57 protein-coding genes and 1 pseudogene (3 of these 58 cut by a window edge) are annotated in these 54,886 nt (G+C 73.1%); 26 read left to right on the plus strand and 32 right to left on the minus strand.

All coding sequences use genetic code 11. The features are described from left to right. On the minus strand, window positions 1-256 hold the 5' end (the start) of the coding sequence (locus tag AAFN69_RS13720; RefSeq protein WP_347728724.1) for a phosphatase PAP2 family protein. 1,139 nt of this gene lie to the left of the window's left edge; the window shows 256 of its 1,395 coding nt (coding positions 1-256); its start codon is at window positions 254-256; its stop codon lies off the left edge, out of view. 117 nt (window positions 257-373) lie between these two features. Between AAFN69_RS13720 and AAFN69_RS13725 the strand changes: the two are divergent. Further along, window positions 374-958: pseudogene (locus AAFN69_RS13725) on the plus strand (SLATT domain-containing protein); the annotation flags it as partial. Here the strand turns inward: AAFN69_RS13725 and AAFN69_RS13730 are convergent. From AAFN69_RS13730 to AAFN69_RS13745, 4 genes are all read right to left on the minus strand, one after another. Further along, window positions 918-3,194, minus strand: a complete 2,277-nt coding sequence (locus AAFN69_RS13730; protein WP_347728725.1) for an MMPL family transporter — start codon at window positions 3,192-3,194, stop codon at window positions 918-920. The pseudogene AAFN69_RS13725 and the gene AAFN69_RS13730 sit on opposite strands and share 41 nt — an antisense overlap. Window positions 3,195-3,606: 412 nt before the next feature. Beyond that, the gene (locus AAFN69_RS13735) at window positions 3,607-4,218 is read right to left on the minus strand and encodes a hypothetical protein (protein WP_347728726.1); all 612 of its coding nucleotides are present in this window, start codon (window positions 4,216-4,218) and stop codon (window positions 3,607-3,609) included. A gap of 298 nt (window positions 4,219-4,516) precedes the next feature. After that, window positions 4,517-5,725, minus strand: a complete 1,209-nt coding sequence (fabV, locus tag AAFN69_RS13740; RefSeq protein WP_347728727.1) for an enoyl-[acyl-carrier-protein] reductase FabV — start codon at window positions 5,723-5,725, stop codon at window positions 4,517-4,519. A gap of 160 nt (window positions 5,726-5,885) precedes the next feature. Further along, window positions 5,886-7,310 carry an MFS transporter gene (locus tag AAFN69_RS13745; protein ID WP_347728728.1) on the minus strand — a complete coding sequence of 475 codons (1,425 nt, stop codon included), beginning with the start codon at window positions 7,308-7,310 and terminating at the stop codon, window positions 5,886-5,888. Window positions 7,311-7,372: 62 nt separating this feature from the next. On the opposite strand from AAFN69_RS13745, the gene AAFN69_RS13750 reads away from it, so the two are divergent. From AAFN69_RS13750 to AAFN69_RS13760, 3 genes are all read left to right on the plus strand, one after another. Next, the gene (locus AAFN69_RS13750; protein ID WP_347728729.1) at window positions 7,373-8,362 is read left to right on the plus strand and encodes a helix-turn-helix domain-containing protein; all 990 of its coding nucleotides are present in this window, start codon (window positions 7,373-7,375) and stop codon (window positions 8,360-8,362) included. Between the two features lie 418 nt (window positions 8,363-8,780). Beyond that, the gene (locus tag AAFN69_RS13755; RefSeq protein WP_347728730.1) at window positions 8,781-9,326 is read left to right on the plus strand and encodes a hypothetical protein; all 546 of its coding nucleotides are present in this window, start codon (window positions 8,781-8,783) and stop codon (window positions 9,324-9,326) included. A 204-nt stretch (window positions 9,327-9,530) separates the two neighbouring features. After that, window positions 9,531-9,944, plus strand: coding sequence for a hypothetical protein (locus tag AAFN69_RS13760; protein WP_347728731.1), 414 nt, complete (start codon window positions 9,531-9,533; stop codon window positions 9,942-9,944). Between the two features lie 131 nt (window positions 9,945-10,075). On the opposite strand, the gene AAFN69_RS13765 is transcribed toward AAFN69_RS13760, so the two are convergent. Further along, window positions 10,076-10,447, minus strand: a complete 372-nt coding sequence (locus tag AAFN69_RS13765) for a cupin domain-containing protein (RefSeq protein ID WP_347728732.1) — start codon at window positions 10,445-10,447, stop codon at window positions 10,076-10,078. A 315-nt stretch (window positions 10,448-10,762) separates the two neighbouring features. On the opposite strand from AAFN69_RS13765, the gene AAFN69_RS13770 reads away from it, so the two are divergent. Then, window positions 10,763-11,059 (plus strand): hypothetical protein, encoded by a 297-nt coding sequence (locus AAFN69_RS13770; protein WP_347728733.1) that lies wholly within the window; start codon window positions 10,763-10,765, stop codon window positions 11,057-11,059. Between the two features lie 85 nt (window positions 11,060-11,144). Here the strand turns inward: AAFN69_RS13770 and AAFN69_RS13775 are convergent, their stop codons facing one another. The 3 genes from AAFN69_RS13775 to AAFN69_RS13785 all read right to left on the minus strand — a co-directional run bounded on the left by AAFN69_RS13775 (window position 11,145) and on the right by AAFN69_RS13785 (window position 13,757). Then, window positions 11,145-12,533, minus strand: a complete 1,389-nt coding sequence (locus tag AAFN69_RS13775) for an MFS transporter (protein ID WP_347728734.1) — start codon at window positions 12,531-12,533, stop codon at window positions 11,145-11,147. Next, window positions 12,533-13,240, minus strand: a complete 708-nt coding sequence (locus tag AAFN69_RS13780) for a helix-turn-helix domain-containing protein (RefSeq protein WP_347728735.1) — start codon at window positions 13,238-13,240, stop codon at window positions 12,533-12,535. Before AAFN69_RS13780 ends, AAFN69_RS13775 begins: the two co-directional genes overlap by 1 nt. Window positions 13,241-13,337: 97 nt before the next feature. Beyond that, a complete protein-coding gene (locus tag AAFN69_RS13785; protein ID WP_347728736.1) occupies window positions 13,338-13,757 on the minus strand; it encodes a DoxX family protein in 420 nt (139 codons plus the stop codon). A gap of 94 nt (window positions 13,758-13,851) precedes the next feature. On the opposite strand from AAFN69_RS13785, the gene AAFN69_RS13790 reads away from it, so the two are divergent. Further along, on the plus strand, window positions 13,852-14,502 hold the full coding sequence (locus AAFN69_RS13790; protein WP_347728737.1) for a helix-turn-helix domain-containing protein: 651 nt from the start codon (window positions 13,852-13,854) through the stop codon (window positions 14,500-14,502). Window positions 14,503-14,982: 480 nt separating this feature from the next. Next, the gene (locus tag AAFN69_RS13795) at window positions 14,983-16,503 is read left to right on the plus strand and encodes an alpha/beta fold hydrolase (RefSeq protein ID WP_347728738.1); all 1,521 of its coding nucleotides are present in this window, start codon (window positions 14,983-14,985) and stop codon (window positions 16,501-16,503) included. Between the two features lie 118 nt (window positions 16,504-16,621). On the opposite strand, the gene AAFN69_RS13800 is transcribed toward AAFN69_RS13795, so the two are convergent. Then, on the minus strand, window positions 16,622-16,912 hold the full coding sequence (locus tag AAFN69_RS13800) for a hypothetical protein (protein ID WP_347728739.1): 291 nt from the start codon (window positions 16,910-16,912) through the stop codon (window positions 16,622-16,624). Between the two features lie 705 nt (window positions 16,913-17,617). On the opposite strand from AAFN69_RS13800, the gene AAFN69_RS13805 reads away from it, so the two are divergent. From AAFN69_RS13805 to AAFN69_RS13815, 3 genes are all read left to right on the plus strand, one after another. After that, window positions 17,618-18,724: a hypothetical protein gene (locus AAFN69_RS13805; protein ID WP_347728740.1), complete on the plus strand. Its 1,107-nt coding sequence runs from the start codon at window positions 17,618-17,620 to the stop codon at window positions 18,722-18,724. Window positions 18,725-18,916: 192 nt separating this feature from the next. After that, window positions 18,917-19,402, plus strand: a complete 486-nt coding sequence (locus AAFN69_RS13810; RefSeq protein ID WP_347728741.1) for a histidine kinase — start codon at window positions 18,917-18,919, stop codon at window positions 19,400-19,402. A gap of 86 nt (window positions 19,403-19,488) precedes the next feature. Beyond that, window positions 19,489-19,920: a RidA family protein gene (locus AAFN69_RS13815; RefSeq protein ID WP_347728742.1), complete on the plus strand. Its 432-nt coding sequence runs from the start codon at window positions 19,489-19,491 to the stop codon at window positions 19,918-19,920. Window positions 19,921-19,964: 44 nt separating this feature from the next. Here the strand turns inward: AAFN69_RS13815 and AAFN69_RS13820 are convergent, their stop codons facing one another. The 5 genes from AAFN69_RS13820 to AAFN69_RS13840 all read right to left on the minus strand — a co-directional run bounded on the left by AAFN69_RS13820 (window position 19,965) and on the right by AAFN69_RS13840 (window position 24,393). Further along, window positions 19,965-20,129 (minus strand): hypothetical protein, encoded by a 165-nt coding sequence (locus AAFN69_RS13820; RefSeq protein WP_347728743.1) that lies wholly within the window; start codon window positions 20,127-20,129, stop codon window positions 19,965-19,967. A 364-nt stretch (window positions 20,130-20,493) separates the two neighbouring features. Next, on the minus strand, window positions 20,494-22,263 hold the full coding sequence (locus tag AAFN69_RS13825) for a PQQ-binding-like beta-propeller repeat protein (protein WP_347728744.1): 1,770 nt from the start codon (window positions 22,261-22,263) through the stop codon (window positions 20,494-20,496). A 58-nt stretch (window positions 22,264-22,321) separates the two neighbouring features. Beyond that, on the minus strand, window positions 22,322-23,197 hold the full coding sequence (locus AAFN69_RS13830) for a hypothetical protein (RefSeq protein ID WP_347728745.1): 876 nt from the start codon (window positions 23,195-23,197) through the stop codon (window positions 22,322-22,324). 274 nt (window positions 23,198-23,471) lie between these two features. Then, window positions 23,472-23,783, minus strand: coding sequence for a hypothetical protein (locus tag AAFN69_RS13835; protein WP_347728746.1), 312 nt, complete (start codon window positions 23,781-23,783; stop codon window positions 23,472-23,474). Between the two features lie 103 nt (window positions 23,784-23,886). Beyond that, window positions 23,887-24,393, minus strand: coding sequence for a hypothetical protein (locus AAFN69_RS13840; protein WP_347728747.1), 507 nt, complete (start codon window positions 24,391-24,393; stop codon window positions 23,887-23,889). Between the two features lie 94 nt (window positions 24,394-24,487). Between AAFN69_RS13840 and AAFN69_RS13845 the strand changes: the two genes are divergently transcribed. Next, window positions 24,488-25,123 carry a hypothetical protein gene (locus tag AAFN69_RS13845; protein ID WP_347728748.1) on the plus strand — a complete coding sequence of 212 codons (636 nt, stop codon included), beginning with the start codon at window positions 24,488-24,490 and terminating at the stop codon, window positions 25,121-25,123. Window positions 25,124-25,704: 581 nt separating this feature from the next. On the opposite strand, the gene AAFN69_RS13850 is transcribed toward AAFN69_RS13845, so the two are convergent. Next, window positions 25,705-26,256, minus strand: a complete 552-nt coding sequence (locus AAFN69_RS13850; RefSeq protein WP_347728749.1) for a PH domain-containing protein — start codon at window positions 26,254-26,256, stop codon at window positions 25,705-25,707. Window positions 26,257-26,523: 267 nt separating this feature from the next. Here AAFN69_RS13850 and AAFN69_RS13855 point away from each other — a divergent pair, with 267 nt between their 5' ends. The 4 genes from AAFN69_RS13855 (at window position 26,524) to AAFN69_RS13870 (ending at window position 29,572) form a co-directional block, all read left to right on the plus strand. Then, complete coding sequence (locus tag AAFN69_RS13855; RefSeq protein ID WP_347728750.1) at window positions 26,524-26,931, plus strand: YciI family protein; 408 nt, start codon at window positions 26,524-26,526, stop codon at window positions 26,929-26,931. Between the two features lie 8 nt (window positions 26,932-26,939). Beyond that, the gene (locus AAFN69_RS13860; protein WP_347728919.1) at window positions 26,940-28,088 is read left to right on the plus strand and encodes a DUF6596 domain-containing protein; all 1,149 of its coding nucleotides are present in this window, start codon (window positions 26,940-26,942) and stop codon (window positions 28,086-28,088) included. Between the two features lie 99 nt (window positions 28,089-28,187). Then, window positions 28,188-28,856, plus strand: coding sequence for a class I SAM-dependent methyltransferase (locus AAFN69_RS13865; RefSeq protein ID WP_347728751.1), 669 nt, complete (start codon window positions 28,188-28,190; stop codon window positions 28,854-28,856). A gap of 173 nt (window positions 28,857-29,029) precedes the next feature. Beyond that, the gene (locus AAFN69_RS13870) at window positions 29,030-29,572 is read left to right on the plus strand and encodes a hypothetical protein (RefSeq protein WP_347728752.1); all 543 of its coding nucleotides are present in this window, start codon (window positions 29,030-29,032) and stop codon (window positions 29,570-29,572) included. A 219-nt stretch (window positions 29,573-29,791) separates the two neighbouring features. Here AAFN69_RS13870 and AAFN69_RS13875 read toward each other — a convergent pair whose 3' ends face one another. The 6 genes from AAFN69_RS13875 to AAFN69_RS13900 all read right to left on the minus strand — a co-directional run bounded on the left by AAFN69_RS13875 (window position 29,792) and on the right by AAFN69_RS13900 (window position 37,434). Continuing rightward, window positions 29,792-30,970 (minus strand): tryptophan 7-halogenase, encoded by a 1,179-nt coding sequence (locus tag AAFN69_RS13875; protein WP_347728753.1) that lies wholly within the window; start codon window positions 30,968-30,970, stop codon window positions 29,792-29,794. After that, complete coding sequence (locus AAFN69_RS13880) at window positions 30,967-34,083, minus strand: LodA/GoxA family CTQ-dependent oxidase (protein ID WP_347728754.1); 3,117 nt, start codon at window positions 34,081-34,083, stop codon at window positions 30,967-30,969. Before AAFN69_RS13880 ends, AAFN69_RS13875 begins: the two co-directional genes overlap by 4 nt. Window positions 34,084-34,270: 187 nt before the next feature. Then, entirely contained in the window at window positions 34,271-34,636 is a 366-nt protein-coding gene (locus AAFN69_RS13885) for a hypothetical protein (protein ID WP_347728755.1), read from the minus strand. A gap of 405 nt (window positions 34,637-35,041) precedes the next feature. Next, window positions 35,042-35,575 (minus strand): EF-hand domain-containing protein, encoded by a 534-nt coding sequence (locus AAFN69_RS13890; RefSeq protein ID WP_347728920.1) that lies wholly within the window; start codon window positions 35,573-35,575, stop codon window positions 35,042-35,044. Between the two features lie 592 nt (window positions 35,576-36,167). Continuing rightward, window positions 36,168-36,497 carry a hypothetical protein gene (locus tag AAFN69_RS13895; protein ID WP_347728756.1) on the minus strand — a complete coding sequence of 110 codons (330 nt, stop codon included), beginning with the start codon at window positions 36,495-36,497 and terminating at the stop codon, window positions 36,168-36,170. Between the two features lie 448 nt (window positions 36,498-36,945). Beyond that, entirely contained in the window at window positions 36,946-37,434 is a 489-nt protein-coding gene (locus tag AAFN69_RS13900; protein WP_347728757.1) for a hypothetical protein, read from the minus strand. Between the two features lie 381 nt (window positions 37,435-37,815). On the opposite strand from AAFN69_RS13900, the gene AAFN69_RS13905 reads away from it, so the two are divergent. From AAFN69_RS13905 to AAFN69_RS13920, 4 genes are all read left to right on the plus strand, one after another. Further along, window positions 37,816-38,355 carry a hypothetical protein gene (locus AAFN69_RS13905; RefSeq protein WP_347728758.1) on the plus strand — a complete coding sequence of 180 codons (540 nt, stop codon included), beginning with the start codon at window positions 37,816-37,818 and terminating at the stop codon, window positions 38,353-38,355. 939 nt (window positions 38,356-39,294) lie between these two features. Further along, window positions 39,295-39,858: a YcxB family protein gene (locus AAFN69_RS13910; protein WP_347728759.1), complete on the plus strand. Its 564-nt coding sequence runs from the start codon at window positions 39,295-39,297 to the stop codon at window positions 39,856-39,858. A gap of 434 nt (window positions 39,859-40,292) precedes the next feature. Beyond that, entirely contained in the window at window positions 40,293-40,547 is a 255-nt protein-coding gene (locus tag AAFN69_RS13915) for a hypothetical protein (RefSeq protein ID WP_347728760.1), read from the plus strand. 110 nt (window positions 40,548-40,657) lie between these two features. Next, a complete protein-coding gene (locus AAFN69_RS13920) occupies window positions 40,658-41,380 on the plus strand; it encodes a ribonuclease H (protein ID WP_347728761.1) in 723 nt (240 codons plus the stop codon). A 146-nt stretch (window positions 41,381-41,526) separates the two neighbouring features. Here the strand turns inward: AAFN69_RS13920 and AAFN69_RS13925 are convergent, their stop codons facing one another. Both AAFN69_RS13925 and AAFN69_RS13930 read right to left on the minus strand, forming a co-directional pair. Next, the gene (locus AAFN69_RS13925) at window positions 41,527-42,282 is read right to left on the minus strand and encodes a hypothetical protein (protein ID WP_347728762.1); all 756 of its coding nucleotides are present in this window, start codon (window positions 42,280-42,282) and stop codon (window positions 41,527-41,529) included. Window positions 42,283-42,517: 235 nt separating this feature from the next. Further along, on the minus strand, window positions 42,518-42,853 hold the full coding sequence (locus tag AAFN69_RS13930; RefSeq protein WP_347728763.1) for a metalloregulator ArsR/SmtB family transcription factor: 336 nt from the start codon (window positions 42,851-42,853) through the stop codon (window positions 42,518-42,520). A 71-nt stretch (window positions 42,854-42,924) separates the two neighbouring features. Here AAFN69_RS13930 and AAFN69_RS13935 point away from each other — a divergent pair, with 71 nt between their 5' ends. After that, window positions 42,925-43,317: a DUF3703 domain-containing protein gene (locus AAFN69_RS13935; RefSeq protein WP_347728764.1), complete on the plus strand. Its 393-nt coding sequence runs from the start codon at window positions 42,925-42,927 to the stop codon at window positions 43,315-43,317. A gap of 52 nt (window positions 43,318-43,369) precedes the next feature. Here AAFN69_RS13935 and AAFN69_RS13940 read toward each other — a convergent pair whose 3' ends face one another. Then, window positions 43,370-43,579 (minus strand): hypothetical protein, encoded by a 210-nt coding sequence (locus AAFN69_RS13940; protein ID WP_347728765.1) that lies wholly within the window; start codon window positions 43,577-43,579, stop codon window positions 43,370-43,372. 386 nt (window positions 43,580-43,965) lie between these two features. Next, complete coding sequence (locus AAFN69_RS13945) at window positions 43,966-44,505, minus strand: MarR family transcriptional regulator (protein ID WP_347728766.1); 540 nt, start codon at window positions 44,503-44,505, stop codon at window positions 43,966-43,968. Window positions 44,506-44,916: 411 nt separating this feature from the next. Between AAFN69_RS13945 and AAFN69_RS13950 the strand changes: the two genes are divergently transcribed. Beyond that, window positions 44,917-45,336 (plus strand): SgcJ/EcaC family oxidoreductase, encoded by a 420-nt coding sequence (locus AAFN69_RS13950; protein WP_347728767.1) that lies wholly within the window; start codon window positions 44,917-44,919, stop codon window positions 45,334-45,336. A gap of 292 nt (window positions 45,337-45,628) precedes the next feature. Beyond that, window positions 45,629-46,081, plus strand: coding sequence for a hypothetical protein (locus AAFN69_RS13955; protein ID WP_347728768.1), 453 nt, complete (start codon window positions 45,629-45,631; stop codon window positions 46,079-46,081). A gap of 110 nt (window positions 46,082-46,191) precedes the next feature. Here AAFN69_RS13955 and AAFN69_RS13960 read toward each other — a convergent pair whose 3' ends face one another. The 6 genes from AAFN69_RS13960 to AAFN69_RS13985 form a co-directional block, all read right to left on the minus strand. Then, the gene (locus AAFN69_RS13960) at window positions 46,192-47,907 is read right to left on the minus strand and encodes a SulP family inorganic anion transporter (protein ID WP_347728769.1); all 1,716 of its coding nucleotides are present in this window, start codon (window positions 47,905-47,907) and stop codon (window positions 46,192-46,194) included. Then, window positions 47,904-48,035: a hypothetical protein gene (locus AAFN69_RS13965; RefSeq protein WP_347728770.1), complete on the minus strand. Its 132-nt coding sequence runs from the start codon at window positions 48,033-48,035 to the stop codon at window positions 47,904-47,906. The genes AAFN69_RS13960 and AAFN69_RS13965 overlap by 4 nt, the downstream gene beginning before the upstream one ends. A gap of 539 nt (window positions 48,036-48,574) precedes the next feature. Next, on the minus strand, window positions 48,575-49,795 hold the full coding sequence (locus tag AAFN69_RS13970) for an ABC transporter permease (protein ID WP_347728771.1): 1,221 nt from the start codon (window positions 49,793-49,795) through the stop codon (window positions 48,575-48,577). Next, entirely contained in the window at window positions 49,792-50,595 is an 804-nt protein-coding gene (locus tag AAFN69_RS13975) for an ABC transporter ATP-binding protein (protein WP_347728772.1), read from the minus strand. The genes AAFN69_RS13970 and AAFN69_RS13975 overlap by 4 nt, the downstream gene beginning before the upstream one ends. Further along, a complete protein-coding gene (locus AAFN69_RS13980) occupies window positions 50,592-51,656 on the minus strand; it encodes a peptidoglycan-binding protein (protein WP_347728773.1) in 1,065 nt (354 codons plus the stop codon). The genes AAFN69_RS13975 and AAFN69_RS13980 overlap by 4 nt, the downstream gene beginning before the upstream one ends. Next, window positions 51,653-52,174 (minus strand): hypothetical protein, encoded by a 522-nt coding sequence (locus AAFN69_RS13985; protein ID WP_347728774.1) that lies wholly within the window; start codon window positions 52,172-52,174, stop codon window positions 51,653-51,655. The genes AAFN69_RS13980 and AAFN69_RS13985 overlap by 4 nt, the downstream gene beginning before the upstream one ends. 125 nt (window positions 52,175-52,299) lie before the next feature. Here AAFN69_RS13985 and AAFN69_RS13990 point away from each other — a divergent pair, with 125 nt between their 5' ends. Then, window positions 52,300-52,980 (plus strand): response regulator transcription factor, encoded by a 681-nt coding sequence (locus AAFN69_RS13990; RefSeq protein ID WP_347728775.1) that lies wholly within the window; start codon window positions 52,300-52,302, stop codon window positions 52,978-52,980. 119 nt (window positions 52,981-53,099) lie between these two features. Continuing rightward, window positions 53,100-54,230, plus strand: a complete 1,131-nt coding sequence (locus tag AAFN69_RS13995; RefSeq protein WP_347728776.1) for an ATP-binding protein — start codon at window positions 53,100-53,102, stop codon at window positions 54,228-54,230. Window positions 54,231-54,598: 368 nt separating this feature from the next. Then, window positions 54,599-54,886: the 5' portion of a hypothetical protein gene (locus tag AAFN69_RS14000; RefSeq protein WP_347728777.1), read on the plus strand. Its footprint extends 6 nt past the window's final position; the window shows 288 of its 294 coding nt (coding positions 1-288); the start codon lies at window positions 54,599-54,601; the stop codon falls past the right edge of the window. Beyond that, window positions 54,885-54,886, plus strand: a 2-nt sliver of a protein-coding gene (locus AAFN69_RS14005; protein WP_347728778.1) for an MFS transporter. 1,234 nt of this gene lie beyond the right edge of the window; only 2 of the gene's 1,236 nt are visible here; only part of the start codon is in view: it crosses the right edge, with 2 bases visible at window positions 54,885-54,886; its stop codon lies off the right edge, out of view. Before AAFN69_RS14000 ends, AAFN69_RS14005 begins: the two co-directional genes overlap by 8 nt.

A 54,886-nucleotide genomic window follows, 5' to 3' on the forward strand; every position in this document is an offset into this window, starting at 1 on the left:
GCCGGCGCCAGGTGAGCACCACCAGCATCAGCGCCATACTGGCGTACAACAGGGGCCCCGAGGCGGGGGCGAATATCGCCTCGCGCGCCTGATGCGCGATCGGCCCCGGCAGCCCGTACCGGCGTGCGGCGATTTCGAGAGCGGCCATGAATCCGAGGGCCACCGCGCCCCCCGCTGCCCACACGATGACTCGCGCCCGGCGCCGGGCATCGGACGCGGTCCCGCTGCCTGTTCGCGAGAAGAACCGCGATGTCATGCGTATCAATTGTTCAGCCGATTTGTTTTTGAAATTGAGTGAAATGATATTCGTCGCATCGGATGGCGGGTTCCAGGTGAGAGGCCGGCGATCGGGGTGAACGCCGTTGATCGGATCATGTTATCGAAGCGGGTTTCGGCGCTCCGGCCGGTCATCCGGCGGCCGGCCGGCGGGTCATCCGGCCCGTCATCCAGTGGGTCGTCGCGCGGGTCATCCGGCCCGTCATCCAGTGGGTCGTCGCGCGGGTCATCCGGCGGCCGGAGGGCCATCCGTCCTCGCGTGATCTTCCGCCCAACGGCCCTGTTCCCAGGGCCTGTCGGGCACCATGGTCGGGTGCCGATACGCAGATCCACACCACCGGAGCCCCCGGCCGGGGCCGACGAGCCCGTGCTGCAACACGCCCTCGCCGAATTGGCCTGGTTCGCGCGCACCCGGGACCGTGCCCGCCGCTGGCACTGGGTCACCGAGCTGAGCGCGCTGCTCGCCGGTGCCGCCACGGTGGTCGCCGCGGGCATCCAGGCCCCCGCGGCCGTCACCGCCTGTCTGGCCGGGACCACGGTCTTCATCGGCGGATTCCGGCAGGTCTTCAACCACACGGAACGCTATGTCCTCGCCTCGGAGGCCTGGTCCCGGCTGCGGATCGCCGTGCAGCGCTACCGCCTCACCCCCGAGGCCGACCGCGACGACGCCACCCGTCTGCGGCTCCTCGAAGAGGTCGAGGCCGTCGAGTCCACCGAACTCCAGAACTGGGCCGCCGTCCGGCGCGGTCTGGCCCCCGGCCCGATCCCCGGGGGCGAGATACCCCGCTGAGCCCCGCCCCGGCGGGGCCGGCCGTGCCCCGCTGCTCCTCCCCGGCCGGGCCGGGACGGCTGAGCTTCCCCGGCCACCAGGCGGTGCGCCCGATGTCCCGCACCAGCGCGGGCACCAGCAGCGACCGCACGACCAGGGTGTCGAGGAGCACCCCGAAGGCGACGATGAAGGCGATCTGCACGAGGAACGCCAGCGGGATGACACCGAGCGCGGCGAAGGTCGCCGCCAGCACCACCCCCGCTGAGGTGATCACCCCGCCGGTGGCCACGAGCCCGCGCAGGACCCCCTGCCGCACCCCGTGGCGCAGCGACTCCTCCCGGACCCGGGACATGAGGAAGATGTTGTAGTCCACCCCGAGGGCCACCAGGAACACGAAGCCGTACAGCGGCACGGAGGCGTCGGTGCCGCTGAAGCCGAGCAGATGCTCGAAGACCAGGGCCGAGACACCCAGGGTGGCGGCGAAGTTGAGACCCACGGTGGCCACCAGGAGCACCGGCATGAGCAGCGAGCGCAGCAACCCGATCAGGATCACCAGAATGATCGCGAGGACGACCGGCACGATGACCGCACGGTCCCGCTCCGCGGTGACCTGGGTGTCGTACTGCTGAGCCGCCGGACCGCCGACGATCGCGTTCGCCCCCGGCACGGCGTGCAGCGCCTCGCGCAGCCGGACCACCGTGTCCTGCGCGGCATCGCTGTCCGCCGCGTCCCGCAGTGTGACATCGACGCGGACCCGCCCCTCCACCACACGCGGCTCGCCGCCGCCGGGCCGTCCGGACTCCGTCAGAACGGCCGCGCCCGCCACCCCTTCGGTGGCCCGCGCCGCCGCCGTCACCCGCTCCGCCCGGCCGGCGTCGGCGATGACCACCGCGGGATCGCCCGACCCGCCGGGGAAGTGCTCGCCCAGCGTCCGCTGAGCCGAGACCGACGGCACGTCCTTGACGAAGATCTCCTCCAGCGGCACGCCCTTCGAGGTGAGCGCGGGCGCGAACGCGGCACAGACCAGCAGCCCGGCGAGTGTGCCGGCCCAGACCCTGCGGGGCGCGCGGTCCACCAGACCGGCCACGCGATGCCACACCCGGTGGCTCCCCGAGCCCCCGGCGCTCCGGGGCTTGGCGGGCCAGTACGCGGCCGGGCCGAGCAGCACCAGAACGGCCGGGAGGAAGGTCAGCGTGCTGAGCACGGCGCACACGATGCCGATCGCGCCGACCGGACCCAGCGCGCGGTTGTTGGTCAGATCGCTGATCAGCAGGGCCAGCAGACCCAGTGCCACGGTCGCCCCGCTGGCGGCGATGGCCCCGGTGGACCGGCGCAGCGCGGCGGTCACGGCGGCGAACCGGTCCAAGCCGCCGCTCCCCAGCTCCTCCCGGTAGCGGGCGGTCAGCAGCAGCGCGTAGTCCGTGGCCGCGCCGATGACGAGAATCGACAGGATGCCCTGCACCTGGCCGTCCACCCGCACCACACCGCGGTCGGCGAGCGCGTAGACGACCGCGCAGGCGAGACCGAGCGCGAGGACCGCGCCGGCGATGATGACCAGCGGCAGCAGCACGCTCCGGTAGACGAGCAGCAGAATCACCAGCACCGTGGCGAGGGCCACGCCGAGCAGCAGGCCGTCGATCCCCGCGAACGCCGACGACAGATCCGCCTGGCCGGCGGCGGGCCCCGCGAGCTGGACCACCGTGCCGGGTACGCGTTCGGCGGCTGTCCGGATCCGGTCGAGCGTGGCGTCGAGATCCTCGCCGAGGTCCGGCTGGAGCGGCACGATCGCCTGGAGGGCCGCCCCGTCCTCCGAGGCCAGAGCGGGCGACGGCCGGCCGCTCACGCCGGGCCCGGCGGCCAGTGACGCCAGCGCCCGGTCCGCCTCGCCCCGCTGGTCCGGGGTGACCCGACCGTCTCCGCCGGCCGTCCAGACGACGATCACGGGCAGCTTCTCGCCCTCCCGGAAGGCCCGCTGCGCCTCGATGACCTCGGTGGACTCCGCGCTCCGCGGCAGAAAGGCGGCCTGGTCATTGGTGGCGACCTCGCCGAGCTTTCCCGCGTACGGGCCGAGCGCGCCGCCTATGCCCAGCCAGACGAGGAGCAGGACGACGGGAATGAGCCGGCGGGCCCGTCGTGAGGTGGTGATCATCGCTCTCCCAGCGCGTCGCGCCGCGCTCCCGGCGGCGCGCGGAACCGAAGACCCGCCGCGCCGCACCTGCGCGCGACCTGATTCGGATGGCCGAGCGCTCTCGGCCGGTGGTGTGGCACCGTCGGAAACAAGCCGTCCGGCAGCCTTCCTTCGGGTTCCGCCTTCCGAACGGATGCAAACCCGGTGAATCCGGCGACCGGGCACCGACCCGGGTACGGAGCCCTCACGCATGCGATCATCCCGCGGCCGGTGGCTCCTCCGGCCGGCGGGGCTCGCTCACGCCTCCGGCTCAGGGCGTCCGGGGCGCACTCGGGCTCCGGCCGCCCGGCTCGTCGCCTCGGGAGCGCGTACGGGCACGGCGGCCGGTCCGCTCGGGCCGGGGGTCCCGGCACGGCGGGCGGGCCGCGGCGGGTCAGGGCCTGGGCAGGGAGATGGTGAACGCGGTGGCGGCGCCGTCGTAGTAACTCACGAGCCCGCCGGTTCCTCCGACGTCCAGCAGGAGCTTTCCGGTCACCGACTGTCCCGGTGCGTAGGTCGTGTCCAGATCGGGACCGCCGACGCTGTGCGAGGTCGAGGCGCCCCGTGCCGGGGTGCCCTCGTTCTCCCACTTGATCACGCCGGCACTGGTGAAGCCGGCCGCCTTGGGGCCCACGTTCTTGATGGTGAGCGTGAGGATGACGTACTGCCCGCGTTTCGGGGGGCTCGGCGCGCCGGCCTCGGCCGCCGAGACATAGCGGGCGTCCTCCGCGGTCACCTCGAATGTGGTGTGCACCACGGGATCCCCGCCGGCGCCGTCGCTCTCCGTGTCGTCCCAGCGGCCGGTCTCCCCCATCACCAGCTCGGCCGCCCCGCGCGGGGCGGCCGGCGACGGTGCGGGCGACTCGGCGGCGGGCTTCGAGGACGATGCGGCCGGCGGCCGGGAGACGAGCGGCGCCGCGGCATCCGGCTCGGCGGTCGTCGTACACGCCGTCAGAAACACCCCCGCGACCGCCGTGAGGACAGCCCCGCGTATGCGCTTGCTCATGATCCCACCCCGTGTGGCGCCACCCCGGCCGGGTCGCGCGTGCGCTCAGCGTAGATCACCCGCGGACCCGCGACCGGCGTGTTCCGGCGGCACCCGGGAGATCCCGCCCCCACCGGCCCGAATCCGGCGGCCTCGGCATTCCGGCCGTCCGGGTGCGACGGCTCCGCGACGCACCGCTCGCCGTCCGGGAAGACGGTGCCGGCCGGCAAGGTGTCCGGCACCGTCTTCCCGGACACCATGCCGGCCGGCATGGTCTCCGGCGGCGTACCGGTCGAGGAGGACCGGGCCCCGCCGGGTGTCAGGCGCCGGCGGAGGGCCAGGGGACATCGGTTTCGACGGCGGCGCCGTAGTCGATGCCGGGGACGGAGAAGCCGTACAGACGGCGGACCTCGTCGCCGAACCAGTCCAGGTCGGCGAGTTCGGCGACGGTGCCGCTGGTGGCTCCGCTCCAGCGTTCGGCGACGGCCTTCCGCACGGCGGGGTCGAGTTCCCAGGTGTCCAGGCGGACCCGCCCCTCGTCGTCCGGGTCGAGCGGGCGGGCGCCGGTCAGCCGGTCCCAGAGCTGCGTCAGCTGACCGACCGGGGCCACCATGGCATCGCCGAGGACACCGCGCAGCAGCCCGGCGTACAGGGCGATGCCCGGGATGGCGGTGGAGGACTGGGTGACGGCGGCGGCGTTCACCGAGGTCACCGCCCGGCCGCCGAGAGTCTTCGCGAGGCGTTCGTCCAAGGTGCGGGCGGTGGCCTCCAGATGGGACTTCGCCGCCCCGATGGTGCCCTGACGGTAGATCGCCGCGGTGAGGGGTGAGCCGATGTAGGACAGCGCCGCGGTGGTGAAGCCCTCGGCGAGCAGGGACCGGCCGTCCAGGAAGGTGACCCAGCGCTCCCAGTCCGCGCCGCCCATCACCGCCACGGTCTGCTCGATGTCGTCGCCCTCGGCCGGCGCGGTGGTGATCTCCTTCACCTCCGGGGCGCCGTGCTCGTCGAAGACCAGGGTCTTGGTGGTGTGCGGCGAGCCGATCGGCCGCAGGACCGAGGAGTGCACGGTGCCGGTCTCCGGGTCGGTGCGGCGGGGCGCGGCCACCGAGTACACGAGGAAGTCGAGTTTCCCCCCGAACCGCTCGGTGAGCAGGCCGGCGACCTGCTCCTTCACCGCGTCGCCGAAGGCGTCGCCATTGAGGAAGACCATGTCCCGCCCGTGCTCCCGGGCGAGCCGGGCGGTGGCGGCGGTGCGGTACCAGCCGGCCGTGCCGGTGCGCCGCCCGGGCGCCTTCTCGAAGCAGACTCCGATGCCGCGGATGCCGACCCGGGCCAGCCCCGCGATCGTGGCGGCCAGGCCGTATCCGGCGGACGAGCCGATGACCAGGGCCACCGGCCCCTCGCCCCCGGCGGGGGCCGGGTCCGGGACGGCCCGCCACATCTCCTCCACCAGCCGCCGGCAGCCGCCGGGATGGGAGTCGAGGAACAGGAAGCCCCGGCTCTTGGGGGCGATGACGCGTTGGCTCACGGTGTGATGTCCCGGGTGTCGTCACGGACAAGGACGCGGCGGCACTCTCGGCCACCCCGTGCCGCAAGTCTGCGGCCGGGCGGCGGCACCCGCCGGTCCCGGCGGGCACAACGATGCCCGGCAGGACTTGGAGGGTTCCGACCGGCCCGGGGCGGGACCCTCACACTCCTCGCGCACCGGCCGGGGGCGCGGCGCGGGGCAGCGTACGTATCGCCCGGACCGCGAACAGCGCCGCGCAGCCCGCCAGGCAGGCGCCCGCCGACACCAGCAGCAGCCGCTCCGGGGCGGCCAGGGAGATGGCCGGTCCGGCGAGTATCTGGCCGAGCGCGATACCGGATACCGAGCCGGCCAGCTCGTACGCGGAGACCCGGTTGAGCACCCCGGGCGGGGTGTGGGTCTGCACACTGGTCGCCCACATCACCGACCAGAACGCCAGGGCGCCGCCGCCGAGTACATGCCCCGCCAGCAGCACCGGCAGGCCGGCCCCGAGGGCCACACAGAGTGGCAGTACGGTGTACAGCGCCATCGCCGCCGTGCCGGCGGCCAGCGGCCTGGCCGGGCGCAGCCGCAGTGCCAGCAGGCCGCCGAGCACCGCTCCCGCGCCGAGGAAGGACACCGCCAGGCCATAGGCGTTGGGCCCGAGCCGGGCTCCGATCAGCGCCGAGCTCAGCGGCACCAGCGGGCCGAAGAGCAGCACTCCGAAGACCATCCAGATCAGGATCACCGCCCACATCCAGGTGCGTGCGCGGAACTCCCGCCAGCCCTGGCGCAGATCGTGCCGGAGCGTACCGCCGCCGGCCTTCTCCCCACCGGGCGCCTGCGTGCCGGCATCGTGCGGGCGGACGTCCTGCGGGCCGCCATCGCGCGATCCGGCGTTCGGCGATCCGGCGTCGTGCGTGCGGGCCTCCCGCGGGCGGCCGTCGCCCGGGCCGGGCTCCCGCCGGCCGGCCCTGTCCGGGCCGAGCCGGATGAGCGCCAGGCACACGGCGCTGAGCAGAAAGGTTCCGGCATCGATCGTGTACACGATGCCCGCGCTGGTCAGCCCGATCAGCAGTCCCGCGAAGGCCGGGCCGAGCAGATGGGCGAGCGCGTCGGCCACCTTGAGCGTGGCGTTGGCCCGCTGCGGCTCGCGGGCGACCAGCGGAACCATCCCGTTCGCTCCCGGCAGGAACATCGCGACGGCCGCACCCGCGAACGCCGCCATGGTCACCAGCAGCCAGAACGGCGGCCGCCCGGCGAAGAACGCGATGGCCAGGACCCCCTGGGTGAGCACCCGGAGCAGGTCCGCGCCGACCATCATCCGGCGTGCTCCGAACCGGTCGGCGAAGACCCCGCCGAACAGCACCAGCAGGACGAACGTCCCGGTCCAGGTGCCGAGTACGTAGCCGACCCCGGAGATTCCGTACAGCGCGCCGACGGCCAGCGCGGCGGCCACCGGCATCATCGCGTCGCCGAACAGGGAGACGGTGCGGGCGGTGAAGAAGAGGGCGAAGCGCCGGTCCCACAGCGGGGGAGGGCCGGGCGGCGGATCGGTTCGGGCGGCGGAGGCGTGTGTCTGTGTCTGCGAGATGGTCACACCACGCATACTGGTTTGGACCAATCGGCCACCCCAGTGTCCTGAACGACATGATGGGGTACTTTCGCGCCATGACGCCTCGTTCGCTGCCGAAGCCCCGCGCGCCGCACCGGGTGGTGGCCCTGCTCCGGGCCCCGCAGCCGGCCTTCCCGCTGGCCTGCGCCGCCGAGGTGTTCGGTGACCACAGCCCGGCGATCCCCGTCCGCTACGCGTTCGAGGTGTGCACCGGGGATCCCGGCCCGGTACGCACGACGGCCGGCCACGACCTGCTGGTCACGGCCGGTCCGGAGGCGCTGGAGCGGGCGGACACCGTACTGGTCCCCGGCTGGGAGCAGGAGCCCGGCACCGAGGTCCCGCCGGCGATGGTCGCGGCGGTCCGCCGGGCGCACGAGCGCGGTGCGCGCATCGTCGGCACCTGCTCGGGCACCTTCGTGCTCGCCGCCGCCGGTCTGCTGGACGGCCGGCGGGCCGCCACCCACTGGGCCAGGGCGGCCGAGCTGGCCGCCCGTTTCCCCCGGGTGCGGGTCGACCCCGCGGTGCTGTACGTGGACCACGGCGATGTCGCCACCAGCGCCGGATCGGCGGCCGGTGTGGATCTCTGTCTGCATCTGGTGAGCCGCGACCAGGGTGCCGCGTACGCCCTGCGGGTGGCCCGGCAGATGGTGATGCCGCCGCACCGCGAGGGCTGCCAGCTCCAGTACTCCGAGCTCCCGGCCCCCGGGCAGGTCACCGACTCGCTGGCCCCGCTGCTGGAGTGGCTGGCCGGACGGCTCGATCAGCCGGTGAGCGTCGCCGACATGGCGGCCCGCTCCCGGGTCTCGTCCCGCACCCTGACCCGGCGCTTCACCGAGCAGCTGGGCATCAGCCCCGGACGCTGGCTGCTGGACCGGCGGATCGCCGCCACCAGGGCGCTGCTGGAGGAGACCGACCTCCCGGTGGAGACCATCGCGCGCCGGGTCGGTCTCTCCTCGGCCGTCAATCTGCGGCGGCGCTTCCACGAGGCCCTGCGCACCACACCCGCCGCCTACCGGCGCGCCTTCCGTGTGGAGCGGGCCGGGTAGTCACTGCGGCGGGCCGGGGCGCCGGTCACACGGGCCGGGGGAGTGTCGGCGCCGGCTGATGGCTTGCGCCGACCCATCCGGCGGAACGTGAAGGAGTGCGCACAGTGACGCCCGAGACGGACCCGGCGACCGGCCCCGGAGAGTGGGACGCCGCGCCGGCACGTGCTTTCGAGATACTCCTCGCCGGGGAGCCGGCCGCCGACCCGGCCGCCGGGTACGGCGTGTACCACGCGTCGGACTCCTTGGACGAGTTCCTGTTCCCGAACTCCTGGACCACCCCTGACGCACTGTCGAACCGGGCGCCGAGGCATCTTCCGGATCCGGACGGTGAGTACCCTTTCTCCCCTTGGACGTGGCGGTTCGACCTGAGCGAGTCGCTGTTCCGTTTCGACGCCTGCCTGCTGACGGGAACGGGACCGTGGGGCGACGGCGGGCACAAGGGCCCCGGCCGTTCGGCGACACCTTCGTCACCGCGCTGCGGAGCGTCGCCCGGCTCACCGGGGACGGTGACGCGCTGGTGCGCGGCGCGGCACTGGCACCGCTCCTGGGCCGCCATGGGGTTGACCTGACGGGCGGCGCGGCGGCGGAACTGAACTGCTGGCTCACCGTGCTGCTGCGCGTCGCCACCGATGGCACGCTCCACGACGCGATGCGGGCCGCCACCTTCACCGAGCGCGGCCCCGGACATCTGGTGTCCGTTCACGACATGAACCGCGTCCGCGCCGCCGCCCGGCCCTGGGAGGAGAGGCTGGGCGCGGTCGCCCATCCCGCGCTCCGCGACCATCTGCGCATGCTCTGCCTCACCGAGGAGGACGCGCGGAGCGAGGGCGGCTTCCGCTGCGAATCCGGCGACTGGCCGTGGGCCGATGTGCCGGCGGCGGCGGGCTGTTCGGTCGTCGCCGGCTGGGGGTTCGGCGAGTCGCAGGCCGGTACCGCGGTCGTACGGCTGCCGGCAGCGCGCTGAGCACACGAGCGCATCGGGTCCCGCCCGGTGTTACCGGAAGGGCGCCCGAGCCTGTCGTGTCCGGCGCCGGCGGGCGGCGTACCCGCCGCGTCGGCCCGCTCCCGCGCGCCGTGCCGTGCGACTGCCGGCCGGTGCCGGGCGCGGGTAGACCTGGACCTCCGCCAACCGCGGGGCCGAGCAGGCCCGTACGCCGAGGAGAATGTCATGCGCCTGACCAATTTGTCCCGCTGCGCCGCGGCCCTCACCGCCACCGTCCTGACCGCGCTGGGCGCCGCCGCTCCGGCCGCCGCCCTGCCGCGGCCGGCCGGGACGGTCGATGTGCAGTGGGCGAGCGCGGACCCCGGCCATTACCCCTTCATCTCCGGAACACTCACCATCGGCGGGATCTACACCTGTACGGAACCGGCCGGCACCACCGTGCCGATCAGCTTCACCGCGATACAGCTCATGCCCGTGTCCATGCCGTCGGGCGCCGGTGATCTGCCGTGCGGCCCCGGAGTGGTGGACGCGCCCTGGAGCCTGACCAGTTACCCCACCGCCGATGTGCACTACGGATATGTCTCCGTGCTGGTCGCCTTCGACGGAGTGGCGCTCCCGGCCGAGGAGTTCTCCGCCTGACCGCACACCCGCCCGCGATCGCGGCGGCGGCCCGGCCCGTACCGCCGGACCGCCGCCGGGATCGGCGCGCGCGGTGACGGTGCCGCGGCGGGCGCGCGCGGTGAACCGCGTATGAGCTGTCGCCCCGGCTTCTACGAGGAGCGCGGCTTGGCGTAGTCGCCGTATCCGGTCCAGTCCACCGCCACGCAGGGTTCGTCCCCCACCACCCAGGCGTCATGACCGGGCGGGATCCGGATGAAATCGCCCGGGCCGGCCTCGGAGCTCTCGCCGTCGTCCATGACGATGTTGATACGGCCGCTCACCACGTACCCGGTGTGGGCCTCCTGGCAGCTGGGAGTGCCGGCCAGCGGTTTGATGTGCTCCGACCAGCGCCAGCCGGGCTCGAAGACCGCCCTGCCGACCTGTCCGCCGGCCGTCTCCAGAAGATCCAGCCGGCCCTTGCCGTCCACGAACGGTCTCGTCTCATCAGCGGAGTCGAAACTCCGGATCACCATTCCAGCCATGATCAACCGCCTCCCGGCGGGGCGCGACCCCGAGTCCAGTTCCAGCCTAAACCCGCCGGCGGCGGAGCCGGCTGTTCGCCGGTGCGGCCGGCGAGCGGGCGCTCCGGGAGACGGGGCGGGCCCGGGACGGCGCGCATGTGCCGGAGTGCGCTCACACGTTGAGATGAACTCTGGTGTGACGGGCGCGCATTCGCGGCATGAGTCGGGTGATGGGAAGGCCCGCCCGCCACATGCGGCCGGCACGGCGTTCCGCTGTCCTCGTTCCGCTGTCCTCGTTCCGCTGTACTCGTGATCGCAGAAAGCGAGATCTGATCCATGCCCAGACGTGTGCTCCCCCTGCTGGGAGCCCTGGCCTCGGCCTTCCTCCTGTCGGCAGCGGTCCCCGCCTCCGCGGCGGAGGGCTATCTCATCGTCAATGGAAGCGTTGTCCAGGATCCGGCCGGCTGTCTGAGGGCCGGCGACGCTCCGGCCGTCCTGAGAATCACCAACGCGACCACGGCCACCGCGGTGGTCTTCGCCACCGGTGACTGCACCGACCGGGAGACCGCCTTTCTCGTACCCGGCACCAGCGGGATCTTCTGGGGAGCCAGTGTCCTCATCGACGAGGGCTGACGGGGACTCCCGCACCGGATGACCCGGTGTTCCGTACGCCGCCGCGGACGGGACACCGGTCCGGGAACCCGCCGGTGCCCGCCCGTCACCCGACGTGATCGGGCTGCCCGGTCATCGGGCGGACGGGATCGGGGCTCCGGCCGCCCGCCGTGCCGGCGGCCTTCCCGCCGCCGGACACCCCGCGCGCCCACAGCAGGGCCGCCGCGAACACCACGGCCGCCGCCGGCAGCCAGGGCAGCGGTCCGGCCGGCAGCGCGGCTGCCGTCAGGCCCGCGGCCACACCCGCCAGTTGCAGCGTCAGCGACTGCACGGACAGCGCCGTCGCCCGCCCGGCACCGGTCACCCTGCGGTGCAGCAGATCGTTCTCATTGGGCCCCGCCGCGCCCAGACCGAGGTAGAGCAGACCGTAGCCGGTGGCCGCGAGCGACAGCGGAACACCGCCCGTGACCGCGCCGGTCACCCCGAGCAGCAGCAGACCGGTGCCGCAGACGCTCAGGGAGGCCAGTACCGCACGCTCCCCGCCGCCCGTCAGCCGTGCCACCAGCGGCGCGAACCGGCTGCCGATCGCCGAGCAGACGAACCCGGCGCAGGCGAGCCCGGCGAAGAGCACCGCCCCCGACTCCGCGGCGCCCGTCAGGGCCGCGGCCCGCCCCGGGACCAGCAGTTCCGCCGTGGCGAGTCCGCCGCCCGCCGCCGCCGCGCCGATCAGCACCCGGCGGACCACCGCGTCCCGCCCCCCGAGCCGCAGCCCCCCGGCGACCGTCGCCGGCACACCCCGGAGCACACCCGCCGGCGTCACGGACGGCCGCTCCGGTTCGCGGAGCGCGACCAGCGCATACGCCGCGAACACCAGGGCGACGGCCGCGCCGGCCAGCGGCGGCACGGAGAGCGGGAGCACCGCCCCGGAGGTCGCCTCGCGCAGCCACTCGCCCGGCTCCGGGCCGAGACCGAGCAGCCAGGGCGCCGCGCCGCCCAGCAGGGTGCCCACCGCCAGCGCGCCCGAGACCGCCGTGTCACCCCGCGCGAGCCCGGTCCGCAGCTCGGCTCCGGGCCCGTGCGCGGCCTGCACGGTGTCCACGTACCACGCCTCCGCCGGGCCGCTGGAGAGCGCCCGCGCCGCTCCCGTCAGCCCCATGCCGAGGGCGAGCACCCATCCGGTGGTGCCCAGGGCCTGGAGGGTGAAGGCGACGGCGTTCAGCAGACCGGCGGCGGCGAGGACGGCCCGGCGGCCGATGACATCCGCGAGCCCGCCGGTGGGCAGTTCGAGCAGCGCCGCGGTGAGGGAGTGCGCGGCGAAGAACCCCGCGACGGCCGTCAGCGCCATCCCCCGCTCGCCGAAGAGCAGCACCAGCGGCGCGATGGTCAGCCCCATGGGCAGCCAGAGGAGAGCGCACACGGTGGCGTAGCGGCGGTCCGCCCTCCGTACGATCGCGTCCGCCGCGGCGCCGGGCGGCGGGGGTAAGGGGCTGCTCATCAGGCGTTTCCGGCGGATTCGGCGGATTCGGCGGGGCCGGGCCGCTCGCCGTCCCCACCGCTCGCCCGCCCGGAATCCGGGCCGCCCGCCCCTGCCGCCCCGGCGCCGGGGGCGACGTCCGCCCGCTCCGGCGCCAGGGGCAGGGCCGCGGTGAGCACCACGACGTGCCGGGCGCGGGGGTCTCCGGCGTCCCGGGCGGTCAGCTCGGCGAGACATTCCCCGAAGACCCGCCACAGTTCGCCGACCGACTCGGGGGTGAGCCGGGGCAGCAGGTCGGCGATGCCGGACGGCTCCCGCCACTCCCGGCCCAGCCGCCCGGCCTCGACATCCGCCTCGTGCCGGTCGAGCGATGACATCAGATGCTCGATCTGCCGCCGCCGCAGTGCCCCGATCGCGGCCCGGCCCTCGGAGGACGAGCCCATGGCCTCATTGCTCCATGAGGTGACCAGGTGCTCCGCCCGCCAGCGCCGCTCCCGGCCGTCCCGGTGCACGGCCTCGGCGACGAAGGCGTACTTCGCCAGCACCCGCAGGTGATAGCTGGTGGACGCGGACGACTCACCGGTCCGCGCGGCCAGCTCGCTGGCGGTGGCCGGACCGTGCCGGCGCAGCAGGCCGAGCAGCCGGATCCGCAGCGGGTGGGTGAGCGCCTTGAGCGCTGCCGCGTCGCGCTCGGGATCCAGGACGCGATGGGTCTCCTCGCCGGTCATCCCCCGAGCGTAGAAGGAAGGCGAGACTTTCCCCAAGTATTTTTGCAGAATTTCTTTGGGAAAGGCGCGACCGGGGCCCGCCCGGAACGGAGGGCGGTCAGCCCCGGTCCGGGTGTGCCGGCCGGCCGGGGCGGGCGCCGCTCCCGCCGGCCGGCGCCGGCCGCAACCTCCCCCGGGCGACCAGTGCCGCCGCGGCGAGCACCACCACATTGGCGAGGCCGGCCGGGTACTCGGACCTGGCGAAGTGCACGGCCGTCCCGCCGGCCATGACGACGGCGAGACCGGCGGCGGCGAGCGGGGTCAGTACCGGGGCGATCGAGGTCGCGGCGGGGAGGATGAGCCCGGCCGCGCCGAGCACTTCGACCGCGCCGATGGCCTGCACCGCCCCGGGGGAGAAGTCGACCACCCACGGCATCAGCGGAATGAGCGACTCCGGCGACATGGCGATTTTCATGCCGCCCGCTCCGGTGAACAGTACGGCGAGGAGGATCTGAACGGCCCACAGAACGATGTTCACGGCACACTCTCCAGAAGTGAAGGGAACCCTGCGCTTGGTTGGCGGCGTCAACCTACCAGAACCGCAGTGCATCCTTCACTTGTAGGATGGGTGCATGACACCTGCTGAGGGCCGGGGACTTCGCAAGGACGCCGAGTCCAACCGGATGCGCATCACATCGGCGGCGCGCACCGTGTTCGCCGAGCGCGGGCTCCGGGCACCGCTGGAGGAGATCGCGCGGCAGGCGGAGGTGAACATCGCCACGCTCTACCGCAGGTTCCCGGAACGCGAGGCGCTCATCGAGGCCGTGCTCACCGACCGGATGAACGAACTGGCCCGGCTCGCCGAGGAGGCGTCGCTGGCCGCCGACCCCTGGGAGGGCTTCCGGGGTTTCGTCGAGGACGTCTGCGCCATGCAGGCCGCCGACCGAGGGGTGACCGAGGGCTTCACCGCCTGCTTCCCCGACTCACCGGGCATGGAGGAACCCCGCTCCCGCGCCCTGGCCGCCGTGGACGCCCTGATCCGCCGCGCGCAGGAGCGGGGCAGTCTGCGGCCCGAGCTGACAAGCGGTGACGTCATGCTGTTCCTGATGGCCAACGCCGGTGTGCTGGCGTCGACCCGCCAGGCCGCGCCGGGTGCCTGGCAGCGTCTGGTGGCGCTGCTGCTGGACTCCTGCCGCCCGGACCGCGCCGCGTCGGCCCTGCCCCCCGTGCCCAGCCCCGGGGAACTGCACGACGCGATGGTCGCCGCCCACCCCAGCCGCTGAACGGGACTTTGATCCGGCGCCGGCATGGGGTCGTTGGGCGGGCAGACGCCCCAGCGCATCGTCTCGGGCGCGGTGGCGGGCGCCGTCCCCGGGCGTCCCCGCCGCCGGCGGCCCGCGCCATGGAGGCGGTGCCCGCCGTGACGAAGCTCGACCTCGCCGCGCTCCGGCGGGCCCACGCGGGCGGACAGCGCGGCCCCGCGACGGCTCCCGCGCACCCCCGGCCGTCCGCGGCGCCTCGCGCCGGTCCCGGGTGATCGAGGACGGCGCCACCGGAAGCCGGCCCGGCGGCGCGCACCGGACGGCCGGTCGCCGACTCCCCGGCGACGGCCTTCACCCGCCCGGAAACGGGTGCGCCGGATGACCGCCGGACGTGGGTCCGGCCGGGGCCGGCTCGGCGTCGAGCCCGCGACCGGGCCGGGATTACGCCCCCATCATCTGGCCGTCAAGGCGTCATCACACCGGGCCGACACAGTGACGCCCATGAACACGAGCAACCCGATCACATGTGTGAGCAGGAAACCGGGCGGGACACCGAGCCCGGCCCGGGGGACGGGCAGCCGCGTCCTGTCCGTACTCGTCGCACTCTCGGCCTCCGCCGCGCTGGCCGCGCCCGCCGCTGTCGCCACCCCCGGCGCCGGGGACGCCCGGAGGACGGCGCCCGCCACCGCGCCCGAGACGATGCGCTGGGGCGTCTGCCCGCCCAACGACCCCATGCCGGCGCCCGGCCCGGCGGTGCAGTGCGCGACGATCAAGGTCCCGGTGGACTGGTCGAAGCCGCAGGGCCCCCGGACGAGCGTCTTCGTCGCCCGCCATCGCGCCGCCGACCCCGCCCGGCGCATCGGCGTCCTGATGACGAACCCCGGCGGACCGGGCAACCCCGGTGCCGACACCGCGATGTACGCGGACCGGGAGTTCTCCCCCGAGCTGCTGAAGCGCTTCGACGTGGTCTCCTTCGACCCGCGCGGCATCGGCCGAAGCGAGGGGATCCGCTGTGACGAGACCCTCGCCGCCAAGATCCCCGACCGCCCCCGCGACGCCGCGGAGTTCGAACAGCTCCGCACCCTGAACGGCAAGCTGGCGAAGAGCTGTCTGCGGCAGATGGGCCCGCTCGCCGACCACATGGACACCGAGAGCGTCGCCCGCGACACGGACGCGATCCGCGCCTCCCTCGGAGAACGCCGGATCAGTTTCCTGGGGACCTCCTACGGCACCTCCATCGGTGAGCGGTACGCACGCCTCTTCCCCGACCGGCTCCGCGCGCTGGCACTCGACAGCGCCGTGGACCCGGCCGGGGCGGGCGCCGAGCGGTTCCTCACCGACGGCAGTGTCGCCGTCAACGACATCTTCAAACGGCTCCTGGCCGACTGCGAGACGGACACGTCCTGTGTTCTGAAGGGCCGGAAGCTGATCTCCGTCACCCAGGAGCTGTTCGCCCGGGCCGACGCCGGCACACTCATGGAGCCGGGCCCCGGCGGGCCCACCCGGCGGAGCGTCGACGGCGACCGGCTGGTGGCCGGCCTCTACGCCAACCTCCGTGCCTACCTGCCGGGACCCGCGACGGAGTTCCTCGGCAAGCTGCACAGCGGCAAGGGCGAGGTCCATCTGGGCGAACTCGGATCCGACCTCGCCTGGCAGCTGGTGCTGTGCCGCGACGGCGATCTGCGGATCCGCGACTTCGCCGAGTACCGGGCGATCCGGGAGCGGGTCGCGAAGGCCGCCCCGTACATCCGCTACAGCTCCCAGTCCCTGGACATGATCCTCGGCTGCCAGGGATGGCTGCCGCCCAAGCCCGCGTCCGGGCGGGCGCCGGGCGCCCTGCCGCCGGTCCTCGTGGTCAACGCCCTGCACGACGCGGCGACCCCGCTGGCGGGCGCCCGGCGCATGGCCGCGGCCTTCCCCCGGGCGTCCCTGCTCACCGTGGACACCGTGGGCCACGGGATGTACGACCTCCCGGAGCCGAGGCGGGCGATCGACACCTATCTGAGCACCCGCCGGAACTGAGCCGGACCGCCGGTGCACGGGCAAGGGGCCGGTCCGGACCGGCGGTTCGCCCGCCGGTCCGGACCGGCCCCGCGCCGGCCGGCCGCCGGGTGAATCCCGGAACACCGCGGCGGGGGACTCACTCCCACACGTCGATCTCCCGCAGGCACGGAGTGATCGCCTTCTTCCTGTCGTCGCTCGTCCATGCCCGCGCCGTGCCGCCGGCGCAGTTCTCCGCGCCGACCGAGGCCACCTTGTACGCCTTGTCCCAGGGGACGGGGTGAGCGCACGGCCGGACACGGGAACTCCCCTCCCCGCCGTCCTCGACACGGACGCGGTCGCCCGCCCCCGCCGTGAGGATGTCCTCCGAGCGGACCGTCGAGCAGAGCGCGACCCGATGATCAGGACGATGCCGATCCAGCCGGGACACCCCGCCCCGTCGTCGTCGTCCTCCGGACGGACGGACGGACGGACGGTGCGGGAGCGGGCGCGGGCGCGTCCTTCGCGGCGGGCCGGGGAGCGGGCTTCGCACCCGCCCCCGGCCGGGACTTCGCGGGCCCCTTCGCCGTTCCCTCGGCGGAGCCCTTCGCCGCCCGCGAAGGGCGTGGCTTCGGCTCTGTCCCGGCCCCCGGCTTCGGACTCCCGGCCGGTACGCGCGGCCCCGGTACCTTCTTCACGGAATTGACGCGGAGGAGCACCCGCCCCGGAACAGATGTGAGATTCCCCGGGGGCAGACGATTTGACGGAGCGAAAGGCAACCCGGCGGCCGGATTCGCCATGTATTCCGGTGTCGGCGCGAACACACCGCTCACCTCGTTCGGGCGGTGGTGCCCGGCCGACGGACAGCACGGTGCGCGACGCGGCGCACACTCCGACCACTCCGTTCACTCCGAGGTTCCTGTGCACACCCACTCGCCCGGAACGCCCCGGCAGGGCTTCCCGGACCCCGCCGCTCCCGACACCGTCCGGGGGTGCCCGTGACCACCCGGCCCCGGCGCGCGGCCCGTTCGACCCGGCCCTTCCCCCGCCCGGCCGGAAGTTCCTCCCCGTCCTCACCGGCGCCGCGGCGGCCGCGGCCGTGTTCGCCGGGCTGCCGGACCGGACGAGCCGCCGCACTCCGGCCCGGGAGGCGGGCATGACCGGCCGGGACTTCACCGAGCTCATCCGCGCCCGCGCCGCGTACCGCGGCCGGGTCCGTGCCCTGACGGCCTTTCTCGCCGACCCGGCCGTCCCCGCCCTGGTGGACCACGCCCTGGCCGGCGCGGGAGAGGCCGCGGGGGCGGGGTGCCGCGCACCGGCGGTCACCCTCAGCCCCGACCGGCGGCGCGTCGCGGTCCTGATCGCCGGGCACGGCCCCCGCGCGGCCGTGTTCCCCTGGCGCGAGGCCGGCCGCGAGATGAACGACTGGACCTGGACGGCGGACGCGGCGGCGCTCACACCCGCCGCGCCCGACCGCCCGTCCCTGCCGCTCGTCGTCGGTGCCGACCGGCTGACGGGCGGCACCGTGGTCGCCGACTGGACCGCCGGCCCGCCCGCCGTGAGCCTGGAGGGCGACACCCGGGTGGCCCGCAGTGTCCTCCAGGCGCTGGCGGCGCAGCTCGACCTGTTCCCCGGCGGACCGGCGGTGGAGGTCGCGCGAGGTGTGCATCCGCACTACCCGGGGCGGGAACTCGACGTGATCCTCGACGACCTGAGGGCCGCCGCGGCGTACGGCCCCGGCGGCGGTACGGCCGCGTACGGATCCGGCGGCGAAGCGGCCGGCCCGCCGGTGGTCCTGGTCTGCTGGGCGCCCACCGGCGACCAGCGGCGGCGGCTGGCGGATCTGTGTGCCGGGGGCCGGGTCCGCGCCCTCATCGGCGGCGAGCCGGCCGGGAAGTGCTGGCGCCTGCACGCGGAACCGTCCGGGCGGCTGCTCGGCCCGGACCCCGGTATCGATGTCGAGGCCGCCGCGCTCAGCACGGCCGTCAGCACCGCGATCAAGGGCTTCCACCGGGGCGCCACCGGCTGGTGGGTCCCCCGCGCGGAACCGGCCGTCCCGAGCGGTGGCGGTGCCGTCGCCGACGGCCGGTACGAGACGGGCCGGACCCGGCCCGTACCACCCGTTCTGCCCCGGCGCGCGACACGGCTCGAACCGCGTGCGGAGCCCGAGCGGACCACCGGGCCGCGCCGCCCGTCGGAGCCCGCCGCGGGGCCGGACGCCGGGGAGTTCGACGCGTTCGCCCCCCGGACACCGGCGCGGTGAGACGGCGGCCCGGCCCCGTACCGCCCTCGGGGGCCGGGCCGCCCAGCCGGGGCGGCCGGCCCGCCCGGGCCGCGCCGACGCGTCGTGCAATGCCCCCCGTTCACCTCCGGGCCCGCGTACGCTGCCTGGGGGCCCGGCACCGCGGGCCGACCCACCCGCCGTGGCCGTGGCGGCCGAAGGAGGTCCGGGGACGTGTCCGAACACCGTCTGGTCACACTGCCCTTCACCGACGCCGAGCGCTGCCGGGCGGCATTCACCGACGCCGAGAACCTGCCCGGACTGCACCAGTCCGCGATCATCGAACGCGCCGCCGACGGCACCCTCGACATCCCCGAGAACCATGTCGTCGGCACCGGGACGGCCACGGTCGGTGCGAGTGCGGGCGGCGGCCTCATCGGGCTGCTGGGCGGCCCCATCGGCGTCTTCGTCGGTGTGACCGCCGGAGCCCTGCTGGGCGAGGCGGCCGAGGCGCGGCGCGAGACGGAGGGCACCGCCGGGCTCATCGTCCTCAGCGCCGGCGTCCCCGACGGCACCTCCACGCTCGTCCTCGACATCAGGGAGGCCTCGGACCGGCCCGTCGACGAACTGGCCGCACGCCATGGAACCACCGCACACCGCGAGTCCGCCGCGGCTTTCACCGCCCGGGTCCGCAAGGCATGGAAATCCGCCGACTCCTGACGATCCGCCGGCCTCCGCCGAACCCCGGCCTCCGCGTCCCCTTGGCGGCGACGGGGTGCCCGGCGGTGAAATGCGAGGATGCCGTCATGAGTACGAATCATCTGACGCACATTCCCCGGCCCGGCGGGATGCCCGCCGGCGGGGGATACACCCATGTGGTCACCGGGACCGGCCGGTGGGTCGCCGTCTCGGGCCAGCTCGCGCTGGACCTGGAGGGCCGGCTCGTGGGACCGGACGATCCGCTGGCGCAGGCCCGGCAGGTCTTCGCGAACCTGGGCCGCTGCCTGGAGGCGGCGGGTGCGACCTTCGACGACGTGATCAGACTGACCTACTACATGGCCGATGTCTCCCATCTCCAGCAGGTGGCCGTGGCCCGCAACGAGGTCATGGACCCGGCCAGGCCCCCGGCGTCGTCCGCCTTCCAGGTCGTCTCGCTGGTCTCGCCGGAGTTCCTCATGGAGATCGAGGCGGACGCGATCGTCCCGGCCGGCCGGGACATCCCGGACCCCGTGAGCTGACCCGCCGGCTCCGGTCGCGGCGGGCCCCGCGCGTACGGCCCGTGTCAGCGGCTGTGCACGGCCCACATGAGGAATCCGGAGCCGATCGCGGTGGTGACCGCCGTCGCCGGCCGGGTGGGGAAGCGGTCGGCGGTCACCCGGAAGCCGCCGGCACGCAGCTCGAAGCGGGGGCGGGCGGAATCGGGCATGAAGGTACTCGTCCGTCTCATCCGCGGAAGCGAGGGGGAGGGTGCCCGGATTCCGTCCCCCCGGTCACCGGCCCCCGCGACATGGCGGAAGCGGGGCGAGTCGGTGAGGGGCGAACGGCTCGTCCTCGCCTTCCGATCCGGCCGGCCGCACGGAACCGGAGGAACCTCGCCCACCACCGTGCCCTTGACCGGATGACCTCCCGGCGTCCCGGGCCGTCTCGCACGGATCTCGCCGGCCTCGCGTGCCTCCGCCGGGGGTACCCCGGGCCCGGCGGCCCGGGTGGTGCCCCCACACCGAGTGGACTCCGTCCTCCGCCTCGCGACCGCTCGCACCGGACCCTCCCCCCGCGCCCGAAGGGCGTGGGAGGTGCCCCCACTCACTGATTCAGCCCGATCCGTGGGAGACGACCCGGCCGGCCCGCCGGGAGAGATGCAGGGCAACCCGCTCCACCAGCCGCCTGGTCCGCGCCTTGTCGCTCCCCGCGCTGACCCCGAGGACATGGCGGCCGGACACCACCGTCGCGTGTGCGACGGGGATTTGTTCCAGGCCGGTCCGGTAGGTGTACAGATGGACACCGCGCCCCGGCTCGGTCAACTCGGCCGTCACGCACGCGCCCAGCCAGGGATTGCAGCCCCAGGGAAGAACACTCGCCGCGTAGGTCCGGGCCGCTTCCGGATCGGGTGCCACCCATCGCACGGTGACGGAGAAGACGTCGTCGTCGGAGCCGGATTCCGCGGCGAAGCGGCATACGCTCGGCCGGGGCAGTTCGGTGCCCAGCACCTTGCGGCTCGCCGCCACCGGCAGCTCGACATGGTCCCGCCCGAGCTGCGCGAGAAAACCGGCACCGACCAGCGCACAGGCGTCGGGCCAATCCGTCCGCGGGACTCCGCCCAGCGCGGCGGGCCGCTCCGCGCTCACGGCGCGCTGGACGGGCCGCAGGGCGGTGTAGCGGGTGCCGTCCCGCTCCTCACTGCGGACGATCAGCAGTTCTCCGCTCACTCCGGCGAGTGTTCCGGCCACCGGCCAGGGCACGCGGGGGGTGCGCCTGCCCGCGAGGTCCGTCAGGCTGCTCGCCCCGGGACCCTGAAGCCGCGCGTCCCCCACCGACCAGCGGAGGTCTCCGGAGTAGGCGCCCGCGGCGTCCGCCGTGCCGGCGAAGGCTTCACCGGCCGGGTACTGACTGCTGTCCAGACGGCCCCGAGTACGTGTCCACAGGGTCTTCCCGGTGTCCGCCCGTACGGCGTGCAGGCTGTGCGACCGGAGCGATCCCGGGTCCGACTCCGTGCCGTAGTGGGCCGCCGAGAGATACACCACCCCGCCGGCCTCCTCCGCGAGCCACTGTGCGGACTTCCGGGCCGCCTTCCGCCGCAGGATCTCCTCGCCCGAATCCGTCAGGACCCGGAGTTCTCCGTCGAGACTCACACCGATCGCGTGGCGGACCGTGCCGAGGGCGGCCGATTCGCGCCACCGACCCAGCTTCTTCCTCCGGATGACGGTGCCGTCCCTCGCGTCCACGATCTCCAGCACCGCGCTCCGGCCCGGACAGCTCTTCAGCAGGACGATACGACCGGCCGTCGTGCCCATGCTGTACGGGGAGGAGGACGAGCCCGCATCGCCGGAGCCGAGCGGCTCGCACGGTGCGAGGCCGGCCACCCGCTCGCTCCAGCGGACCGCGCCGGTCCGCGGCGCGAGGCCCGAGAGCCGGCCGTCGGTGGCCACGATGACAGGTCCCGGATTCGGCAGGAGCGGCCTGTCGATCAGCCACTCGCCGTACCTTCCCTGCTCCGCGAGCGGGCTCTCGGCCCTGTCCCACAGCTCTCGGCCGGTCGCGGGATCGTACGCGTTCAGGGAGCGTCCGCCGTCGGATCCCCGCTCCAGGGCGAACATCGCGCCACCCGAGAAACCGATGGGCGCGAACTCCTCGGCGGGGCTGTCCGGTGTGGAGAGGAGGCGGCCGTCGCGTGTGTCCACGACGCTCACCGTGCCGTCCTGCGGAATCGCCAGCAGTCGGTCACCCACCGCCGCGGGCAGATCCGAAACGTCCAGTGCCCTTCCCTGAGTCCGGAAGGTCCACACCGCCTCCAGCGCGTTGGCGCGCCGGAGCCGCTCTCCCGGCGTGCCGCCGTCACCGGCCGTCAGCACCAGGAGACTCATCACGAGCAGGACCGCCGGCCCGGTCCTCCGGATGCCGTGAGCGCGCCGTGAAACCATGTCACCTCCCGTTCCTCGCGTGCGGTCGGCAACCCGCTGCCGAGGGCAGCCAGGGGCAGGGCCGCGGATCCTCGGCCAGGCGGTACACACCGCCGGGAGACCCCGCGTAAACAGCCCCGTACCGCGCGGCGTATCCGGTGACCGCGTAGCGTCCCGCGCGCGGAGCGGGGACCGGGACGGTGCCTTCCTTTCCGCTCCGTACATAGCGGATGGAGAGCCCGAACGCGCGGGAGCCCTTCGCGGCCAGGAATGTGGCCGAGAGATTCACCTGCTCTCCCGGCTCGAGCGTGATGACCTTCTCCCTGAAGTATTTTTGGGCGGAGCTCTTCCCCGTGAGGAAGACGGGGACGGCGCTGTCCATGTCCGCGAACAACTGGATCTTCGGCTCTCCGCCGGCGCTCGGTTCACACAACAGCGTGCCGGCGAGCGGCGGGGCCGGCCGGGGCGACGCCGGGTGGATGTCGACCGAGGTGATGGTCAGCGGAGTCGGACCCCCCTCAAGAGTGAGACCGACGATCAGCTCGCCCACCCGGGCACCGTCGTTGCGCCGGATGACGGCGTCCACATCGCCCCCGGCCACGAGCTCCGCACGGTCCCGGGGCGCGGACACCCGAAGTGGCAGGGCCGTGCAGCCCGCTTCGTTCTCCTGCCGGGCGGTGACCGCGAACGGCGCCGCCGGAACCGCCGGGCCACCCGCCCCGCCGGCTCCGGGACCCGGCTCCGGCTCACCGCTCAGGCTGAGCAATTCGAGGGCGATGGCCGCCAGCACCGCACCGATCAGAGGGATGCCCGCGCCGAGCCAGAGCAGTCGGCCGTGCCTCTTCCACCATGGTTCCGCGGTGTCCCGCGCCGGCTGCCGGCGCGTCCTGCCGCGCACGCGCAGCGTGGTCCGATTCCTCAACTCTCCCCCAAGAGTGATGAGTCCGTATCGGTTGTCGTGAGTCAACAGGGGACGGGAGGAGAATGACAGGGGCGGACGGTGCGGAAATCGCGCGGCATCTCGGTCCTCCGTGATCGGGCCCCAACCGTCCCACCCACATGGATCGCCGGGCCCTGCTTCCCGGCACGGTCACCACGAACGGGTGAACGCGATCGGCACCTCCGTCACTTCGCCCTCAGGGGCAACGGCGGGCCCGCTGCGGCCCGCCGGCTCACCCGCCTGAGCGGTCCTCCAGGGACCATCGGACCGGCAGCCGCCAGACCGCCTCGCCGGGCGCGGTGGAGACCAGCCCGGCATCGGCCCGGCCGCCGAACAGCGCGGCCCGTCCGTCCGGGGCGCGGAAGGCGCCGCGGCGGCCGTTCCCGCGATCGTCCCGCCGGCCCTCGCGCGGAACGATCGGAAGGAGTACCGGACTTGCTCGGCCGTGGCTCCGGGCATTCGCCGGTCCCTCGCGAATGACCGGGTACGCCTCGCGCGAGACCGGCCCGGGGACGCCGCGGGAATCGTCCTCCCCCTCACTCACCCACCACCTCAACCCCGCACGCTGACCGGATCCGCCGGCCGTCACCTGCCCGCGTCCGCGATGACGGGCCGGTGCCGTGGAGTGTCCGAGGCGTTTGGTTCGGTCACGGCAGCTCTCGCCGGTGGACCGCCGTCCCCGACGCCAGGTACCGGCCCGCGGCCTCCACGAAGTCGTCGTCGGCGACCACCGCGGCGGCGCGGGCGGCGTCCGCCGCCTCCACCGTCCATTCCGTTTCCCGGATCGCGAAGGTCACTTCCACCATCCGGTCCACCGCCGCCCGCACATCGGCGTCGACCACCAGGACCCGGAGCACGGTGAGCGGGCGGGTGACCGCGGCCCGGGTGATGAAACACTCCGCCCCCAGCTCCGCCAGCCGTTCCGCCGACACGCCCTCCGCACGCGCCCGCTGGCGGATCCACAAGGTCCGCCGATGGTCCGAGACCGCGGCGGCCAGATCGGCGATGGCCGCCAACTGGTCCCGGCGCACATCCTGGGCGGTCGCCGCGACGGCCGCCGCGGCGGCGGCGCGCTGCTGTGCGCGGCCCGCGACGATCGCGCCGAGGAGAGTGCCCGCGACGGCGATGACAGCGGTGGCTATGGCGATGTCCATGAACACATTCTCCCGGGACGGTCAGTGGCCGGGAGGGCGGTCCGGCGCCGGAGGCCGGCCCTCGATGTCAGACCCCGATGCCAGACTTCAGCCCATGGATACCGCAGAGCCGTTCGCGTTGGCCGCCGACGACCCCGCCGAGATCGCGTTCCGGCGCGGATGCGGGATTCTGACCCCGATGGAGGCCGAACGCGCCCGCGGCCTGTTCGAGGAGGCGGTTCGCGGTGCGGGCCCTCGGATGCTGTGGCGCGTGGCCGAGGTCTGCCTGGAGACCAATGAGAGCGCCTACTGGATGCGGCGGGCCGTGGTCTCGGAGAGCGAGCCGGGCGGCATCACGGTGGATCCGGGTGTGCTGCCCATCCTGGGGAGCCTTGAGGACCGTCTCGTTCAGGACTGGGAGATCGCGGTGCGGTCGGACGACCGCGCCCGTGCGGTCGCGGCACTCGGCGCCGCGGAACACCGCGTGACACTCGTGCTGGAGGACGGCCGCGAACTCCTGCGGGAGGAGGCCGAGGACGTCCTCTGCGAAACCGAGCTCTACAACCCCAACTATGTCGCTGTCAGGGAAGACGTCCCCTGTCTGGTGATGGACTGCAAGGGCGGGATGTATCCGTATCTGGCACGCACCGCACTGCGCATCGTCGCGGACGAACTGCGCGGAGCGGGGGTACGGAGAGCACACCTGTACACCCGTTCCACCTTCACCTCCGCCGACGGGGCGGCCCCCTGATCATGTGTCACCGCGGACACGGAGCCACGGGGTACGGCCGGAACCACCGAGCCCCCCCCCGGACAACCGCGGGGACCAGGAGCGCCATCGCCCGCGACGGGCCGGAACCCGGGGACCCGGCACGGTCCCGCCCCGGCGCGGAGCCGCTGCTCGCCGCGCGGACCGTCCTCGACAGCTGCCGGGGCCTGCCCGCACTGGTCGCCCCCGGCCATCGCCCCTTCCCGGAGGCCATGATCTCGGTGCAGGAACCGCGGCTCGCCGCCGTGCGCCGCGCGGGTACCGCCGTACTCGACCGCGAGCCGAAACCCGCCGCTCCGGCACTCCTGAGGCCGCTCCACCACCAGTACCGACGGGCCGCCGGACTACGCCGGCGGGACCGCGGGCGCACCGCCCTTTCCCCACGCGCCCGACCCGGCCCGGCGCGGCCCCGCGAGTGGCACACGTCCCCGGCCGGTCCCGCCTCGTTCACACGGCGGTCGCCCCCGCGCACGGAGGGAGCGGCCCGACCACATCGGGGAAGAGCGCCGGCCGGCTCACAACCCCCTCGCTTCCGCCCGCAGCACGGCGTCCGGGCCGGGATGTCAGGGAGAGCCCGCCCCGGGGTCACGGTCGGCGCCGGGCGGGGCCGGGCTGTCCGCGCGCGCCACGGCGGCCCGGATCTCGGCGGAGAGCCGGGGCGCGTCCTCGGTGTAGCCGGTCAGCAGCAGCCGTCCGCCGTCCCGGAGCCGTATGACCAGATGGACGTCCCAGCCCATCAGCCGGCTCAGGCCGTGGCCCTGCCCCCGCTCGGTCACACCGCGGATCGCGGTCCAGGGCACCACCCGGGTCTCCCCGAGCCGCCGGTGGACCAGCCCTCCCTCGCGCAGTACGAAAGCCTCGCCGTGCTGCCTCAGGGTCCGCACGATGCCGGTGCCGCCGCCGTAGAGCCCGACCAGCGCACCGCCCCAGAGGAGTCCGGCGATGTGCCCGCCGGTGCCGCCCCCGGAGAACACGTTCACGGTCACCGGGACGGCGATACCCGCGAGGACCATCCCGGCCAGCAGCGAGCCGATCGCGACGCGCCAGCGGCGGTCGTTGTCCGTCGGATGATTGCGGATGAAACCGCCCAGCGCGCGCTCGGATTCCGTGGCCATGGATCCCTCCACCGGGGTCTCTTCCGCAGTACCGCAAGTCTCCGGGAGGGCCGGGCGGGGGACAAGGGGGCCGGCCGGGCGGACTCCGGCGCCCCGGTCCGGGAAGCGCGGGCGCCGCGGGCGCATGGCGGGCCGGCCGGGCCGCGTCCCGCGAATGTCCCGCGAATGCCCGAAAAAATCCGGCGCCGATGTCGAGAACCCGCGTCCTGCTCCGTCCCCGGGGTGAGCGCGGCCACAATGGGCCGCACGAGCACGAGGAGAGACACCATGGCCAAGTACCTGCTGCTGAAGCACTACCGCGGCGCTCCGGCCGCGGTCAACGACGTACCGATGGACCAGTGGAGCCCGGAGGAGATCTCGGCCCATGTGCAGTATATGAACGACTTCGCGGCCCGGCTGGAGAAGACGGGTGAGTTCGTCGACGGCCAGGCGCTCGCACCCGAGGGCGCGTGGGTCCGCTACGGCGGTGAAGGGCGCCCGCCGGTCACCGACGGCCCGTTCGCCGAGACCAAGGACCTCATCGCCGGATGGATGGTGATCGACGTCGACCGTTACGAGCGCGCGGTCGAACTGGCGGGCGAGCTGTCCGCCGCCCCCGGGGCGGGCGGGAGGCCGATCCACGAGTGGCTGGAGGTGCGCCCGTTCCTGGGCGCGCATCCCACCGCCACGGAGTGACGTCACCCATGGACGAGGCGCTGCTCAGGAGCCTCACGCCCGGCGTGATCGGGATTCTCGTCCGCCGCGGAGCCGACTTCGCGGCGGCCGAGGACGCCGTCCAGGACGCGCTGGTCGAGGCGGTCCGGGTCTGGCCCTCCGACCCGCCCCGGGACGCCAAGGGCTGGCTGGTCACCACCGCCTGGCGCAAATTCCTGGACGCGACGCGCGCCGACGCCGCCCGCCGCCGGCGCGAGGACCGCGCCGGGGAGGAGCCGCGGGCGCCGGCGCCCGCGCCCGCGGTGGACGACACACTTCAGCTCTACTTCCTCTGCGCCCACCCGTCGCTGACCCCGGCGTCGGCGGTCGCGCTCACCCTGCGCGCCGTCGGCGGGCTGACCACCCGCCAGATCGCCCGGGCCCATCTGGTGCCCGAGGCGACCATGGCGCAGCGCATCAGCCGGGCCAAGCGCACCGTCTCCGGTGTGCGCCTCGACCGGCCCGGCGATGTCGGCACCGTGCTGCGCGTTCTCTATCTCGTCTTCAACGAGGGCTACTCCGGTGATGTCGATCTCGCCGCTGAGGCCATCCGGCTCACCCGCCGGCTCAGCGCCGCCGTCGACCACCCCGAGGCGTCCGGGCTGCTCGCGCTCATACTGCTCCACCACGCCCGGCGGGCCGCCCGGACGGCGTCCGACGGCAGCCTCGTCCCACTCGCCGAGCAGGACCGCGGCCGGTGGGACACCGCGCTGATCGCCGAGGGTGTCGGGATCCTCCAGGCGGCCCTGGCCCGCGACCGGCTGGGCGAGTTCCAGGCCCAGGCCGCCATCGCGGCACTCCACGCCGACGCGCCCACCGCCGAGGAGACCGACTGGCCGCAGATCGTCGAGTGGTACGACGAGCTCGCACGGCTGACCGACAGCCCGGTCGTCCGGCTCAACCGCGCGGTCGCCGTGGGAGAGGCCGACGGACCGCGCGCCGGCCTCGCGGCCCTCGCCGAGCTGGACGGCTCACTGCCCCGTCACACTGCGGTGGAGGCGTACCTCCATGAGCGCGACGGTGACCCGGAGACGGCGGCCCGGCTCTACGCGGAGGCGGCCCACAAGGCCCCCAACCTCGCCGAACGCGACCATCTGACGCGCCGGGCCGCCCGCCTCAACAGCCGCCGCCCGCGCTGACCGGTCACGCACGGACACTCCCGATTCTCCACCCGCCGCCGAAGGCGACCGGGCGCCGCGAGTCGAACGCGGCGACCCTCGCTGTCCTACTGTTGGCCGATGCGAGCACCCCGAATCCACCGCCCGGCCGACCTCGATGCGGTCCGCCACTCCTACGACCAAGTGGCAGACAACTACGCCCATATGGTGGCCACCACGGGAATCGGCGACATCCGCCGCCACCCGTGGCTCAAGGCGTCCATCGACGCCTTCGCCGACACGGTGAGCGGGCTCGGGCCGGTCCTCGACGTCGGCTGCGGACCCGGAACGGTCACCGCCTACCTCGCCGAACGCGGACTCGACGTCTCCGGGGTCGATCTCTCCCCGCGCATGATCGAGAACGCCCGCCGGCTCCATCCGCAGTGCCGGTTCGGCGTCGCCTCCGCCACCGACCTCGATCTCGCGGAAGCCTCCCTGGGCGGCGTACTGGGATGGTGGTCGCTGTTCAACCTCCCCCGCGAGGTCCTTCCCGAGGTCCTCACCCTCTTCGCGCGCGCCCTGAAGCCCGGCGGACACCTCATCACCGCGACTCATGTGGGCGACGAGGACCTGCTGCGCACCGAGGCGTACGGGGGAGTGCCGGTCCGCTGGACAACCCACCAATGGCGGCCGGAACAGCTCGTGGACCTCATCGAGCGGGCCGGACTGCGCCCGGTCGCCGACCTCCGGCTCCCCGCGGACGAGCACACCGGGCCGGGGGTGGTCATCATGGCCGGGCGCCCCGCCTGACGGCCGCAGGGGCCCGCGCTTCGCGTCCGGTGACAGGGATCCGGTGCCGCCTCATCGCCGCTCAGTGAGTCCGAGCCGGCGGGCGATCCGCCAACTCCGCGCATGCGTAAGCCTGTTCGACCAGCTGATCGTCGCGGTGTATCTTCGACTCTTCGCGACGGGGGGAGCGGCACATGGCGATGCCGGGCGGTTGGGTACGGAAGCGGATCACGGTGGCGCTGCTCGCGCTGGCACTGCTGTTCGCCGCCGCGGTGGCGGTCAAGGGACGGATTCTGCAGTTCGTCGACGGAGCGTTCCTCAATGTCGTGGACGACTGCGCGGGGACCGGACCGCTGGAGCGGGAGATCGACGCCCTGCCCGTCTTCGGCATTCCTCCGGCCGGCACCGTGCCCGCGAAGGGCTCGGAGGCCCCCGGCGGCTCCGCGGGCTGTCTGGACGACAGCGGGGACGAACTGGTCGAGGCGTACCGGACCTTTCGGCTCACCGACGACAAGTGGTCCGTCGCCGACCGTATGCGGACCGCGGCCGAGCGGGACGGCTGGACTCTCGGTGCGGTCGAGAGCAGCGAGGAGGAGCCCGCCGACCCCGCCGACCTCTGTTTCGGGAAGCGGCTGAAGCACGGGCCGGTGGTGGTCCGGGTGTCCTTCCAGCCCGCGGAGAAGCAGGTCGAGGTGGACGCGCACTCCCTGCTCGACGGCACGGCGACGTCCTGCTGACACGACCGCGGCCACTCGGTGGAATCACCGGGCGGCCCGCGGCTGGGACGGACCGGGCGTCCCGGCTTCCCGCCCGAGGTCATCCGCGTGAGCTCGCGGGACGCGGCTCTTCGCGGGGGCCGGTGCGCACCCGTCCGCCGCTTCTCACGAGGACGGCGGGGCCGGCTCCCGGACCGGGCGGGCCGCACCCGGCGGGGCGGACATCTGGCGAACGGGCCGTCAGCCGTCCGGGACAGCGGGACCGGGCCCGGCCGTCCCGGACGGATCACCCGCCCGGCGCCGCCAGAAGGGATGGTCCGGCCAGCGGCACTCCTCCGCGTAGGCGCGGGCGTGATGGTGCCGGTAGGCGCGGCCGATTTTGTCCACGAACGCGGCGTACTCCTCAAGGGCGTCCAGATCACCGGAGAGTGCCCGCGCGACGGCCCGGCCGGCATGCGCACCGGTGTGCAGGGCCGTCAGGATGCCCTGCGAGGACAGCGGATCGAAGGAGAGCACCGCGTCCCCGGCGGCGATCCAGCCCCGGCCGGCGGGCGGGGACAGCCGCAGCCCGTGGGCGGCGGTCCAGCGGGGTGCGGGACAGCCGGCCGGTTCGTAGCCGCGCAGCCGGTCGCGGACGTGCCGGGTGTGTGCCGCCGCGTGCCGGAACCCGGCGGCGGTGCGCAGCCGGGCATCGGCGAGATCGGCGTCGGTGAGGTGGGCGACCACCCGCCCGGCGGGAACCCGGGCGGTGTACCACCAGCCCTCGGGCACCGCCTCGACCAGGGTGCGCAGCTCCTCGTCCCCGGGCCCGTCCCGCGCGCTGCGCCGCGTGAGCAGCGCGAAGGCCGCCACCAGCCGGTCCTGGCGGTGGCGCACGGCCCGGCGTCGGCCGATCAGGGCGCGCCGGCCGGTGGCGTCGACCACCCAGCGGCAGCGCAATTCCCGCACCCGGCCGTCCGGTTCCCTTACCGTCACCTGCTGTTCGGCACCGGCGCCGTGGTGGCCGAGGACGGTGGCACGCAGGAGTCGGGCGCCCGCGGCGGCAGCCGTCGCGCGCAGGAAGGCGTCGAACCGGCCCCGGTCCAGGTGCCAGCCGGGGCCGTTCGGGTCGTGCAGATGACCGCGTCCGTACAGCTCCGGCGAGCCCCAGGACGCGTAGGTGCCGGGGCAGCGCAGATGCCCGCCCGCGGTGAAGCCGGACCACAGGCCCAGGTCGTGCAGGAGGGGCCGGGCGGCGGGCGGCAGGGTTTCCCCCACGGTGAAGGCGCCGGCGGCGGGGGCGGGCGGGCCGGCGTCCACGAGCAGGACGCTGCGGCCGGCCCGCGCCAGTACCAGGGCGGCGGCCGACCCGGCCGGCCCGCCTCCGGCCACCACGGTCTCGAACCGCTCGGCGGGTGCCCCCTGCGCCCGTGGGCTCATCGGGTCTCCGGGAAGCGGGCGACCTTCTCGAAGTACCCCGCCAGCACCTCCTCGGCGGGCCGGCCGGCCTCGGCGAGCGCGGCGGCCACGATCTCCTGCCGCAGCGCGGGATCGGCCGCCTCGGGCACATGCAGGCACACCAGGTTCCGCAGCGCGGGCGGGGGCTGCTCGGAGTGGAAGCTCACCTCCGACTCCACCAGCATGGCCCCGGGCAGATCGGGCCCGGGCAGGTTGGCCCCGGATCCCGGCTCGGCTCCGGATCCCGGCTCGGTCCCGGTGCCGGTCCCGGCCGCGGTGCCGGTCCCGGCCGCGGATCCGGCGGTCGCATCCGGGCCGTCGCGACGCTCGATGAGGCCGAGCTTGCCGAAGTCCTTGACCATGGCATTCATCTGGGCGATGCGGTCGGACGGCAGCCATCTGTCCCACACGGCCCGCCGTTCGAAGGCGGCCAGGCGCTCCTCCGCGCCGGCGGAGGGGTTGACGGCGATGCGGTAGTCCTCGTCCGTCAGTACGTGATTGGGCACCCGCGCCGGCCAGAACGTCGGCAGATACGGGTCGTAGCGCGGCCCGAAACCGAGGTAGTAGCCGGAGCGGCAGCGGGCGGTGTCGGTCTGCCAGGGCACCGCCATCCAGCGGGTGAGCCCGCCCGGCCCCTGGGCGTACAGCGGTCCGTCGACGGCCGACGCGGTCCGCGGGGTGAGTGTGGAACCGTACGCGGGCTCCGGTCCGGCGGGGTCGCGGTGCCGCACCCGGAAGGGCGCGGAGTACAAGGTGGCATGGCGCATCGGCCAGGACAGCTCGCAGCCCGGATGGAAGGCGTCGGCCACACAGTGCGACAGGGCGGCCCGGTCGAGGGCCGCCGGGCGCCGGGCGAGCGGCAGTTCGTCGAGCGCGGCGGGCGGCTCGGCCCGCGGGTCGTGGTCGGCGTCGAAGTCCCCGGCGGCCCAGCGGGCGAGCAGGCCGTACTGGAGAGGGGACAGGGACAGATGCTGGCGTACGGACACCGGCCGCACACTCATGGCGTCCCCGTAGACCGGCGGCCAGGGCACGGGGGAGAGCCCGTCGCGGTCGGGGTCGCGCATCATGGCCCAGATCTGCTGCCGCAGTTCGGCGTGGCGGGGGCCGGGGTCGGACAGTGCCGCCAGCCGCTCGGGTGTCAGGAAATGCTCACGGCCGCCGTGCCCGAACAGCGCCGCGATACCCCGGTTGACCCATTGCAGATCGCACAGGCGCCGCAGCAGGGGCAGCACATCGCGCGTCCAGGAGACCCGGGCCGGGGGCTCCAGCATGCCCGCGGCCACGAAGGTGTCGCACATCAGGTCGTACATGGTGCGCACCGACTTCAGCTCCGGCGCGTAATTCGGCGGGGCCACCACCACCCAGCCCGGGTCGACCGGAATGCTCCGGCCGTCGACGCGGACTTGGGCGGTGACCGGCCCGTCGGAGGTGTCGTCGTGCCAGCCGTCATTGTTGGCGAAGTGTCCGGCCTGGCTGTTGTCGTGCGAGGCGGACACCCCGCGCCCGCCGAGGAAGACCAGCCGGCCCAGGGCATCGGTGCGCAGCTCGCCCAGGTGGACGGGGCGCCCCAGGAACGTCCCGGTGTCGCATGCGTACTCCGGGCCGCCCGACCGGTCGCGTCCGCGCACGGACCGGGGGCCGGGGTCGATGATCAGGCGGTCGCGCTCCCCGGCGGGCACGGTGGTGGCGTTGCGCAGGGTGCTCGCGGGCGCGTCGGCCGCCTCGGGGATGTCCAGCGCGAGCTGGAACTGGTACCAGGCGGCCTTCTTGTTGGCCACGTGCACGGTCCAGCGCAGATCGGCGTTGTCGGCCGTGAGCTCGGCCACCGCCTCGCCGGCGGCGTTGTAGCCGTAGACCCGGAACCGGACTGCCTGCCGCTTGAGCGCGCCCGTCGCGTCCTTGTAGGTGCCGGTGGGCCGGGGCGGGGCGTCCTCCAGCTCGGGTGCGAGGAAGAACTCCCCGGCGCTGTCCCCGACCCGGGCCACGCCGATCGCCGGGTGCACCGCGGCCCGTACGATCCGGGTGTCCCGCGCGGGCGCCTCGGCGACCGCCGGGCGGGCCGGCCCCGGCTCCGCGGCCGGGATCCCGTTGGCGTCGCGCCGCCGGGCCGCCGACGCCCGGTAGACGACCCTGCGGGCCTCGGCGACACTGCCGGCGGGTGTGTGTTCGGCGAGACAGTGCCAGGGGTTGAAGGCGAGGCTGTCGCCGTACTCCTCCTGCCCCCGGGCGGTGATGTCCTGCTGGTCCAGTGTCAGCCGTGCCACCTTGACGGGCGCGCTCTCGGACTCCTCCCAGCGCACGGTGGCCCGGTCCAGCGGCATGCGGTCCCCGTCCGTGCGGAACTGCACCAGCAGATCGAAGGCGGCCGGGCCGGCGGCCAGGCGGTGGCGCAGGTCTCCGCGGAGGAAGGAGGGATCCTCGTCCTGCGGCGTGGCCCGAGGGTCACCGGAGGCGCAGCCGGCGGGGACGAGCTTGTACTTCACGTACCTGTCCGGCCCGAAGGAGTACGGCAGCACACCCCAGTAGGAGGACGTGAGCGCGCTCGCCACGGGCTTGCGCATGTCCGCGAGGATCTGCCGGGTGAGCGGATGGCCCGCCTGATACGCCACCGGGTCCAGCTGGAACTCGCACATGTCCCGGGCCGTGTCGACGAAGAAGACATCGTGATTCTGGAGTACGAGATCGTGGGTGTCGGCGCGGGTGTCGTCCGCAGCCGCCTTCGGCCCCGGCACCCCGAACAGCTTGATCCCCATGCCGGCGGTCCGGCGCAGATCCGGCCGCTCCGGCAGGGTGTCGCTGGAGAACCGCACCCAGGCGGTCAGGCCGCCCGCCCGGCCGGCCGCCGCCTTCAGAAAGCCGATGCGCAGCTCGGGTGCCAGCTCGGGATCGACGGTGAGCGCGCCTCGGGCCGCTCCGTGGAACTTCACGAAGACCGGCCGCAGAACCGGGGCCTGCCCCTGGCCGATCCGGTCCCCCATCCGCTCGCCCACGAACTCGGCCAGGATTCCGCCGATCGGGTCGTTCACACAGTCGCGCTCGGGCGGCGGCGAGGGATCCTGCGGGGACACGGGGTCCGGCGCCGGGTTCTCCACCATGACTCTGCTCCTGCTGCCGGTCGGATACCGGGCTCCAGAATGCCCTATGAAATACCTCATATGTAATAATCCGGGCATTTGTCTGGCGTGTCCGGCGGCCCGGGGATGCCGCCGGGTGTGTCGGGCAGGGAGGGAACCCGTTCGCCGGGCCCGTTGAACGGGGACGGATCCCCGGACCGCCGGTGAGCTACGCGATCGGGCCGGCGCCGCGCATCCCGGGCAGGGTGTACCCCTCGGCGTCGTTCCACGGCACGTCGAGATCGTCCATGTGCACGCGCCACTCGGCATCCGGTACGGCCCGCCGCAACTCCGACACGGAATCGAGCAGATGGGCGATCACCGGTATCACGCGCTCGGGATCGAACGGCATCTTGGTGGATCCGGCGATGACCTCCCGCGGCTCGTCACCGCGCTGCTCGTACACATACAGGCTTTCCTCGTCGTCGTACGGGAACGACGCCGTGCGCGCGGCGGCGATGCGCGTGACGGCGGCCGACTCCGCCTCGGTCAGAGGTGCCGTGCGGTGCGCGCTGTAATAGAGAGAGACGCTCATGTGAGGAAGCGTAGGACGAGGGTCTGACAATCCGGCGCCGGAGCCGGTCCGGGGACGTTCTCACGGCCGGCCCCGGAGCCGGTCCGGGCCTCCGGCGCACCCGGCAGCCGCTCCGCCGTGCCGCTGCCCGGCTCTCCCGGTGCACCGGCACTCCGGCGGTGGCGGTGGGCATGGCGGGCCGTTCCCACCGCGAAGGGGCCACGGGGCTCCGAACCCGGGCGCGGGCGGCCCGGACCCTACCGCCCCGGGACGGCCACCGGCCGGGGCGGCGGTGTCGCCCGATGCCGCCCCGGAGCCCGCGAAGAGGAAACATGACACCGGCAGCCGGGAGCACGGTCGGTGTGAGTCCGGAGCACCAGCCGCCGGCGGATCTCGACCGCGGACTCAACCCGGCCGCGGCGGAGATCAGGCGGCCGGGATGCTCACCAGAAGATCCCCGACGGTGCCGTCGGCGTCGGGACGGTAGTACTCGCGGATGGCCTCGTCCCAGGCACCGGAGGCGACACGGTCCTCCTCGTCGGGGCCGAGCGCGTCGAAGAGTGCCTGGATGTTGGGCGGGGCGAAGCCGATCGCGATCATCAGCGCGACGAACTCCGTACGCCCCACCCGCCCGTCTCCCCGCAGGTCGCCAACGGTGGACAGGGCGCTCGCGAACTCCGCGGCGGCCCCGTCGAACCGCTCGGGCGCCAGCACGCAGGCCGTGTACTCCTCGAAGTCGACTCTGCCGTCGTCGTCCGTGTCCAGCTCGCCGACGAGAGTGTCCCAGTACCGCCGGAACGCCGCTGTCATCGCCTCCCGCGCCGCCGGCTCCGCACCCGGGACCGCGTCCCTCACCCGGTCCGCCATCAGCTCGAAGTCATCCGCCTCCAGAACTCCGTTGTTGTTGGCGTCGAAGAGCGTGAAGACGAGCCTGACCCGGTTGAGCGCTTCCGTCTGCATCGAAGCTGCCGCCTTTCGTGAGGTCGACATGCCAGGTGATGGCATGTGCTGGAGCCGTGTGCCTCCACTGTGGTGGCGCGGCCCATACGTTCCCGCTGCCTTCTCGCCAATCCACCGGATCGGGTGAACACGCGGCACACGGCCACCGAATGGCGGTGGAGCGCGTTCATCACCTCGTGGGTCTCCGCCCGCGCGGCCCGGCCACGGGTACTGGCTCGGGGACCTGTGTCCACTTGCGGAAGGGACGGGCATGCCCCGGAACCGGGCGCGGGCGCCGCTCCACCGCGCAGGCCGACGGTCAGCCGGAGCGGGCCGGGAGCCGTCCCGGTCCGGACTTGAGCGTGGCGGCGGAGCCCCGGCGGCGGAACACCTCGTCCGCCCCGTACGTGTGACCAACCCGCCCAAGCCCCGTCGCACAAGCGCTGTGTGGCGGAGTACGCCGGACGGAGCCCGGCCCGGCAACGGTCCGGCGGCTGCGTGACTTTGCGCCTCGGCCACGCGGCGTCCTGTCGGGCGCCGGGGGGTGGCCAGGCACCTTCCGAACGGAGCAGCGCGGGATGCCCTCACGGCCAGGTGTGGTCTGCGCGCCGAGTCACACGAGAGGCCGGCGTTGGCCGGACTGGTGCGGCCCGCTCAAGGCCACATGATCATTGGACACCATGACCTGGGCCAGACGAGCCGCCGCGGTGACCACGGCAGGCCAAGCCGGTGAGTCCAGATAGACCTCGTCGCGGGCGTCCGCGCCCACTGAGTCCTGCACCACTCCGTAAGCGGCGCCAAGGCGGGCCATCAGCCCGACTTCTTCCTCGGTGCGGAGACAGCGGCCCAGCCAGGAGGACGGATTGTCCGCGTCGCAGAAATCGTCGAAGAGTACGTGCACGGTGTAGTCGAGATTCTCGAACTGCCCAGGATCCAGCCACACCTCGCGCTGTCATGTCGGGCTGGCCAGTGCCACGACGGCGGGAACAACATGGAGACGGTAGTAGGGCAGAGCAACACCATGATCAATCACGGTCCAACGGTACTCACTCCCTGACGGCCCCACAGCACGCAGCCGACCGCTGAGGCCGGGGTCTCCGCCGGATACCGCACCGGACCGTGCTCTCGGGGCGCTGTGCGGCAAACCGCGTCGAGCCGCGCCGCTCGCCGGCCTGGTGGGCGTACCTCGCGGACCGCGTCTCCTCGAAGGTGCCGGAGCCGCTGGAGGAGGAAGGCCGCGTAATCCTGCTCCTCGGCCTCCAGTCCGTCGAGAAGGCCCTGCCGTCAGCCGATGACGAGAGCGGTGCGATCCGCACCCGGTCCGGTCGTCTGCGGCCTCGCCGGCTGAGTGACGCACGGCCCCTCGCACACGGCCGTACTGCCGAGGCCGCCTACGAATCCGAGCGCAGGCCCAGGACACTGTGCTGCACCAGCCCAGCGGGAACCTCCGCACCCCCGGCCCGCCGGGTGAATTCCGCGAGCCGCGAGCGGAGCGCCCGCGCCGGCTCGCCGAGCACGATCGAGCTGATCACCAGCTCCAGCAGCAGACAGTCGTACTCGTCGTCTTCACTCCGGTAGCGTCCCTGGTCACGTTCAACCACCGCCTCGGTGATCTGCCGGCCGCCTTCGTCGCCGGCCGTGGTGAACGCGGCCTCGAAGATCCCGCGCCCCGTCCAGCTCCGGTGCAGGAAGACAACGGTCCCCTCGGCGAAGACATCCCACTTCTCGTCCATGTCCCCGGAGCCGTGACCGAGTTGGATGCGCTCCCATTCCTCCGCCGACCAGATTCGAGCCGGGAGGACGGAAAGCGGCCGCGGAAGGGAGATCCGCTGGAGGCGGTCGGCGAAGGAGTAACGAGTCACACGCTCGGCGGCAGACATACGGCGATCGTACGGTCGATCCGCGCGATGCCACAGCCCGCAGTACCCGCCGGGGGACAGGGAACGGGGCCGGGTCGGCGCCCACCTCGCCGTACACCGGGGTGGAAACCCGGTGACCTCGCGCCGGCTGCCGGTACCCGTCGAGATCCGTGTGGCATGTGGCGGCCGGATCACGATGGCCGGCCTCGGCGTGTTCCCGTCGCGGAGTGACACATCACGAGCCGGCCGGTTCCAGCGCCGACGGCCGGGCCGGCCGCGACGAGCCCTCCGACGTGACGCCGGTCCCGGGACGGTGTAAACCCGTGTGGGCCAGGGGATTTCATCCCGTACCCATGGCCTGGCACGGCTCCTCGTGTCAGGCCGGAGAAAACGGAGGTGTGGATGAGACGTGTGATGGGTGCCGTGTACGCGGTGTCGGCTCTTGGACTGCTGAGCGGATGCAGCCCGGCGAAACTGCCCCTGGCCGCTGTGTGGATGGGCGAGGACGGGAAGCCCGCCGGGGAGATCCGGCCGTGCGACGGCGACCGCGCCGCGCATGTGGCGTTGCGCGGTTGGGGGACGGACGAGAGCGCCGTTCATCCTTCCGCAAGAGGTGAATCCGATCCGGACTCCTCGACCACGCCGGCCGAAGGGGCCGAGGACAGCGGCTGGAAAACGAGCGGAGTCCACCGAGGCGCGTCGTTCGCGCTCTTCGCCCCACCGCCTTCCTGGCGCGTGGAGACAACAGGGGTGCAGGCGCCGGCCCCGGGACACACCTATGTCCTGGGGTTCAAAGGTCCGCATGACGGATGGAATCCGTACGACGGCGAAGTCCACTTCACCGCGGACGACCTCGCTTCTCTGGATCCCGGCCAGGTCTGGGCGGACGGCCGCGTGATGAGCCGGGACGCGTTCGCCGAGCTCGTCGATGAGAAGTGCTGACCATGCCGATCCGGGCCCCGGTCCGGGATGCCCGCGCCGCCCGCCGGACAGTGCGCCCGGTTCTCATCCGGCAAGGCCGGCTCAGGTGCGGTGGCGGGCACTCCAGCGCGCGTCGGGCCGAGGCGGTACACCTGCTGCGCCGGAGGCGCGGTACCGGTGGTCAGGCGAGGCGAGGCGGGCCAGGACGGCACGGCAGGTGTGCCACAACTCCTCGTCGTTGGCGACGCTGCCGATGCGCCCGCTGCGGCGGGGCAGCGCGGCCTCGGCCCGGATGCGGGGGAGGGCCGAGACCCCGGCCGGTGTGCTCGACGGTCTGGCAGTCGGGGTCCGACGCGGGCCGGAAGGACGGAAGGCCGGACGGGTCCTCCCCGAGGGGAGGTGATGGGAATGCCCTTGGGGCGCGCGCCGGGTACCTCACCCTCCCGGAACGGCAGGGTGCAGAGCTCGGCGGCGGAGAGTGCCTGCCGGGGCTTCACCGCTGTCGCCGAGGGGCCGGGGGCCTCGCGATTCGTGGCATCCGTGCCGTCCGCTGCTGTACACCCCCAGCCGCTGCGGCCGGAGCCCGTACGGCTCTGTGGACCGTGGGCGGCGCAACTGGCCGCCTCAGGAGCACCCGTTGAGGATCGTGTGGTTGAGGAGGTGAGCGCATGCGGGCCCGCCCCTGATCGCCACGGCCATCGCCGGCGACGAGTTGGAGTTCGGCGTTCCGCGCTGCTGTTGGTGTGGCAGGCATGAGACGTACGGACGCTTCAGTCCTCGCCCGGAGCGCGGGAGTTGCCATGCCGGCGCTGCTGACCTGCGGCTTCGATCGGGCGAATTGCACTGGTGGCCGTCGGCTTCGGCGCGGGCGGTCCCTTCCGGGTGAGTGATGGCCTCCGACCGGCGATGATGGCGAGCTGCGGTTCACCATCATCCGCATGTCTCGCACCGGGAGGAACCATGGCCGAGGGCCACAGTGACCAAGGCACCGACAGAGCGGCGGCCTCTGACGATGTCACGGAAGAGCGGGCCGTGGTCGAACTGGCGTACCGACCCCGTTCTCCGGACACCTTGGCCGGCCTGCGGGTCCGTGAGCGGGTCAAGTGGACCGGTCTGCTGCTGCGGAGTGGGTTCCTCCTGCTGTGGGTGGGGCAATGGCTGGTCCTCACCGTGGGCCGCGGTGCGATCGACCTCGTCTCGACGGTTCTGGTCGTCTTCGTCGTCCTGGTGGTGTGGGGGTACCCGCGTGCGCAGGCCGCCCATGTGCAGCGGCTCGTCGGATGGCAGGGCGAGTACCGCGTCACCGTGTCTCCCGACGGGGTCACATGCCGTACCGACCACAGCACCCTGATCCAGGAGTGGCCCGTCTTTCGGGGATACCGGGAAACGGCCGGTCACTTCGTTCTGCTCAGCCGTGATCCCGGCATCATGTACCTCAGCGTCCTGCCCAAACGGGGCGTACGTGAGACCGGGGATTCCGAGCGCCTGCGGGCGCTCCTGGACCTGCACATTCCTCGCGTGTGAATGGATGTCCACGGCGGTGGTGCGGATCGGGACGAGTCCGCCTTCCCGTGGGAGGCCTCTTCGAGGCGATGGAAGGGTCCGGTGCCACCGGGGCCTCACCGAGACATCGGCGGAACCGCCGGGCGGCCCCGGCCACGGGCTCCGGGTACCGCTGATATCGGAGTGCGCCCGGGTCGGGGAGAGTGTCACAGTCGCTGTCGTGACCTTGATGAACGTGCTCGTCGACTTCGGCAGAACCGGCCGGGTCGGTCCGCTTCACTGCGGAATGTCCCTGGCCGGTGCTGAGGACCTCATCGGCCCTGGGCGGCCGCACCCCGCCATCCTCATGAAGGGGCCCGACACCGACGGCTACCCGTACATGGGGCGGACTCGAGCTGGACGTCACCCAGCGGTCGGTGAGCGGCATCCGGATCCGCCTCTGGCCCGGTTCGGCAGTGAGGCTTCCCGCTCTCGTCCTGCCCGGATCGGAGTCGTTCGAGGCCACCGTGGTGCGCGAGGAGCTGGTCACCGCCCTGGACGCCGCGGCCTGTGAGCATCACGTCAACGACACCCTCACCTTCGGCCGGCAGTCCGGCATTCTCACCTCGCCGGCCGATGTCCACGCGGTCTTCAGCCTCCCGGGCCCGGACAACTCCGTGCCTCACCGGGATCGACACCATCTCGACGTGATGTACAAGCGCGCGCCCTGACAACGACGGTTTCGCGGAAAGGCACCCGGCGGCCTCCCTCCTCGCGGATACCGTCCGCCGGGCGCGTACGAGCGCTCGGGGTACGGGCCGGGCGGTGTGGTGCGGGTGGCATGATCGGGGACATGAATGACCGCATTGTCGGCGCTGCCGACGGTTCGTCGAAAGGCAACCCCGGCCGAGCCGGGTGGGCGTGGGTGGTTGCCGATGCGCAGGGTTCCCCGCAGCGCTGGGAGTCCGGCCCGCTCGGCACCGCCACGAACAACGTCGCGGAGCTCACCGCGCTGCAGCGCCTCCTGGAGTCCACCCCTGCCGACACCCCGCTGGAAGTGCGGATGGACTCGCAGTACGCCATGAAGGCGGTGACACAGTGGCTGCCCGGCTGGAAACGCAACGGGTGGAAGACGGCCGGCGGCAGCCCGGTCGCCAACCGCGCCCTGGTCGAGCGCATCGACGCCCTGCTGACGGATCGTGAGGTGAACCTCGTCCACGTCCCCGCGCACCAGGAAGGCGGGGACCTGCTGAACGCGATCGCCGACCAGGCCGCCAGCGACGCGGCCGCCACTCAGGAACCCGCCGGCACCGCCCTCGGCCACCATGAGCTGCCCGTCCCCGCGCCGGAACGGGCCGGACCGGCGCGCGGTGCGCGCCGTGTGGGTACTCAGCGGAAGACGGGCGGCGCTTCAAGCGGCAGCGCCCGGACGATCACGGCGAAGTTCGCCGGCCGGTGTTCCTGTGGAACCGCCTATGCGGCCGGTAGCAAGATCACCAAAGTTGGCGCGGGGTGGGGGCACCCGGGCTGCCGGACAACGGAGCAGGGGACTGCCGGTCGGTGAGTCCGCCGGGACCGGGAGCGCCGGTCTCCCGCTCTCCGGGGCACGGGCCTGCCCGAGAGGCCCGTGCCCCGGTCCGCCGGGTTGCGCGGCCCGCGCTCGCGCTCTCGGCCGCATTGATCTTGGCGGGTGGAGGGGCGACAGTGCCGTCATGGTGTGGGCGAGGCATCGGTGAGTGACATCCAGTCGCGGACTGTCTCCTGGTGTGAGCCGGTGGCCGTGCCGGCGGACACGGCCGCCGCCTCCTGGACGGAGCACGGCGTTCCCGCGCGGGTGAGCAGGCGCAGGGGCCATTCGGGGCCCGTGCCGGGCGGTTCTCCGTCGAAGGCGGACCAGTCCCAGGGGCCGTCGAATCGCCAAGCGCGGCCGGCGGCATCGGCGACCTCGTCACCGGGCCGGAGCGACGCGTACGGCCGCATCAGCAATTCAAAGGTGAAGGGGATCCCGTCGCCGGGGTGAAGGGTGTACCCGGCACCGTCGAGATCGCGTTCATCCGGAAACTCGCAGGAGGACAGGCCGCGACGCAGGACGGTCACGGTCAGATGAGGGTGCGGCAGCCAGACCGTCTCGAGCGGCGGGTCGTGGTGATCGACGGCCGTCACATGAACCACGGTCGGCGGCACTCCGACCCGGCAGACATCGCCCGCCCTCAGCCGCTCGGGCGGCGGGTCGGTCCGGAAGAGTTCCGCCTCCACCGCGCGAGCGGCGTGCCCGCCGCTGTCCACGCCCAGGGCGACCATCCCGTTCCAGCGCTGGAAAGCATGGCTCGTGTCGATTTCCCACCACGGCCACCGCACCGAAACGCTGTCCAGCGTCATGCCCCGCTCGACTCGGGCCGGCGTGAAGGGGCAGGAAACCGACAGCACATCACCGATCCGGAAGTCACCGGGATCCGCATCCGTCATCCGGCCAGAGTAGGCGGGGCATTTGAGTGGTACGGAGAGAGGTGCCGGTGTCAGCCGGACGAGCTGAAGGTGTTCATGTGTGTGCAGAGGCCGGGCAGAGGTCCCGTCGCCATCAGTGCCCTGTACCCCTCACCCCTGAGGAGTGTTCTCGAACGGCAGTGGCGGCCGGGTGGCATGGGGCGACCGTGCGCAGTGCCCCTTGCCCTGCCGGGCGTCGCGGCCGGAATGGCCTCGCTCAGCAGCAGCCCTCGGTGTCCGCGTCCGGGCAGGTTCGGTCGGCCTCGACCGCCAGAACCGCCTCGCGCAGATCGTCCAAGGCATGGCCGAGCCGGGGGTCGGCCAGTTCGTAGCGGGTACGGCGCCCTTCGGGTACGGCGATGACCAGGCCGCAGTCCCGCAGGCAGGCCAGATGGTTCGACAGCCGGGTGCGGGAGATGCCCAGGGCATCGGCAAGGTCGGACGGGTGGGCCGGGGTCTCGCGCAGTACGAGCAGGAGGCGGCAGCGGATCGGGTCGGCCAGTGCCCGGCCGAACCGGATCAGGGCGTCGAGGTCGGGGGCTGGGCTCAGCATGGACAAGACGATACACGGATGCTTGAATCCACGAAATCCTGAACTGTTGAATCCGGACCCCTGGAGACGCCGTGCCCCGCGCCGCCATGCCCCCATCCCTGCTGGCCGTGTTCACCGCGGAGATGGCGACCGCCCGCACTCCGGGTCCCCTGCCGCAGTGCTGGCGTGCCATTGAACGCGCCCACATCCTGTCCCAGCCCTGGGCCATGCCCCACACCCGCACCCACGCGGTGATGCTCCGCCTCGCCCTGCGCGAGCGCGACACCCGAGAAGTCCTCGGCCAGCTCATCCGCCTCGCCGTCGCCGCCCCCGGCTCGGCGGCCGGGAAGTACCCGACCGGCAACACCGGCCGGACCCGTGCCGGACTCACCACCCCCATGCCGCTCCCCGGCGACCTTGCCGCACTGCTCGCCGAAGCCGGAATCGCCCTGCATCCGAATCCCGGACCCGCCGGGCGCGAGTGAGCGGCCCGGGAGCCGGCCACGACGAACCGGATGGCGGGCGTCGGCGGCACGATTACGGTTCGTTCAGGTATCGGAGACGCTCCGGCTCCCGCCCCGCCAGGGCATCTGGAGCGGCCACCCCCGGCGCCCGGCAGACTTCCCCGACCGTGCCCTTCGCGCAGAACCACTCGTCACATTCCGTCGCCGCCCGGATCGCCGGCTCCGGGTGTCCGTGGTCCAGCAGGAGTCTGCCCACCTGCCGGGCGGCATCGCTCGTACTCATGGCCCGAAGCGTGGAAGCGGCCACTGGCAGGCCGTGGAGAGGTGTTGCGCCGGGGCGTTCGACGTGCGGTGAGACGGCGCCTTCCCGCCGTTCCGCTCCGGATGCGGTCGTGACCCGGGATGGCCGGCTGTTTCGGAACGAGTTCGGAGAGGGCCGGGTTCCGTCCGGTGCGGCTGGTCAGAGGCGCCTGAACGGGCAGAGCCCAGCTCAGGCGCCTTCTCGTCGACCTCCGGGAGAACCCCGGCGAAGTCCGCGTAGCGCTTGCCGGGGGCGCGGTGTCCCGGTCTCCGATGGGCCGGCTCGCCGTGCGATGGGCTTGCCGCACCCCCCGCCCTTCGGTGGAGGGATGACTGCCCATGACCTCGGGGGTGGGCGGGTTGTCGGCGTCAGCCGCGCGGATGCCGTTCGGCTGATTCCGGTGCGGAGGACGTCGGATGGATGTCCGCGCTGTGGGCTTGGTTCATGTACTGGTCGAGTCGGTCCTGGTTCTCGACAAGGAGAAGGCACAGGTGCCGCAGCCGGGTCAGTTCGGCGGGGGTGAAACCGCGGAAGACCGTTGCCATGGCGACCTGGGTGGGGCGCCGGAAGGACTCCAGCCAGGCCAGCCCGGCGGGTGTGATCCGGGCCAGGACCGAACGCCGGTCATGCCGGTCGGGGACCCGCTCGGCCAGCCCGTCGCGTTCGAGGGTGTCGACCAGCCCCGTGACATTGCGCGAGCTCACGCCGGCCGCCTGGGCCAGTTCGCCGATGCTGATTCCGCCTTCGGGCCCGGAGCTCAGGCGAATCAGGAGGTCGAGCCCTCCTGCGCTGAGCCCGCGTCCCTCCGCTCCGCGGGCGCGCAGGCGTTCGATGGTGTGGAAGGCGCTGCGAATCGCTCCGGCGCTTTCCAGGGCGAGGGTGCTCTCTCCCGCGCTGAACTGGGCCATGGCGGATCTCACTCGGGGGTCGAAGAGGCTGCCGTCCGGGTCACGGTCGAGACCTGACTGAGAGTTATGTACGTGCTTCATAATGAAGCAGGACTCTAGTACCGACTTCACGATCTGCCCAGCCCCCTGCCCGATCCCGCGCCATCACCAGGTGATGTGCACGAAGCAGGATCGCCCGGAGGGCGGTGCCCGGGTACGAGGGCCGGGTACGAGGGCCGGACGGCGTCGGCTCACCCGGAAGGCGCGAGATGTTGCGGCTCGACACCGTGGACAGTCTGCTGAGAAGGGCCCTCGTCCGATCCGGGTGAGGTGACCGGCGGATCAGCGGCCACGCCTGTGCCTTTCGCGGCCGGAGGCTCGCACTCGCCCCTGGAGCGCCGGGCATCCCTGTGACTGTGAAGGAATCCGGCCATGACCACCGACAAACACCCCGACACCGGTACCGAGTCCGCTGCCGTCCGTGAACTGCTCGGCACCTATGAAACAGCCCTGAACACCTCGGATGCCGGCCTGGCCGTCTCCCTCTACAGCACCCGAGGCGTGTTCCTGCCCTTCCAGGGCCCCACCGCCACCGGACCGCAGCAGCTCCTTCAGGGCTACCAGGCCATCTTCGCGGCCATCCGCCTGGAGGTCGCGTTCACCATCGACGACATCACCGTCGACGGGGACACCGCCCACGCCCTGACCCGCTCGGCCGGACACGCCACCGACCTCGCCTCGGGAACCCGCTCACCCGAGCACAACCGCGAGCTCTTCGTCTTCGACCGCACCGCCGATGGCTGGCGGATCGCCCGCTACATGTTCAACAAACCCCCCACCGGGACCGCCTGACCGCACCGGGCCCGAGGGCCCGGGGCGACGCCGGCGGGCCGGTGATGATGCACAATCCTGGAATGACGGCGGACGGGGGCGGGCGCGCCTCGTTGCAACAGCGTGCGGCGACAGCCCAGTTGTCGGCCACAGCGCCCGCTCCCGGTCCTCCGTTCCTCCGCCGGGCAGTCGCGTTCCCCGGGCCCGGAGAACGCGAGCCCGGCCAGAAAGGCAGTGATCTGTGAGAACCCGGTACACGGCCGTCGGAGCCGCTTCGGCGCTGTCGCTTCTCCTGGCGGGCTGCACACCTGTCGTGTCCGGCCAGCGGTCGTCCGATCCCGTGGTGCTGGTCAGTCAGGTCTCCCACGGGGTGCGTTGGCAGCTGAACGCGTCCATCGGCGAGGACGGCCTTCTCTGCATGTCGGTGGACGGCCCCAAGGGCCCGGATACCGACACCCCATGGTCCTCCGGCGGGTGCGGTTTCGACTCCTCTCCCTCCGGCGGCCACTACATGGCGGGCCCGGGGCCGGGTGCCGGGGACGCGGACATCATGTACGGGCCACTGCCGGAAGCCGCCACGGATGTGCGGGTGACCAGCGGGAAAGTGGTTGGCTCCCACTCCTTCCCGGCCGGCAGCGGACTGCCCGCCGGCCGCTACTGGTACTCCTTCGACCCGTCCGAGGACACGGACCCGGACACGGGGAGGACCGCGGACCCGCAGCCCCTCGACGCGGCGGGCGACGAAGTCGCGTTCACCGACTTCTGAGCGGGATCAACCGGACGTCGTCGAACTGCCGGACCCGGTGGCCCGGTGACCGGGCGCCGGGGGCCTGGCAGCCGCACGGTCCGCCGCGCCGCGGGAAGGGGTCCGGCGCGTCACTCGCGGTCGGCCGCCGTCCGGGCGGCGATCCAGGCGCGGGCTTCCGCGTCGGCCCGGTCGAGAGGGGCCAGCAGGGCGGGTTCGGCCGGGACGATACCGCCGTCTCCGAGCTGCTCGGTGATTCCGGTGCGTTCCAGCAGGGCGGCGAACGACGGCTGCACTCCGGCGAGGACGAGTCGGCCGCCCTGCGCACGCAGGGAGGCGGCGTAGTGCCTCAGGCGCTTGAGGATCGCCGAGGAGGGAACGTCCGGGGCCGCGCGCACCACCAGGATCAGTACGGCGTCGCGGGCACCCTCGACCCTGGGCAGTGCGGCCTCCAGACGCGGCAGCTCGGCGAAGAGACTGCTGCCCTCGTAGTTGAGGACGGTCACCTGGCCGGGTGGCAGCACGGCGGGCGTCCCGGTGGTCGCCCAGTCACCCCGCCGGTCGCGGCTCAGGGCGACGAGACCGGTCCGCCGGGCCGCCTGAACGCAGTAGAGCAGGAGCGAGAGCACCGCGCCGATGACGATGGCCTGCTGGAGCGGGAGCTGTGTGGTGACGGCGAAGGTGACCGCCATGGCGGCGGTGGAGAGCACGGAGGTGTGCAGGACCAGGGAGATGTCCGCACGCTTGCCCCAGAGCAGCTCGCCGCCGACGATGAGGATCAGGCCGCCGATGACCGGCATGGGGATCCGCTCCGCCAGCGTCCCGAACGCCAGGACGACGACAGCGAGGAACACCCCGGAGATCACCCCGGCCCAGCGGGTCCTCGCCCCCGCACTGGCGGCCACACCGGTACGGGAGAGCGAGCCGCCGGAGGGCAGTGCCTGGAAGAGGCCACCGCCGAGGTTGGCCACCCCCTGGGAGACGAAATCGCCGTTGACGCGCGAGCGCGTGCCGTCCGGGTTGGGTACGGAGGGGGCGACACTGGCGGCCTGGGCGAGGGCGACCAGCGCGACCGCGACCGCCCCGCCCAGCAACTGCGGCATCGCGCTCCACGCCGGCGCGGAGAAGCCGGGCAGCGCCGCCGGGATCCGGGCGATGTCCCTCACCAGTTCCACATCCGTGCCCAGGATCGCGACCCCGGCACTGACCACCACCATCGCGATCAGCAGAGCCACCGCTCGCAGGCGGCGGACCAGCCGCGCGAGCGCCCAGACCCCGATGGTCACCACGGCGACGAGAGTGGGCGCGAGCTGCCAGTTCCCGATGCCGGTCAGCCAGTTCCACAACTGGAGCAGTTTGTTGTGCCCCGGCGGCCGGTAGCCGGTGGCATCGCCGAACACACCGGTGATGATCTGCAGGGCGATTCCGGTCGCGAAACCCGTCATCACCGCGTTCGACACAAAGCTGAGCGCGGCACCGAGCCGGAGTGCGCCCATGAGGAGCATCACCGCGCCGACCAGCACCGTCAGCGCGGCGACATTGCCGCCCGCGTGGGGGTCGAGACCCGCGTCCTTCAGAACACTCTGCCCGGTCAGCGCGATCGCGCTGGTGAGCGTGGTGATCATGAGGACCGTCGGTGCCGTGAGGGAGCCCAGGATCGGCGGCACCACTCCCGCGTAGAGGCCCGCGACAGGGTTGAAGCCGGCGATGGAGGCGTATGCCATGCCCTCCGGAATGCTGAACAGGCCCGTCACCGCGCCGGCGGTCGCATCGGCCTTCGTGGGCCGCCCGACCCGGGCGAGCCTCCCGCCCCACACGGCACGGGGACGCAGCCCGCCGCGTTTCACCGCGTGGCCCGCGATGGTGTGCCGCCGGATCCGTCCAGCCCCCGGGCGTACGGCTCCGGCGCACGGCCGGTCGGGCCCTCGGCCTCGTCCAGTGCCCCCAGCGCGATGGCCGGGGCGCTGACCGCCATCGAGATGTCCGCGAGCAGCCGGAGACCGTACGCGCCGTCACGGCCGGCGCTCCGGGACGGCCCGAAGCCGGTGCATGTCCCGGCACATGCTCCGGGCAGCGGCGATCGTCGCGCCGGAATCCGTACGGGCCGCCGTCCCGGCACGAGAGCCTGCGCGGGGCATGAGCGCCCGGCGGTGACGGCAGTGCGGCTCCACCGCGCACAAGGTCCCCGCCGCGTCCGGACACGACCGGACGGATCATGCGTGACTCCGTACGGCGAGGGTCGGAGTCGCGAGAATTCCGCAGGCAGAGTGCTCTCCCGGGCCGATGCTGCACAAAGACGTGCCTCCCACTCTGTGCAGTGTGCGACAGCCCTTCACGCTCCGCACTCCGGCCGTCCGGCGAGATCCCCTGAAGCGAGGAACATCCCCATCCGGCTCGCCTCCGGTGCCGACCGGGCCGAAGGGGCACGCCGCGCCGTCCTCCCCGCCCCGGCGCTCAGGCCCCGGGGACGGTGAGCGGGAGTGCGGCATTCGGGGCCCCCTCGAACCGCCCGCCTCACGCCGCGTGCAGCGCCAGCGTCGGCGACAGCCGGGACGCCCGTACCGCCGGATAGAGGCCCGCGACCGTGCCGATCACCAGCGTCGCGCCGAACCCGCCACCGACCGCCCAGAGCGGAACCACCCATGGCAGGCCGCTGCTCGTCGCGTACACGCCCGTTGTCGCAGCCCCGAGGAGGATGCCCGCCACGCCACCGAGGCCGGACAGCAGCAGGGACTCGGTCACGAACTGGCCCCGGATCTGACCCCGGGTCGCGCCGATGGAGCGGCGCAGTCCGATCTCGTACCGCCGTTCGAGCACTGAGATGATCATGGTGTTGGCCACTCCGACACCGCCGACCAGCAACGCCACTCCGCCGAGACCGAGCAGCAGACTGCTGAACGCGCCCTCGGTCGCGGCCTTCGCCCGGAGGCCGGCCGACGGGTCCGTGACGTCGACGTTGCGCGGGGTCCGCGGGTCCACGGTCCGGGCGACCAGGTTGCGTACCCTTTCGACCTCGGCGTCCGCCGAGCGTTCGTACAGCGTCGTCGGGTGGCCGTCGAAGCCGAGCCTGCTCCTGCCGATGTCCCACCCGACCAGCGCCGAGCGCGCGATCTCGGGTGAGAGCGGCAGACCGTCGAGGATGCCGAGGACGGTGAAGTAATCGCCGTCGACGTACACCCGCTGGCCCGGCCGGGAGATGCCGAGGCGGTCCGCCGCGACATCGCCCAGAACGACCGCCGGGTACGACCCGGTGGCCTTGTTGAGCCAGGTCCCGGTGCGGACCTTCCCGCGCAGGGTGGCCAGCAGGCCCTCGGTGGCGGCCTGGACCGTGATTCCGCCGGTGATGTCCTCGGAGATCTTCTCCGAACGCCGTACGGAGTGCTCCAGCAGGCCGGTGCCACCGACATGCTCGACACCGTCGATCCGGGCCACCCTGCCGACCGCGTCCTCGGCCATCGGGATGCTCTTCCCGGTCAGCAGGTCGGTGCCGGGAGTGACCTTCAGCATGTTGGTGCCGAGCTTGTCGAGCTCCTGGAGGACCCTTTCCTCGCTGGACGCCGAGATGCCGACCACCGAGATCATCGTGGCGATCCCGATGGCGATCCCCAGGGCGGACAGCACCACCCGCAGGGGCCGGCTGCGCATCCCGGCCGACCCGGTGTGCAGGATGTCACGCGGGCTCAGCCGGGCCGCCCTGAGCGTCGGCCGCTGCTGCCGCTTCCGGTGCGCGGTCATGGGGCGTCACCCAGTCCCCGCGTACGCAGGTCTCCCCGCGCCGTGCTCCGGGACGGCGCGCCGTCCCGGACGACCTGACCGTCCCGGATCCGCACCTGCCTCGGCAGCATTTCGGCGATCTCCGTGTCGTGAGTGATGACGGCGATGGTCGCGCCCTCCCGGTTCAGGTCGTGGATCAGTCGCATGACCGCCTCGCCCGACGAGGTGTCCAGCGCGCCGGTCGGTTCGTCCGCGAGCAGCAGGTCGGGTTCCCCGACGACCGCGCGGGCGATGGCGACACGCTGCTTCTGACCGCCGGAGAGCTCGTGCGGGCGGTGTCCCAGCCGGTCGCCGAGGCCGACCCGCTCCAGGGCACGGGCGGCCCGCTTGTGCCGTTCGGCACGCGGCAGCCCGGAGTAGAGGAGCCCCTCGGCCACATTGTCCCGGGCGCTGATGCCCGGGACCAGGTGGAACGCCTGGAAGACGAAGCCGATGTGCTGGGCGCGCAGCGCGGAGAGCTCGCGGTCGGAGAGCCGGCCGACATCGTGTCCGGCGATGGCCACCGAGCCGGCCGTGGGCCGGTCGAGGGTGCCGACGATGTGCAGGAGGGTGGATTTTCCGGAGCCCGAGGGACCGACGATCGCCAGCAGTTCCCCCGCGTTGATCGTCAGGTCCACCCCGCGCAGCGCGGCGACCCCGCCCGGGTACTCCTTGGTCACCCCGGCCAGCTCGACCACGGGGGCCGGGTCCTGATCCGGGACGGGGGCCGGTGCCACGGGTCCGGCGTCCGCCGCGCGCGGGTGCGGGGATGCGCCGCTCATGACGCCGGCACCCCGACCTTCATGCCCGCGCTCAGCCCGTCGCCCGTCACTTCGACCCGCCCCTGGGCGAAGAGGCCGAGCCTCACCTCGATCTCGCGTGCCCTGCCGCCCTCGACAACCTGGACGCCGAAGGAACCGTCCTCCAGTGCGAGCAGCGCGCCGACCGGGACACTGAGCACATTCTTCCGCGTCTCACCGTCGAATCTCACCGTGGCCGGGGACTTGTCGAAGCCCTTGACCTCGGCCGGATCGTCGAAAGTGACGATGATGCCGATACGCGGCGTCTTGTCGGCCGGGTCCGAGCCCGGCTTCGCCACGGAGGCGACGGAGGTGACGGTGCCCTTGGCGGTGGTGCCGTCGGGCAGCTCCACCTCGACCTTGCCACCGGGCCTGGCCGGCGACGCCTCGGAGACCTTGGCCTCCAGACGTACGACACGATCGGAACCGGTCGTGGTCAGGACCGCCTGGCCGGGTGCCGCCTGGTCGCCCACGGCCGGGCCGGCGCTCCGGACCCGTACGGGCCCGGCGGCGAAGGAGATCTGCTCCGGACCGACTTGACCCGTCTGCTTCAGGCCGTGCGCCTTCTGCCACCGCTTGACCGCGCCGGCGGTGCCGGCGGTGTACTCGTCGTCGACGGCGAGCCCGGTCCCGTGTCCGAGGCCGCGGAGGTTCTTCTCCAACTGCTGTACGTCGGTGCCCTTGGAGCCGGCTCTCAGCGTGCGGTACATCGGCTCGGCGCCGTACATCAGCCGGACGTCCTTGCCGTCGAGCGCGTACAGCCTGCCGTCGCGTCCGACCTCGGAACCGCTGGGGGCGATCCAGGTCAGCGTGCCGGCCGCGCCCGCGTTGACCTTGCGCTGCCGGGAGTAGCCGAGGGTGCCGTCGATGCCGGTGCTGTTGCTCAGGTCACCCCTGATCACGGCGGCGGTGGCGGGCGGGAGACCGGCCCGGCCCTCCCGGTCCTCCTCGGCCCTCGGTTCGCCGAGCGCGGTGACGGCGAAACCGCCGCCCGCGACAGCCGCGACCAGCACGACGGAGACCGCCATGGTGCGGCGCCTCACGCGGCGCACTCGTTCAGAGCCGTCATGAACTGGTCGGGGTCGGCGCCCTGGGGGACCCGGAAGGGCTCGGTCATGCCGCCCTTGGCGGGCTTGGGGTCCGGCATGGTGAAGCCCTTGCCGCGCAGACACTGGATGATCTTCAGCTGCTGGTCCGTCTGCTCCTGGTCCGAAGCACCGTCGCCGCCCTGCATCGAGGTCCCGCATGCCTCCAGCGCCTTCTGCCACTTCTCCGGCGGAGTGCCCTCCGGCGGGGCGAGCAACTGCGCGCGCGGGTCCGTGCCCGGCGGGAGGTCGGCGATCCTGATGCCCTTCTCCCGGAGGCATTTACGCCGTTCCTGGTCCTTGTCGGCGAGGTCCGCCGCGCTGTCGTCCCCGCCCGAGCCGCCGCCCGGGGCGGCCGACTCCCCGGACCGGGAGGAGTCCTCCCCTCCGCCGGAGGAGCCGGAGCACCCGGAGACGAACAGGGCCAGACCGGCGATGCCCGAGGCGACGGCCACGGCGAGTTTGCGATTCCTCATGGTTCCACTTTCCTCATGGACGCACCTGTGTGCGGACGGGAGGAACAGTGGCCGACGAGGCCGTGTCGCTTCTCTTACCGACCATGTCACAGCGCCGAAATGTCACCGTCGGGTAAACAGGGAACATGCGTGTACTACTGGTGGAAGACGAGGCGATCCTGGCCGAACTGATCGCCGAGGGGCTGCGCCGCGACGCGATCACGGTGGACATCGCCCACGACGGCGCCATCGGGCTGCGAAAACTCCTGACCAACGACTACGACGTGCTCATACTCGACCGCGACCTGCCCGGTATGCACGGTGACGAGGTCTGTCGGCGCGTCTTGGCGCAGCGCCTTCTCACCCGCGTACTGATGCTCACGGCATCCGGGACCGTGCGGGACCGCGTCGAGGGCCTCGGTCTGGGCGCCGACGACTACCTCACCAAGCCGTTCGCGTACGACGAACTGCTCGCCCGGGTCCTGGCACTGGGGCGCCGGGCGCAGCCCGCGCTGCCGCCGGTGCTCGAACAGGGCGGCATAGTGCTGGACATCCCGCGGCGGCAGGCCAGCCGGAACGGGCATCACCTGAATCTGACCCGCAAGGAGTTCGCCGTACTCGAAACGCTCATGCGGGCCGACGGCTCCGTCGTCAGCAGCGAGGATCTCATCGAGAAGGTGTGGGACGAACACGCGGGGTATGACACCAACCCGGTGCGGGTCGCGCTGAGCCGGCTGCGGGGGAAGCTCGGGGAACCGCCGGTGGTGGAGACGGTGCCCGGGGCGGGATACCGCATCGCGTACAGCGCGGCGCGGGGCGAGCGTTGACCGCGCGCCCATGCGCACGCCGGGCTCCGCAGCGGATTCCGCGTGTCCGGCTCGCGAGTGAGCGAGCCCGTCTCACCGCCCTCTACGGGGGCCTGCTGATAACGGCCGGATGTGTGCTGGTGACGGTCATCCATCTGCTCGTCCGGGACGAGCTCGAATCCCGCGTCGTCAATGCGGTGGATCCGGAGCTGAAGGGTGTCTGGACCGACCTGCGCACCGGCGATCCCGCCGAGTTCATCTCGTCGGCGGAGGCGGGCAGCCACGCGGTGACCCAGACCGTGCAAGTGGCCACGGCCGCCACACTCCAGCGGCTGCTCACCGTCTCCGCCATCGCCCTCGCCGTCTTCGCCGCTCTCTCGGTTGTCCTGGCCTGGTGGATGGCGGGCCGGGTGCTGCGTCCCGTCGGCCTCATCACGACCACCGCGCGGAAGCTCTCCGGTGAGAACCTCCATCAGCGCATCGACCTCAAGGCCCCGCCGGGCGAGCTCAAGCAACTCGCCGACACCTTCGACCAGATGCTGGGCCGGATCGAGCAACTGGTCACCGCACAGCAGCGGTTCGCCGCCAACGCCGCGCATGAGCTGCGCACACCACTGGCGGTCCAGCGGGCGCTCGCCGAGATCGGTCTGGCCGATCCCGACCCCGGGCCGGAACGGATCAGATGGATCCGGCGCCAACTCATCGAAGCCGCCGACAACAGCGAACAGCTCATCGAGTCGCTCCTGCTCCTCGCCGCCAGCCACGGAGGCGGCCTGGAACGCCGTGAACCCGTGGCGCTCGGCGAGACCGTCGCGAGCGTCGCAGCCGGTTTCGGCGACGAGGCACGGACGCAGGGGATCACCGTCAAGGCATCGACGGACCCGATGACCGTTGAGGGCGATCCGGTACTCCTCACCCATCTGGTGAGGAATCTGATGGGCAACGCGATCCGCTACAACCACCGCGGCGGCACGATCGGCATCAGGGCCGCGGCCGGGGACCGCAGCCTTGAGATCACCAACACGGGACCGGCCGTTCCCGACGAGGACGTGCCGCTGCTCTTCGAGCCCTTCCGCCGGCTGAAGGAACGCAGACACGCGGCGGGCGAGGGAGTGGGCCTCGGTCTCTCGATCGTCACCTCCATCGCCCGCGCCCACGGTGCCGAGGCGACGGCGGAGGCGAACCCGGGCGGCGGACTGACCGTCCGGGTGGTGTTCCCGGATTACTCGGGCGGATCACCCGGGAGCTCATGCGGTGCCGGCCGCTGGTGAAGCGCCGCGCCGGACCGCGTCGAGTGATCTCGTGGCATCGGGCCCCGTCGCCCCGGCCACCGCACGCGGATCCCGCCCGGCGGACGCCACCGGCCGATGCGCGACGATCGCGCCGTCGCCGGGGATCGGTTTCCCGCAGGCGCGCGGGAAGGTCCGTGAGGGGGCGCGCGGGGAGGTCCGTGACGGGTTCGGGACGCCGGTGGGCGGAGTGCGAGGGCGCGGTGGGAGAATCGCACATCAACCACCTTCCGCGAACTGCCCGCCACGAAGCGGCGATTCAGTCCGTACCCGCACGCGCGACCCGCCCGCACGCCGGGGACGGGGCCGCCCGCGGGCCCATCGCCGCGGAGACAATGAAGGACTTCTTCGTGCATCTCACCAAGGCACAGCGAGAGCTGTTCGTCCGTACGCTCCCGGGCGCCGTCGTCGCCCTCCGGCTCCGGGACGATGACATCAGGGCCGGCATCCTCCCCTTCGCCGGAGCCGCCGGAGCCGCCGGAGCCGTCGGAGCCGCCGGAGCTGCCGGAGCCGCCGGAGCCGCCGGCATACGCGGACTGCCGGACCCGGACATGATGTGCGGGGACCTCTCCACGGTGGGCCCGTCGGTCCATGAACGGGAGATCGAGGATCGCGTCGAGCGCAACTCTGTCCACCGT

Source organism: Streptomyces sp. CAU 1734, from assembly GCF_039888735.1.
In the GTDB taxonomy this organism is placed as follows: domain Bacteria; phylum Actinomycetota; class Actinomycetes; order Streptomycetales; family Streptomycetaceae; genus Streptomyces.

What these genes read in the sequence shown, in the direction of transcription:
- AAFN69_RS13730 (WP_347728725.1), bottom strand. Translation starts at nt 3,194, where the DNA reads ATGATCACCACCTCACGACGGGCCCGCCGGCTCATTCCCGTCGTCCTG.
- AAFN69_RS13735 (WP_347728726.1), bottom strand. Translation starts at nt 4,218, where the DNA reads ATGAGCAAGCGCATACGCGGGGCTGTCCTCACGGCGGTCGCGGGGGTG.
- AAFN69_RS13745 (WP_347728728.1), bottom strand. Translation starts at nt 7,310, where the DNA reads ATGCGTGGTGTGACCATCTCGCAGACACAGACACACGCCTCCGCCGCC.
- AAFN69_RS13750 (WP_347728729.1), top strand. Translation starts at nt 7,373, where the DNA reads ATGACGCCTCGTTCGCTGCCGAAGCCCCGCGCGCCGCACCGGGTGGTG.
- AAFN69_RS13760 (WP_347728731.1), top strand. Translation starts at nt 9,531, where the DNA reads ATGCGCCTGACCAATTTGTCCCGCTGCGCCGCGGCCCTCACCGCCACC.
- AAFN69_RS13765 (WP_347728732.1), bottom strand. Translation starts at nt 10,447, where the DNA reads ATGGCTGGAATGGTGATCCGGAGTTTCGACTCCGCTGATGAGACGAGA.
- AAFN69_RS13770 (WP_347728733.1), top strand. Translation starts at nt 10,763, where the DNA reads ATGCCCAGACGTGTGCTCCCCCTGCTGGGAGCCCTGGCCTCGGCCTTC.
- AAFN69_RS13775 (WP_347728734.1), bottom strand. Translation starts at nt 12,533, where the DNA reads ATGAGCAGCCCCTTACCCCCGCCGCCCGGCGCCGCGGCGGACGCGATC.
- AAFN69_RS13780 (WP_347728735.1), bottom strand. Translation starts at nt 13,240, where the DNA reads ATGACCGGCGAGGAGACCCATCGCGTCCTGGATCCCGAGCGCGACGCG.
- AAFN69_RS13790 (WP_347728737.1), top strand. Translation starts at nt 13,852, where the DNA reads ATGACACCTGCTGAGGGCCGGGGACTTCGCAAGGACGCCGAGTCCAAC.
- AAFN69_RS13795 (WP_347728738.1), top strand. Translation starts at nt 14,983, where the DNA reads ATGAACACGAGCAACCCGATCACATGTGTGAGCAGGAAACCGGGCGGG.
- AAFN69_RS13805 (WP_347728740.1), top strand. Translation starts at nt 17,618, where the DNA reads ATGACCGGCCGGGACTTCACCGAGCTCATCCGCGCCCGCGCCGCGTAC.
- AAFN69_RS13815 (WP_347728742.1), top strand. Translation starts at nt 19,489, where the DNA reads ATGAGTACGAATCATCTGACGCACATTCCCCGGCCCGGCGGGATGCCC.
- AAFN69_RS13820 (WP_347728743.1), bottom strand. Translation starts at nt 20,129, where the DNA reads ATGAGACGGACGAGTACCTTCATGCCCGATTCCGCCCGCCCCCGCTTC.
- AAFN69_RS13825 (WP_347728744.1), bottom strand. Translation starts at nt 22,263, where the DNA reads ATGAGTCTCCTGGTGCTGACGGCCGGTGACGGCGGCACGCCGGGAGAG.
- AAFN69_RS13840 (WP_347728747.1), bottom strand. Translation starts at nt 24,393, where the DNA reads ATGGACATCGCCATAGCCACCGCTGTCATCGCCGTCGCGGGCACTCTC.
- AAFN69_RS13845 (WP_347728748.1), top strand. Translation starts at nt 24,488, where the DNA reads ATGGATACCGCAGAGCCGTTCGCGTTGGCCGCCGACGACCCCGCCGAG.
- AAFN69_RS13850 (WP_347728749.1), bottom strand. Translation starts at nt 26,256, where the DNA reads ATGGCCACGGAATCCGAGCGCGCGCTGGGCGGTTTCATCCGCAATCAT.
- AAFN69_RS13855 (WP_347728750.1), top strand. Translation starts at nt 26,524, where the DNA reads ATGGCCAAGTACCTGCTGCTGAAGCACTACCGCGGCGCTCCGGCCGCG.
- AAFN69_RS13860 (WP_347728919.1), top strand. Translation starts at nt 26,940, where the DNA reads ATGGACGAGGCGCTGCTCAGGAGCCTCACGCCCGGCGTGATCGGGATT.
- AAFN69_RS13865 (WP_347728751.1), top strand. Translation starts at nt 28,188, where the DNA reads ATGCGAGCACCCCGAATCCACCGCCCGGCCGACCTCGATGCGGTCCGC.
- AAFN69_RS13870 (WP_347728752.1), top strand. Translation starts at nt 29,030, where the DNA reads ATGGCGATGCCGGGCGGTTGGGTACGGAAGCGGATCACGGTGGCGCTG.
- AAFN69_RS13875 (WP_347728753.1), bottom strand. Translation starts at nt 30,970, where the DNA reads ATGAGCCCACGGGCGCAGGGGGCACCCGCCGAGCGGTTCGAGACCGTG.
- AAFN69_RS13880 (WP_347728754.1), bottom strand. Translation starts at nt 34,083, where the DNA reads ATGGTGGAGAACCCGGCGCCGGACCCCGTGTCCCCGCAGGATCCCTCG.
- AAFN69_RS13885 (WP_347728755.1), bottom strand. Translation starts at nt 34,636, where the DNA reads ATGAGCGTCTCTCTCTATTACAGCGCGCACCGCACGGCACCTCTGACC.
- AAFN69_RS13890 (WP_347728920.1), bottom strand. Translation starts at nt 35,575, where the DNA reads ATGCAGACGGAAGCGCTCAACCGGGTCAGGCTCGTCTTCACGCTCTTC.
- AAFN69_RS13900 (WP_347728757.1), bottom strand. Translation starts at nt 37,434, where the DNA reads ATGTCTGCCGCCGAGCGTGTGACTCGTTACTCCTTCGCCGACCGCCTC.
- AAFN69_RS13905 (WP_347728758.1), top strand. Translation starts at nt 37,816, where the DNA reads ATGAGACGTGTGATGGGTGCCGTGTACGCGGTGTCGGCTCTTGGACTG.
- AAFN69_RS13910 (WP_347728759.1), top strand. Translation starts at nt 39,295, where the DNA reads ATGGCCGAGGGCCACAGTGACCAAGGCACCGACAGAGCGGCGGCCTCT.
- AAFN69_RS13920 (WP_347728761.1), top strand. Translation starts at nt 40,658, where the DNA reads ATGATCGGGGACATGAATGACCGCATTGTCGGCGCTGCCGACGGTTCG.
- AAFN69_RS13925 (WP_347728762.1), bottom strand. Translation starts at nt 42,282, where the DNA reads ATGACGGATGCGGATCCCGGTGACTTCCGGATCGGTGATGTGCTGTCG.
- AAFN69_RS13930 (WP_347728763.1), bottom strand. Translation starts at nt 42,853, where the DNA reads ATGCTGAGCCCAGCCCCCGACCTCGACGCCCTGATCCGGTTCGGCCGG.
- AAFN69_RS13940 (WP_347728765.1), bottom strand. Translation starts at nt 43,579, where the DNA reads ATGAGTACGAGCGATGCCGCCCGGCAGGTGGGCAGACTCCTGCTGGAC.
- AAFN69_RS13945 (WP_347728766.1), bottom strand. Translation starts at nt 44,505, where the DNA reads ATGGCCCAGTTCAGCGCGGGAGAGAGCACCCTCGCCCTGGAAAGCGCC.
- AAFN69_RS13950 (WP_347728767.1), top strand. Translation starts at nt 44,917, where the DNA reads ATGACCACCGACAAACACCCCGACACCGGTACCGAGTCCGCTGCCGTC.
- AAFN69_RS13965 (WP_347728770.1), bottom strand. Translation starts at nt 48,035, where the DNA reads ATGGCGGTCAGCGCCCCGGCCATCGCGCTGGGGGCACTGGACGAGGCC.
- AAFN69_RS13970 (WP_347728771.1), bottom strand. Translation starts at nt 49,795, where the DNA reads ATGACCGCGCACCGGAAGCGGCAGCAGCGGCCGACGCTCAGGGCGGCC.
- AAFN69_RS13975 (WP_347728772.1), bottom strand. Translation starts at nt 50,595, where the DNA reads ATGAGCGGCGCATCCCCGCACCCGCGCGCGGCGGACGCCGGACCCGTG.
- AAFN69_RS13985 (WP_347728774.1), bottom strand. Translation starts at nt 52,174, where the DNA reads ATGAGGAATCGCAAACTCGCCGTGGCCGTCGCCTCGGGCATCGCCGGT.
- AAFN69_RS13990 (WP_347728775.1), top strand. Translation starts at nt 52,300, where the DNA reads ATGCGTGTACTACTGGTGGAAGACGAGGCGATCCTGGCCGAACTGATC.